Consider the following 54367-nt stretch of genomic DNA (forward strand, 5'->3'; position numbering starts at 1 on the left):
GGTAACAGCCCCGTGCAACTGTTCAGGTTGATGGTTCATTGGTGGGAAGGGGCCGAGCCATGCCGCGGCCTGTCCCAACAGGGACGACCAGGATCCTCTCGGCCTCCTTCCCACCTCAAACATAGCACTGAACGAACACACAGGATCCTATGGTCTGCGCCGCGTCGCTTCGCTCCTTGCTTCGCCCCAGGATGACGAAGCGATGGGCGTTTCCGCAAACCGCCGAGCCGTGCCGCTCAGCGCTTCTTGGCCCTGCCGGCGAAGGGATTGTCGGAGGTGCGCAAGGCGATGCGGATCGGCACGCCCGGCATGTCGAAGGCTTCGCGCAGGCTGTTCGAGAGATAGCGGACATAGGATTGCGGCATCGCATCGGGCCGCGAGCACTGGACGACAAAGCCCGGCGGCCGCGTCTTGGCCTGGGTGACATATTTGATCTTCAGGCGGCGGCCGGCGACGGCGGGCGGCGGGTGATGCGCCAGAATGCCTTCCAGCCAGCGGTTGAGCTTGCCGGTCGAGACGCGGCTATTCCAGACCTTGTGCGTGCGGATGACGGCATCCATCAATTTGTCGAGGCCGCGGCCGGTCTCGGCGGAGACTGTCACCGCCTGCATGCCACGCGCCTGCGGCAAAAGCCGCTCGGTCTTCTCGCGCAGTTCGGCCAGCAGCTCCTGCGGCTTGTCGATCAGGTCCCATTTATTGAAGGCGATCACCGGCGCGCGGCCCTCGCGGATGATCAGGTCGGCGATCTGCAGATCCTGCTTCTCGAAAGGGATGGTGGCGTCGAGTACGATGATGACGATCTCGGCGAAGCGGATGGCGCGCAGGCCGTCCTGCACCGACATCACTTCCAGCTTTTCGTGGATCCTGGCCTTGCGGCGCATGCCGGCGGTGTCGAATAGTTTTAAGCGGCGGCCGCGCCAGTCCCAGTCGACGGAGATGGAATCGCGGGTGATGCCGGCTTCCGGCCCGGTCAAAAGCCGCTCCTCGCCGATCAGCGCATTGATCAGCGTCGACTTGCCGGCGTTCGGGCGGCCGACGACGGCGATGCGCATCGGCTTGGTGTCGTCATAGGCGGGCTCGGCGTCCGGATCGGCAATGTCCTCGCCGATCAGCACTTCGCTGGCGGCGACCTCGTCGTCGTCGTCCTCTTCCTCGCCGAAGGCGCGCTCCTCGCCGAGGGCAGCGATCACGGCGTCGCGCAGATCGGGCATGCCCTGGCCGTGTTCGGCCGAGACCGGGATCGGCTCGCCAAGGCCAAGCTCCCAGGCCTCCAGCATGCCGCCCTGGGCGCCCTTCGCTTCGGCCTTGTTGGCGACCAGCACGACCGGCTTGCCGGATTTACGCACCACTTCGGCAAAGGTCCTGTCGTCGGGCAGCAAGCCGGATTTGGCGTCGATGGTGAAGAAGATCAGATCGGCTTCGCGGATGGCGATCTCGGTTTGCGCGCGCATGCGGCCAGGCAGCGTCGAGGCGCCCGCATCCTCGAAGCCGGCAGTGTCGATGACATCGAAATGCAGGTCGTAGAGCTTTGCCGCATGGACGCGGCGATCGCGGGTGACGCCCGGCGTGTCGTCGACAAGCGCCAGCTTCCTTCCCACCAGCCGATTGAAAAGAGTCGATTTGCCGACGTTAGGCCGGCCGATGATGGCGACTTTGAATGTCATCCGGCATCACGACGCGCTGCCCGACCCGCGAATCAGCTCGGACATCAAGGTCGCCCGCTGGCGCGCATTGCGCGGGGCACCGTCATCCGAGGCGATCTGGTCGAACAGTTTCAGCGCGTCCTGAGACTTGCCTTCCTTCCAGGCGGCAAGACCGAGCGCCTCGCGCGCGGTGTGGCGCAGCGTGTTGGTGTCTGCGGTCAGCGCCTCGACGCGGCTGGAGACGTCGGCGAAGGAGCCGTGGTCGACGAGCAGGAGTGCCGCCCTGAGGCGGGCCATGTCGCGGATGCCCGAAGGAATGGCGGTGTCGGCGGCGACGTCGTCGAAATCCTTGACGGCGGCATCGACGTCGCCCTTGTCGGCCTTTACGGTCGCCGCACGCATGCGGGCGAGCAGCGGATAGGCGCCGTAGCCGTCCTTCTCCAGCGAATCCAGTGCGGCCAGCGCCTCGTCGCTCTTGCCGTCATTGGCGAGCTTCAGCGCCTGCGAGAAAGCATCGCCCGAGCGGTTGGCGCGGCTCTCATCCCAATAGCGGTAGCCGACGACGGCGGCGGTGCCGAGCACCACCAGGATGGCAAGGACAAGCAGGGCCGGGCCGAAACGGTCCCACAGCGCCTGCGCCTGTTCGCGACGAATCTCTTCGTTGACTTCGCGGATAAAACTGTCGTCCGACATCATCAAAACCATTGCAGCCCCGGCCGGGGCGCTTCTTGAGCCCGCGTTTTAGCGAAATTTTGTCGGCATGGAAGGGGCTTGGCAGGAAAATCGGCGGAGAGAGGTCGAGGCGCGGCAAAGAGCACCTCTGCGGGTGACCGCACCCGTGCCACATTTCGCAGCTAGCCGGTCCTTGACCTTCCGGATACCCAGACCTTTGCCGATGCCTCCTCTGTCCCGCGTTTTTGCGTCGTCTCTTGCCTCGCTTGCGATGGCAGGCGGTGCCTTTGCCGATCCGCCCGCCACGCCGGCGAAGCTGAAGCCGAAGCAGGTCGTCATCATCTCGTTCGACAGCGCCCGCGACATTTCGCAGTGGAAGCGCAGCCGGGCAATGGCTGAGCGCACCGGCGCGCATTTCACCTATTTTCTGTCCGGCGTCTTTCTGCTCTCGCCACAAACGCGCTCGGAATACACCGCGCCCGGCAAGAGCGCCGGCAAATCGAATATCGGCTTTGCCACCTCGAAACAGGACGTGGCCGAGCGACTCGAGCAGATCCGGCTTGCCGTTTCGGAAGGCCACGACATAGGCAGCCATGGTTGTGGCCATTTCGACGGCAAGGGCTGGAGCAAGGCCGACTGGCTGAGCGAATTCGGTTCCTTCCAGCACATCCTTGAGAATGCCTATTCGATCAACGGCATTGCGCCCGAGCAATCAGGCTGGCGCGCTTTCGCGCGGCATGCGGTGGTCGGCTTTCGCGCGCCCTATCTGTCGACGAACAAGGCGCTTTATGAGGCACTTCCCGCGGCCGGCTTCCAGTTCGACGCCAGCGGCGTCTCGAAGGGCCCGGCCCAGCCGCCGACAAGCAACGGCATCACGCGCTTTTCACTGCCGCAGATTCCGGAGGGCCCGAAGGCAAGACCGGTGATCGCTATGGACTACAATCTCTATGTCCGCCATTCCGGCGGCTTCGAGCGACCGAGCGGAGTGGCGGAATTCGCTGAGCGGACCTATGACGCCTTCCGCGCCGCCTTCGACAGGCAATACCAGGGCAAGCGCATTCCGCTGGAACTCGGCTTCCATTTCACGCTGATGAATGACGGCGCCTACTGGAACGCGCTGGAGCGCTTTGCCGGCGAAGTCTGCGTCAAGGCCGATGTCGAATGCATCAGTTTTCGCGACTATGTCTCGCGGCAACGCGCCGGCGACAGACAGGCAGCGGTGGGCGGCTGAGCCGCCCACGCTTTCCCCGACCAAAGTGTGATCAGGCCGGGTCTTCGGCGCCCTGCCTCGCGAGATAGCGCTGATCGATTTCAGGCAGCGGCTCGCCTTCCAGCGTTGCTTCGAAGGCGCGAAGGCGCTTGTGCACCGACTGAAGCTCGACGATGGTCGACCACGAGCTGAGCAGGAACTGCAGCGACCCCGTCACCTTGCCGAATGCGTTCGATATCTGGTTCAGGGCTCCGAAGGTAATCTTGTGCGCCACGAGCGAGGGGCCGAGGATCAGCAGGGAGAAGATGTTGTCGGCCTGCAAGTAGGTGTACCGGACCACATTGAAATAGATGTAGTGGAAATAGAGCCTGAAGTAGTTGTGACGAACATTGGCGAACAGCTCGGCGGTGGTCGCCGGCTGGGCTCTGTCGGCATAATCCTCGCCGTAGACGAGTTCCTTGCGATAGGCGGCCTCGACGCGCTGGTTGCGGAACTGCAATCCCGGCAACTTCATACCCGCAACCATCACTGAAATCGTTCCGAACAGACACCAGGCAAGTGCTGCGACAACCAGCGGCTGGGGGACTGTTCCGACAATCGGCAACTCAGTGATGTGGGCCTGCAACTGGATCATGACCGGCAGGAAGGCGATCAAGGTCATGATCGACTGGACGAAGCTGGAACCCAGATCTTCCATGATCTGCGAGAACCGCATCGTATCTTCCTGGATACGCTGTGAGGCACCTTCGATGTGGCGCAGCCTGCTCCAGTTCTCGACGAAATAGTTGTTCATCGCCGTGCGCCAGCGGAAGATCCAGTGGCTGACGATGAAGGCATTGACCACCTGCACATTCATGCCGACCAGCGCCAGCCACGAAAAATCGGCCAATCCGAGATAGAACTCGCTATCGGTCGACTTTCCCGTGCCCGACATCAGCCCCTGCACGTAGTCGAAGAATGGTCCATACCAGGCATTGACCGCGACGCTGACCTGAACGTTGAAATAGATGAAGAACAGGATGACGGCCGTCATCAGGATCGACCAGTTCTGCCAGGGATGCGGGGAATACCAGGCCCAGAAGGCGTAGAAGGCAGCGACGCAAAGTACGAAGTAGATGTAGAACCATAGGAATGGCTTGGACCAGAGCACGGCGATACCGATAATGGGCGGCGCACCGGCGGCAGCGGGCGGCAGGCCAAGGATGGCGCCCACTTGCTCGCCACCGAAGAACCAGAACAGGATCGCGGCAAGACTCCAGACGGCGGCCGAGGTGAAGAAGAGCTTCGGCTGCGGGAAAAAGGATACGAACACTGTGGCGGGTTCCTCGGTCGAATCGCAAATCAGCGAGGTTGCTGTAAGCGGGCATAAGTTCACACATTAGGGGGAAAGAAAATGCCCGTGCCCCATGCCCGGCACCGAGCAAGCCCACAAATCATGGCGATTTTGGCGCAGCCGACCATGCAATCGAACCGGACGCCAAAAGAATGACGGCCGCCATGATCGAAGCGAGCACGTAATTGCCGGAGGCCTGGGCGAGCAGCCCAGCGGCGATCGGGCCGATGATCTGGCCAATGCCGAAGGCGGCCGTCATCATCGCCAGGATACGGCGTGGCGCCTGGGGAACCAGTTGTCTTGCCGTCTGCAAGCCGAGAGCGGTAATCGCGATGAAGGTGCCGCCGAGCAGAACGCCGGCCAGCAGCGGCCCGGTATGGCCGCCAACCGCGACGCTGGCGGCGACGCCGACCACCTCGACGAGGCAGGCCAGGGCGTAGGCGGCATAGAGCCCGACCCTGGCCGCAACCTTCTGCCAGAGCCAGAGCGAAGGAAGACCGGCAAGGCCGGTGACCATCCATACCGCTGCCTCGAAGACGCGCCCGCCGCCGCCCTGGCGGACGATGGCGACCAGGAAGGTCGCCGTCACCACATAGCCGAAGCCGAACAGACCATAGGCAACGATCATCTTCAGCAGCGGCCTGTCGTCCTTCGGCAGCGGCGGCTCACGGCCGGCGACGCCGTTGGCGGTCGACGTGGAGCCGACCAGCCAGGCGACGACCACCAGGCCGCAAGCGGAAATCGCCGCCGACCACAGCCAGCCCGCCGCCCAGCCGGCATGGTCGGTGACGAGAATGGCCATCAGCACCGAGGAGGCCGCGATGCCCAGGCCGACGCCGCCGAAATGCAGGGCCTGCAGATCGTTGCGGTCGGCCCGAATGAGATGGCTGAAGACGATGCTCGACATGAACACCATGACGAAGGCGCTGGCCAGACCGGCAAGAAAGCGGATGACGAGAAAGGCCGCCATCGTATCCGTAAGCCCCATCAGAGCGGCAAGCAGTGCGCTGGCGGCAAGGCCGGAGAACATCAGCAGGCGCTCGCGCCCATGCGCCCAGCCGCCGGCCGCGGCCATCGCGCCGACGAGATAGCCGAGATAGTTGGCGGACGCGATCCAGCCGGCGTCGGCCGGCGTCAGGCCAAGCTCCTCCATCATGCCGGGCAGGATCGGCGTGTAGACGAAACGGCCGATTCCCATGGCGACAGCGAGCGCCAGCATGCCGGCGATGGCGAGGCGCAAGGGCGAAGCGGTTTTCATTGCAGCGCACAATAGGTGCATGCGCGGATGAGACAATCCGCTTGTGTTGGGCCAGCGCGGCCGTGCTCCGTCGCGGGCGGTTTTCGCCGTCGCGCTGCCCCTCATCCGCCTGCCGGCACCTTCTCTCCGTATAGTGACGGGGAGAAGGGTCTGGCTGCAACCTCGGCTCGATTTTCTCCAACGCCGGCGATTGGCGAAACCATCGATGACAGCGTCCTTCTCCCCGGCACTATACGGGGAGAAGTGCCCGGCAGGGAGATGAGGGGCGGCGCCGACATCATGCGATCTTAGCCGCAGCCTGCCGTCACCGTCTCGTAGGCGGTGCGCCGCGCCGTCAGGCGGAACGGCACGTCGCCCAGTTCACGCTCCGACATGGTGTCGAGCACCGGGTGCGAGAGCGGATCGATAACCCAGCGGGCGATCTCGTCATGGCGCGGGTCTTGCCCTGCTCCGGAGACGGACAAGACTTTCAGGAATGATAAAATCTTCATCGTCGTTGCCTCCAAGGTCTGGCTTTCCTCCCATAAAATCGGCCTTTCTACCCGGTATTTCAATTGAGATTTCGGCCATATCAGTTTAGAAAAACTTCATGGCTATGCTGAACCGCGTCCATCTGAACGGCCTGCGCGCCGTGGAAACCGTCGCCCGGCTGGGATCGCTCGCCGCAGCGGCTTCCGAGCTCGGCGTTTCCGTCAGCGCCGTCAGCCAACAGATCAAGCGCACCGAACAGCAGCTCGGCCAGACGCTGTTCGAACGGACGCCGGGCGGGCTGGTTCCGACGGAGTTCGGTGTCGTCTTCACGGCGCGTCTCAGCGCCGGTTTCCGAGAGCTTGCGCAGGCTGTGGCGCTGGCAGGCGAGGCGAGCGAATGCACGCTGGTGGTTTCGGTCGCGCCAGCCTTCGCCTCGAAATGGCTGCTGCCGAGACTGTCCAGGCATTTCGCCCGGCATCCGAACGTGCTGCTGCGCATCGACGCTTCGGGTCGGATCGCCGATCTCGACCATTCCGACATCGACATCGGCATCCGGATGGGTGACGGCAAATGGCCGGGCGTGCGCGCGGAACTGCTGCTGGCGCAGGAGGTCTTCCCGGTCTGCGCGCCGTCGATCGCAGCCAAGCTCAGGTCGATCGAGGATCTGGCGCAGACCTGCGCCATCACCGACGAGCGGTCGATGATCAGCTGGGACAGCTGGTTCGAAGCGGCGGGCGTCGAGCCGGTCACCTTCCTCAAGGGCGCGCGCTTCACCGACCCGATGCTTTGCCTGGAATCGGCGATCGCCGGCCATGGCGTTATGCTGGCCTGGCAATTGCTGACGGCCGACGCCCTCACCGACGGCCGGCTGGTGGCGCCCTTCGGCGTGCGCGCCGAGAGCGGCCTGGGCTATTGGATGGTGACCTCGGCGACCAAGGCCGAAAGCCGCAAGGTGCGCGATTTCAAGGCCTGGATCCGCGAAGAGATCGACGCGACGATGGCGCAGTTCCGGACGCTCGACAGCGCCGCCTGAGCCTGGTCCACCGCAATGCGGTGGAAAGGATGGCCGCGCCGGTCTATGTATGGACCAGACCCCACATCACGGCAGGCAGGATCATGACCACACATTCGCGCGGCGTTTCCGCAACGATCGACCCGGTGAAGCTCGACAGGCTGGCCGAGGTCGCCATCAAGGTCGGGCTGCAATTGCAGCCGGGACAGGATCTGGTGCTGACCTCGTCGATCGCCGCCCTGCCCTTGACGCGGCGGATCGTCGAGCACGCCTACAAGGCCGGCGCCGGCCTGGTGACGCCGATCTTCAACGATGACGAGATCACGCTGGCACGCTTCCGCTACGGCGCCGACGACGGCTTCGACCGCGCCGCCGGGTGGCTCTATGAGGGCATGGCCAAGGCCTTCGCCGGCAATGCCGCACGGCTTGCCGTGCGCGGCGAGGACCCGTCGCTGCTGTCGGCGCAGGATCCTTCGAAGGTGGCGCGGGCCAACAAGGCGAATTCGATGGCCTATCAGCCGGCGCTGGAGAAAATCACCGGCTTCGACATCAACTGGAACATCGTCGCCTATCCGGACCTCGCCTGGGCCAAGCAGGTGTTCCCCGATGACGCCGACGACGTCGCGGTGGCAAAGCTCGCCGATGCCATCTTCGCCGCCTCGCGCGTCGACGTGGAAGATCCGATCGGCAACTGGACGGCACACAATGCGGCGCTCCGCAGCCGCACCGAATGGCTGAACGGCCATAATTTCCATGCGCTGCATTTCACCGGGCCGGGCACGGACCTCACCGTCGGCCTGGCCGACGGCCATGAATGGATGGGCGGCGCCTCGACCGCCAAGAACGGCGTCACCTGCAACCCGAACATCCCGACCGAAGAGGTGTTCACCACGCCGCATGCACGGCGCGTCTCGGGCCATGTCTCCTCGACCAAGCCGCTGTCCTACCAGGGCACGCTGGTCGACGAGATCTCGGTGCGCTTCGAGGAGGGCCGGATCGTCGAGGCCAAGGCCTCGAAGGGCGAGGATGTGCTGAAGAAGGTGCTCGACACCGACGAGGGCGCGCGCCGGCTCGGCGAAGTGGCGCTGGTGCCGCATTCCTCGCCGATCTCGGCCAGCGGCCTGCTGTTCTTCAACACGCTGTTCGACGAGAACGCCGCCTGCCACATCGCGCTCGGACAGTGCTATTCAAAATGCTTCGTCGGCGGCGCCTCGCTCAGCCAGGACGAGATCGCCCAGCGCGGCGGCAACAAGAGTTTCATCCATATCGACTGGATGATCGGCTCGGACAAGATCGACATAGACGGCGTCGGCAAGGACGACAGCCGCGTGCCAGTCATGCGCAAGGGCGAATGGGCCTGAGAGGGTCCGCGCGGAGGTTGCGATGGCCTTCGAGATAACGGTCAAGCGCATCTATGAGCCGGCTGAGGCGGGCGACGGACAGCGGGTACTTGTCGACCGCGTCTGGCCACGCGGGGTTGCCAAGAAGGACGCGGCGCTGACGCTATGGCTGAAGGACATTGCGCCGAGTGAAGAGTTGCGCAAATGGTTCGGACATGAGCCCGAGCGCTGGGCGGAGTTCCAGAAGCGGTATGGGGCCGAGCTTGGCCGGAATGATGAGGCGGTGGCGGAACTGCGCGGCCTGCTTCGTGAAGGCAAGGTGACGCTACTCTACGGCGCGCATGACGAGGCGCACAACAATGCGGTGGCGCTGGCGGGGTACCTACTTCGTCATCCTCGGGCTTGACCCGAGGATCCAGAGCGGGCCTAGGGCACCTTACCCCACTGCCGCCTGATAAACATCCGGCTTGAACCCAACCAGGATGCGGTCGCCAACCTCCAGCACAGGGCGCTTGATCATCGTCGGTTTCGCCAGCATCAGCGCCCTGGCCTTCTTCGCATCGAGCGATCCTTTCTCCTTGTCAGACAGTTCGCGGAACGTCGTGCTCGCCTTGTTGAGCAATACCTCCCAGCCGACTTTACCCACCCAGCCATCCAGCCGCCCGGCGTCCAGCCCTTCCACCCTATAATCGTGAAACCGGTAGGCGATATCCCGGCTCTCCAGCCAGACGCGCGCCTTCTTGATCGTGTCGCAGTTGATGATGCCGTACATGGTGATCGTCAAGACAGAACCTCGGAACGATGGATTTGCGAATCTGACGGCAGGCTAGGCCCGCCCTGCCCGCTTTGCCAACGGCTTTGTCGGCGCCTTCGAATTTCGGTCTTGCCAATACTAAGGAATTTTCCTAAGTAATTTGCGAGGCGCCCGTAGTGATGCGCGATCCGCAAGAAGGAAAACGTATGAGCCTACAGACGGCAACTCCCAACCCGCCACCAATCGACGGCATTTTCCGCGCCCTTGCCGATCCGACGCGGCGTCTTGTGGTGGAGCGGCTGAACCGGAGCCCGGCTTCGGTCAGCGAGCTTGCCGAGCCCTTCGACATGGCCCTGCCCTCCTTCATCGAGCACCTCAAGGTGCTGGAAGGTTGCGGGCTGGTGCAATCGGAAAAGGCCGGCCGCGTTCGGACCTACCGGCTTTCGCCCGAACCGCTGAAGCTGGCTGAAAACTGGCTATCCGAGCAGCGCGCTCTTTGGGAGCGCCGCCTCGACCAGTTCGACGCCTATGTCATGACCCTCAAGGAGACAGAAAAATGAGCTATCCGTTCAAGCCGGACCCCAGACTGGACCTCATGCTGGAGCGCGTCGTCGATGCGCCGCGCGAATTGCTGTGGCGCGCCTGGACGACGCCGGAGCACGTCAAGCAATGGTTCACGCCGAAGCCATGGATCATCACGGACTGCGAGATCGACCTTCGGCCCGGCGGGTTGTTCCGGACGCGCATGCAGTCGCCGGATGGCAAGCAAGTCAACGACCGCCATTGCTGCTATCTCGAGATCGTGCCGAACGAGCGGCTCGTCTGGACCGACGCGCTGCTGCCCGGCTTCCGGCCGTCGGGCGAGCCTTTCATCACCGCGGTGATATCGTTTCAGCCGGAAGGCAAGGCGACACGCTACACCGCGACCGCCATCCACCGCGACGAGGCGACGCGCAAGAACCATGAAGAGATGGGTTTTTACGATGGCTGGGGCACGGTGCTCGACCAGCTTGCGGACTATACGAAGACGATCTGAGATTGTCATAGGCGGCCGGGGCACCGCCCTGGCCGCCATATTTTGAATCACGCAGCGAAGCGGGCAGCCACCAGCAAGCCGGTGGTGTTTCCGGCCTCAATAGTAGAAGCGCTCTTCGGTGATTTTGCCGTTCTTGACCGTGTACAGGCCAACCTCATCCATGGTGACGCGCTCACCGGTAGCCTTGGGCGTTATGTCAAACTTGAAGCGGACCGCGAACTGGTCGCCGTTGACATAGGGGCCTTCGACCGAGCCGCCATGGACTTCGTTGTTCTCTTGCCACCACTGGCCCTTCTGCTTGACCGTGTCCTTGCCTTCGCAGACGGCCATCGGCCCGTCCATGGCTTCGTAGCTAACGACGTTGTCGGCATTATACTTCTCTGCAGCGGCTTCGTTGTTGCCTTGCTTGAGGAGCTACGTGAAATCCTTGGCAATTTCCGTAATGGTCATGTGTTCCTCCTGTTCAGACGCTTTCCAAGTAGGGAACCGCTTGCTGGCCTGCCACCGTCGACCCGTTCGGTAGCTGACAACTCGTGTCAGGATGGAGCAATGTCTGCAGCGACTTGTGATGCTCAAAGGGCGGCCAAGGCATCGTCTTGCCCGCGTGCGATCCGGTTTGGAGCAACCCGCTCCCCTATACCTGATAGCAGCCGCGTTCGATGGCGAGGCGCCGCACCAGCGCCAGCACGCTGTCTATGGTGGGCGTTGGTTGGCCGGTCAGCCGACCCAGTTCCTGCACCGCCGTGACCAGCGCGTCGATCTCCATTGGACGGCCGCGCTCCAGGTCCTGAAGCATCGAGGTCTTGTGCTCGCCGACATCGCCGGCGCCCTTGATGCGCCGGTCGACCGCGACGGGAAAGCGTACGCCGAGGCTTTCGCCGATCGCCTGCGCTTCCAGCATCATGGCGCGGGCCAGCGCGCGGGTCGCGTCGTCGGCGACGATGGCCACGAGCGTGCTACCGGTCAGCGCCGAGACCGGATTGAAGGAAAGATTGCCCCAGAGCTTGACCCAGGTCTCGCCGCGGATATCGTCACGAACCGGCGCCTGCAAGCCCGCCGCGACCAACTCCCTGGCGAGCCGCGTGACCCGCCCGCTCTTCTCGCCTGATGGCTCGCCGAGCGAGAAGCGCGTGCCCTCGACATGGCGGATCAGGCCGGGCGCATCGACCTCGGCGGCGGGATAGACGACGGAGCCGATGACGCGCTCCGGCCCGAGACGCTGCCAGATAGTGCCGCCGGGATCGACGGCTTGAATACGGGTGCCTTCGAGCGCACCGCCGGCCTTGTAGAAATACCACCAGGGCACGCCGTTCTGCATGGTGACGACGGCGGTGTCGGGCCCAAGCAGCGGCGCGATCTGATCGAGCGCGGGGCCGACTGAATGCGCCTTCAGCGCCAGCACGACATAATCCTGCACGCCGAGCTCTTCGGCCCGCGCGGCGGCCCTAACCGGAGCAACGGATTCATGGCCGTCCTCGATCAGGCGGAGACCACTTGCCTTGATCGCATCGAGATGCGCGCCGCGCGCCACGATCGACAGATCGACTTTGCCGGCGATGGCCAATTTGGCGGCGAGGTAGCCGCCGATGGCGCCGGCGCCGAAAACGGTAACGCGCATCAGCCGAGACCGAGCTTGGCGGCAAGGCCGATGCGCTGCAGCTTGCCGGTCGCGCCCTTGGGAATCTCGTCGAGGATGAGGACCTTGCGCGGCACCTTGAAATCGGCGAGCCGCGTCGCGGCAAAGCCGCGTATGTCGGCTTCGCTGGCGCTCAACCCTTCGCGCAGCACGACGGCGGCGGCAACCTCTTCGCCGAGCTTGTCATGCGGCATGGCAAAGGTGACGACCTGCGCCACCGCCGGATGATCCATCAGCACGCCGTCGACCTCGAGCGGCGAGATTTTTTCGCCGCCGCGGTTGATGATCTCCTTCAGCCGTCCGGTGACGCGCAAATAGCCGTCTTCGTCGAGCACGCCCTGGTCACCGGTGTGGAACCAGCCATGGGCGAAGGCGCTGGCATTGGCGTCCGGGTTGTTCTCATAGCCGGCCGTGACATTGGGGCCGCGAATGACGATCTCACCGGTCTCGCCGGTTTCGAGCAAGCGCCCGTCGGGAGCCATGACCGCGACCTCCGGCCCGGCGGCGGCGCCGACGCTGCCTGGCTTGCGTTGGCCAGGCGGCAGGCGGTTCGACGCCATCTGGTGCGCGGCCTCGGTCATGCCGTAGGATTCGATCACCGGACAGGAGAAGGCCGCTTCGAGCTCGGCCATCACCTGCGCCGGCAGCGAGGCCGAAGACGAGCGGATGAAGCGGAGCGGTGCCGCGGCCAGCGCATCGGCATTGCGCGCGGCGCGCGGCAGGATCGCCTGATGCATGGTGGGTACTGCCGTGTACCAGCTCGGCTTTGCTTCGCCGAGCCAATGGAAGAAGCGCAGAGCGTTGAAGCCCGGCGTGCAGAAGACGCTGCCGCCGGCGGCGAGCGAGGACAGCACCGCGGCGATCAGCCCATGGATGTGGAACAGCGGCATGATGTTGAGGCAGCGATCGCCGGCGGCCAGGCCGAGCGTTGCGCCGATATGGGCAGCCGAGGCGGCGAGGTTGGCATGGCTGAGCGGCACCAGCTTAGGACGTGAGGTGGTGCCCGACGTGTGCAGCAGCAGCGCGATATCGCCATCCTGTGCCAGCCCGGACAAAACAGACGGACCGACCGGTTCGCCCTCGATACTGAAGCTTCCGGCCGGCGCGTGATGCAATGCAACGAGCCGCAGCACGCGGATACCGAGGCGCTCGGCGACGGCGACCGCCGGACCGTTTTCGTCCCTGGCGACGAGGATTGCCTTGGCGCCGATGTCGGAGAGATAAAAATCGAGCTCGTCGGGCCGGTAGGCGGGGTTGAGCGGTGCCGTCGAAGCGGCCGCCGCCACCGCGACGAAGGCCGTCGCCATCTCCGGCCCGTTGGGCAGCACGATGGCGACGCGATCGCCACGACCGAGCCCCAGCGCGTTGAGCCGCGCTGCCGTCTCGCGGATCAGGCGGCGCAACCCGCCATGCGTCAGGGTTGCCCGGTCGGGTGCTGAAATCGCCGGCGCGCCGTCTGTACCTGCGGCGATCCGTGCGATGATCGAATTCGTTTCAGACAACCCTGACCTCGATGTCGCCAACACTGTCGATATGGCCGGTGAGAATGTCGCCGCGCTGGACGGCGCCGACGCCGGACGGCGTCCCCGAAAGGATAATGTCTCCGGGCATGAGCGTAAACAGGCCAGACAGGTAACTGATCATTTCAGGCACCTTCCAGATCATCTGGTTGAGATCGCCCGTCTGCTTGCGCTGCCCGTTCAGGTCCAGCCAGATCGCACCTTGGGCGGGATGGCCGATCGCGCTTGCAGGAACCAGCGGGGTGCATGGCGCCGACGCCTCGAAGGCCTTGCCGACCTCCCAGGGCCGACCGAGATCCTTGGCCACGGCCTGCAGGTCGCGCCGCGTCATGTCGAGGCCGACGCCGTAGCCGAAAACGCAGTCGAGCGCTTTGGCCACCGGAATGTCCTTGCCGCCGCTTTTCAACGCCACCACCATCTCGATCTCATAGTGGACGTCGCTGGAAGCCGGCGGATAGGGAAATTCTCCGGATGTGTTGAGGTTGTCGGGGTTCTTCTGGAAGAAGAAAGGCGGCTCCTTGTTCGGATCGTGGCCCATTTCGACGGCGTGCGCCGCATAGTTGCGGCCGACGCAATAGACCCGATGCACCGGAAACAGCTTGTCCGACTGAGCGACCGGGATGGCCGGAATCGTGGTCGGTTCGATTGCGTAGTCTGCGCCGTGAATGTTCATTATCTTGCTCCTGCGTAGTATTCGACTTTGGCTTCGGCCCGCTCGATCAGTTCGGCGATCAGGAGGGCGAAGGCGAAAAGGATGATGGTGAGGGCCCAGAATTCGGCCATGCGGAAATTCCGCGAGAAGGTCTCGAAGAGTGCGCCATAGCCGACGATGGCGACCAGAAGCTGGCCGATCACAACGCCCTTCACGCCGCGGATGAGGCCGAGTCTTATGCCGGCGAGGATTTCCGGCAGCGCCGCCCAGAGGATGATTTTCAGGTACAGCGCCCGTCGCGAGGCGCCATAGGATCGCGCCATCTCGATGAGAGACGACGAGATGTGCCGCACGCCGGCGCGGGTATCAAGGACGATGATCCAGATCGCAAACAGGAACACCGCCGCGACGATCGTCCTTTCGCCGAAGCCGAACAGGATCATCAGCACCGGCACCAGGGCCGAGAGCGGGGCGCTGGAAAAGATGTTGACCCACATGCCGAGCAGGTCGTCGGCGATCTTCACGCGGCCCATGAGAATGCCGAGCGGCACGCCGATCACGATCGACAAGACCATTCCGGTGAAAAAGGCGCGCAGCGTCGTGATCGTCGCGCTCTGCCAGGACGGAGTCTGCACCAGACCCACAGCCGCGCTCAGAACCTCGCTGAGTGGCGGCAGCAGGAAGACCAGGTCGAGCCTGCCGACGATCTCCCACAGCACGCACCAGACAAGCAGCGATGCCATCATCGGGACGCGGTAGCCGAACAGGGTCATCTCAGGGCCTCATTCGGCATATTGCTTCAACCCCTGCCAGATTTCCTGGACCGTATCGAGATAGTGCTTGTCACGGTGGATGAGGTCCGGGTCGCCGGAGCGGTCGATCTCGGGTTCGATGATCTGCGAAACTCTGCCCGGCCGGGGCGACAGCAGCACGATGCGATCGGATATATAAACCGCCTCCTCGATCGAGTGCGTGACGAAGATGAAGGTCTTGTTCTGGTTGCTGCGCAACCTGATCAGGTCTTCCTGAAATTTCCGCCGGTTCTGCTCGTCAACAGCCGAGAACGGTTCGTCGAGAAGCAGCACGTCGGCATCGACCGACAAGGCGCGCGCCAGACCGACGCGCTGGCGCATGCCACCCGAAAGCTGGTGTGGATATTTATCCTCGAACCCGGCGAGCCCGACCTCGGCAATGTAGTGGCGTGCGATCTCCTCGCGCTCGGCTCTTGCCTTGCCGCGCAGTTCGAGCCCGAAGGCGACGTTGCGGAGCGCGGTTGCCCACGGCATCAGCGCAAAATCCTGGAACACGAAGGCACGCTCGGGGCCTGGCGCGGTGACCACCTTGCCGTCGACCGCGATCGAGCCGGCATTGGCCTTGATCAGCCCGGCGATGATCTTGAGAAGCGTCGTCTTTCCGCAGCCGCTCGGGCCGAGCAGGCTGGTCAGCTTGCCACGCGGAAAGTCGAGGTCTATGCCGCGCAAAGCTTCGGTGCTCCCGTAGCTCTTGGAGATTCCCCTCACCTCGACGATCGGATCGATTGGTGCGGGCATCGATGACGGTTCCTTTCGCAGTACAGCAGCGCGCATCTCAGGCTCCTCTTGTCTCGGGCCTGAAAACACGGACCTCGATCCACTGCAGCACAATCAGCGTCAGGGTCGAAAGCGCGATAATCGAGGCAATCGTTGCATACATTTCGGCATAGTCGGCGCGCGAACGGTGAAAGGTGATCAGGTCGCCGATTCCGGTCGGCGTGATCAACAGTTCGGCCAGCACGACGCCGACGAAGCCCGCCGCCACACCCAGGCGCAGACCCGCGAAAATGACCGGGCTGGCGTCAGGAAGGACGATCTGTGTGACCACTTGCCAGCGCGTTCCGAGGAACGAGCGGCACATGACGACGAGCGACTCGTTGACGTTTCGCACCGCCTTATAAGTGTTGAGCACGATGACCGGCAAAGCCAGTATCATCACAGCAAGCGTCTTGGCGGTCATGCCGATGCCGTAGACGAAAGTCACCATCGGGATGAAGGCGGCGACGGGCGCGGCCTGGAGCACGATAAACACCGGGATCAGCAGCCATTCACCGGTGCGCCACAGGCCGCACAGCGTTCCGAGGCCGACGCCGAGGAAAGCCGACAGCAGTATACCGAGCAGCAAGGGTTGCAGCGTCGAGACATACGCCAACGGCAGGCTGCCGTCGGCGATCAGCCCGATGAATGCGGTGAAAGTGGCCGAGAAGGTTGGAAACGCAAAGCTCACCGGTATGCGGCCGGCGATTTCCCAGATGCCCGCAAAAAGGGCGATCGAGACCAGCCTCAAGAGAACTGGCTGGTCCCGCCATCCACCCACTTCGCCGCGTGTCGAACGGGTCGCGAGGCCGACGGCCTCGCTCTCCGTCCTGATGCCGGTCGCCATCCGCCGGACCTATTTCTTGCCGAGCTTGGCGACGGCGCGGTCGATAGCAGCGACATCCCAGAAATCCTCGACCTTGAGGGAGGCCGGCTCGCCTTCGATCTGGCCGGCAAGGCTGAAGAACGCAAAATCGTCGGCTGCGGCCTCCGCTCCGCCGCCGTTCAGCACCAGGCTGCCGGCGGTGGCCGATTCCTTGTAGTACTCGGAAATTTCCGCGTCAGCGTCTGCGCCAAGGTCGGGCAGCAGCTTGTACTTGTTGCGAAACTCAACTGCGACGGCGGGGTTCTCGGTGATCTCGCGCCCCGTCTTCATCAGTTCCTCGACGAGGATATCGACATCGGCGGCATTGTTCTTCAGATAGTCGGCGGTGGCGAACAGACCTTCGTCGGTGGCGCTGAGGTCATCGACCGGCAGCACGATGAACTTGCCGGGCGCTTCCGCCTCGAGCGCGCGCCGATTGGCCGCGTCGACGATCGAGGCTTTCAGGGTGCCCTGGATAAGCGCATTGCGCCGGACCTCGGAGCCGGGGACGTAGCTGACAGTGCCGAGCTTGATGCCGTGGGTCTTGGCCATCAGCAGCATGACGGCCTCGGTGCCGGAGCCGCGCGCCTGCACCGCCACGTCCTGTCCGTCCAGATCCTTCCACTCCTTGTAGAACTCACTGTTGACCACCGGGAAAAAGCGCAGCGTCGAAATCTGCGCGAACAGGCGAATAGGCACGCCCGCCTTCTGGATCAGCGTGTAGGGTGCACCGATGCCGACATCTGCCTGGTTGCCGACGATGGCTTGGGCGGCCAGGTCTTCATCGTTGAGCACGATCAGTTCGACGTTTACTCCGCGTTCCTTCGCGCGTTCGATGGCGGTGAGCGTCTGGATGGATTCGATTCCCGGCAAATCCCCGAACGCGATCCGCATATCGCCGGCGCTGGCAGCCTCGATCGACATTGCACTGCCGATCGCCGCGGCGAGCGCTGTTGCAAGGACGGCACGCCTGGACAGCTTGGTCATGTTGATTCCTCCCGTTTTTCGTGTAACCAATATTGCAAATGGTTAAGGATTTTGGTCAGATTGGTCAAGCAATAATTCGCCTTCGACCAAGTTAACACACGATCCGCGGTTCGCAGTTCGGATATTGACGGCCTCACGCTATCGATTTATCACCAAGGATAGGAATCAATCGGCGAATTGGTTAAACCAATGGACATTGTCGGAGACGGCGGTCACGCAGCGCTGGTACAGCTTCAGGCCTATCTGGCGCAGATGGACCTTTCCGGCGAGACGCGGCTGCCGGCCGAACGGGAGCTTTGCGAAAGTCTCGGCGTTTCGCGGGGCGATTTGCGCAAGGCTCTGGCGGTGCTTGAGAAGGACGGCCGCATCTGGCGTCACGTCGGCAAGGGCACCTTCGTCGGAAGCGGCCCGATCGAAGAGACGATCGGCATTTCGGAAATCGCCGGGCGCACCAACCCCGCCGATGTGATGCGCGCGCGCCTTATCATCGAGCCGGAAATCGCGCGCGAGGCAGCCCTGCACGCCACGCTTGACGATATAGCCGCGATGCGGAAATCCCTCGCCCAGACCCGCGAAGCGGCGACGTGGCGGCAGTATGAAAACATCGACAATCTGCTCCACCGCCAGATCGCTGAGGCGAGCAGCAACAACGTGCTGCTCGGCCTGTTCGACGTGCTGAACGCGGTGCGGCGTACCGTGGTCTGGGGCCGTCTGCGTGCCGATGGCACGCGCCCCCCGGCCGACCATCACAGTTTCGCCGACCACGAGAAGATCGTGGAGGCAATTGCCGACCGCGATCTTGCGGGCGCCGCGGCCGCGATGCGCCTGCATCTGGTGCAGGTTGGTCGGCGTTTGATTCCGGCACATGAGGCGGCTGAATAGTAACTGCGCTGCCGTTTCGACGATCAGTCGGCTCAGCCCGTCATGGGGTGAGCGTGATCCTATCGGGCGCCAGAATCGTATGGCCTCAATAGCCGAGCGCCATTCCATCCTTGCGCGGGTCGGACGCGCCGGTCAGCGTTCCCTTCTCCCAATCGATCAGCACCGCCTGCCCGCCGCCCAGAGGGTGATCGGGCTCGATCACCTGATGGCCGCGCCGGCGCAAGCCCTCAATCGCGTCGGCCGGAACGCTTCGCTCCGCCTCGACGACGTCGTTGTTGTAGAAGACGCGCGGCGCGTCCAGCGCCTGCTGCGGGTCCATGCCGAAGTCGATCATGTTGGTGAGCAGGTGGACATGGCCGAACGGCTGGTAGCCGCCGCCCATGACGCCAAACGGCATCACCGCGCGGCCATTCTTGGTCATCATGCCGGGCATGATCGTGTGCATCGGCCGCTTGCCGGGTGCGATGCAATTGGGGTGCTTCGGATTGAGCCGAAAGCTGGAGCCACGGTTCTGCAGCATGACGCCGGTCCTCGGACCGACAACACCACTGCCGAAGGAATAGTAGGTCGAGTTGATGAAGCTCACGGCATTCAAGTCGCGGTCGACGATGGAGATGTAGACCGTGTCGCTGCCCGGCAGTTCCAAGCGAGGCAGATGCGTCATCGCGTGCTCGCGGTCGATCGCGGCGCGCAGCCTGTCGGCATAGGCGCCGGACAGAAGCTCCTTCACCGGCACCGCGACATGGTCCTGATCGCCGATGAGATTGTCGCGATCGCGGTAAGCCAGCCGCCCCGCCTCGATCTCCAGATGCAGGCGCTCGGCACCGTTGGGATCGAGCGCGCCGAGCTCGAAGCCGGAGAGCACATTCAGCATCAGCAGCGCCGTCAGCCCCTGGTTGTTCGGTGGCATCTGATGAATGCCGTAGCCGCCATAGGAGGTGCCGACCGGCGTCTTGTAGTCGCCCCTTGTCGCGGCGAAATCATCCAGCGTATGCAGTCCGCCGAGCTGCCGGAGTCGGCCGACAATGTCTTCCGCCACCGCGCCTTCATAGAAACCGGCGCGGCCGCTCTTAGCGATGATGCGCAGCGTCGCGGCCAATTGCGGCTGGCGGTGAACATCGCCGGCTTTCGGCGGCTTGCCACCGGGCAGGAAGATGCGCGCCGCCGCCTCATCGAGCGACAGATCAGTTTCCGGATCTTCCCAGTCGAAGGCGACGCGGTCGTGCACGACATAGCCGTTCTCGGCGTAGTGGATGGCAGGCGCGAGAGCGTCGGCGATGCCCTTGCGGCCATGATCGGCCAACAGCCGGCACCAGGCGTCGACTGCGCCCGGCACGGTTACCGCGTGCGGACCTTGCTTGGGAAGCTCGCTAAAGCCGTTCTCCAGATACCAGTCGACGGTCGCGGCGGCGGGCGCGCGACCCGAACCGTTGAAGGCCAGCACCTCGCCCTGCCCTTTCGGGCAGTAGAGGACAAAACAATCGCCGCCAATGCCGGTCGATTGCGGCTCGACCACCGCCTGGACGGCGGCGGCGCAGACGGCGGCGTCCATGGCGTTGCCGCCGGAGCGCAGCATGTCGATGGCGGCTAGTGTCGCGAGCGGATGCGAGGTTGCGGCCATCGCCTCGGTGGCGCGGACCGGCGAGCGGCCTGGAAACTGGAAATCACGCATGCTTTCTGGGTATCCCTGCTTAACGCCCGCGGCCGAAGATCTGCGCGGCGGACAACAAAACGATCGATAGCACGATCAGGCAAGTCGAAATGGCGGCAATGGTCGGATCGATCTGGTCGCGCAGCGCGTTGAACATGCGGCGCGTCAGCGTCGTGGTCTCCCCGCCGGAAATGAACAGCGACACGACCACCTCGTCGAAGGAGGTGATGAAGGCAAACAGCGCGCCCGACACGATCGAGAAGGCAGCTTTCCCGGCGCATCGCACTGGGAAGCGTAACGCCAGACGTCAGGCGCCGTAGCCGATGATGCCCTTGACCTCGAGGAAGTCGTGGATGGCCCAGTCCGCATACTCACGGCCGTTGCCGGACTGCTTGTAGCCACCGAAGGGCGCGAACGTGTCCCACTCCGGATAGTTGATCGACACCTGGCCGGCGCGTAGGCGGGCTGCGATCTTGCGGGCGCGATCGATGTCCTGCGACTGCACATAGGCGGCAAGGCCGTAGACGGTGTCGTTGGCGATCTTCACCGCCTCGTCCTCGTCATTGTAGGAAATGACCGAGAGCACGGGCCCAAAGATCTCTTCCTTCTCGACGGTCATGCCCGGCGTGACGTGGCCGAACACGGTCGGGCGCACATAGTAGCCGCGGTTCAGATGCTCGGGGCGGCCGGGACCGCCAGTGACGAGCGTGGCACCTTCCTTGATGCCGGCCTCGATCAGCCGCTGGATCTTGTCGAACTGGATGTTGGAGACCACCGGTCCGAGCTTGGTCTCTTCCGAGCGCGGATCGCCGACCTTGTGCGCTTCGGCCGCCTGCTTGGCGATCGCCAGCGCCTCGTCATGGCGGCCGGCCGGCACCAGCATGCGCGTCGGCGCATCGCAGGACTGGCCGCTGTTGCCGAAACAGGCATTGACGCCCTGGCGCACGGCGGCCTCGAAGTCGGCATCCGGCAGCACGATGTTGGCCGACTTGCCGCCAAGCTCCTGCGCCACGCGCTTGACCGTCTCGGCCGCCGTCTTGGCGACGATGATGCCGGCGCGGGTCGAACCCGTAAACGAAACCATGTCGACATCGGGATGGCCGGCCATGATCTGGCCGACATCGGGGCCGGTGCCGTTGATCATGTTGTAGACGCCCTTCGGCGTGCCGGCAGCGTCCATCACTTCGGAGAAGACGATGCCGCTGATCGGCGCGATTTCGGAGGGCTTCAGCACCACGGTGCAGCCGGCGGCGATGGCGGGGGCTACCTTGCAGACGATCTGGTTGAGCGGCCAGTTCCAGGGCGTGATCAGCGCGCAGACGCCGATCGGCTCCTTAACCACCATGGTGCCGCCGCGCTTCTCGCTGAAATCGTAATCCTCCAGCGCCTTGATGGTGGCTTCCATATGCGCCCTGCCCGCCCAGACCTGCGCCTCGCGCGCCCAGGTGATCGGCGCGCCCATCTCCTGGCTGACGGCCTGGGCGATGTCCTCGTAGCGCTCGTTGTAGACTTCGAGGATGCGCTTCAGGAGCGTCAGGCGCTCGGCCTTGCTGGTCTGCGAGAAAGACGGGAAGGCGGCCTTGGCGGCAGCGACCGCCTTGTCGACGTCGGCCTTCGAGCCAACGGATATCTTGGTGTAGGCCTCTTCGGTGGAGGGGTCGATAACGTCCAGCGTTGCCGGCGCCACGGGCGCTACCCATTTGCCGTCGATGAAGAAATTCAGATGATTGCTCATGATAGGGCTCCGTTATCTGGAAATGTCGAGGAGATTAGCTGGAGAGCATAGGGCAGTTGGCGCCACGGCGCAGGCTGATATGCGCCACGTCACCGACGCTGAATTGAAAACCCTCGGCCCGGCGCGGCGCGTCGATCACCACCGGCATCCCCTGCCCCAGTTCGGCATGCAAGCGCAAGGTGCGGCCGTGGAAGACGATGCTGTTGACCCGCGCCGGCGCGGTGCCGGAGGCCGCCTCGGTTGCCACCAGCAAATCCTCGGGACGCACGCCGATGGTGCGTACAGCGCCTTCGCCGGGTGCCTCGCCGGCTTCCAAAACAGCCTCCAAGGGCAACGTGCCAGCGGCGAAGCGCAGGCGGTCGCCGTCGCGGCCGACAAAGCGCGACTGCAACAGGTTCATCGTGCCGATGAAGCTGGCAACGAATTTGGTGGCGGGCCGGTCGTAGAGCGTCGCCGGCGGCGCGATCTGCTCGATGCGGCCCTTGTTCATGACGACGATGCGGTCGGATATCGACAGCGCCTCGGTCTGGTCGTGGGTGACCATGACGAAGGTGGTGCCGAGCCTTGACTGAAGCCGCTTCAGTTCGACCTGCATCTGCTCGCGCAGATGCGCGTCGAGCGCCGACAGCGGCTCGTCGAGCAACAGCACGCGCGGTTCGCAGACAATGGCGCGGGCGAGCGCGACGCGTTGGCGCTGGCCGCCCGAGAGCTCAGACACGCGGGCGCCGATCTTGTCGCCGAGGCCGACCATGTCGAGCGCTTCGCCGACGCGCTTGGCCTGTTGCGTGCCGGACAGCTTGCGCAGCGACAGGCCGAAGCCGACATTCTCAGTGACGTTCATGTGCGGGAACAGCGCATAGTCCTGGAACACGGTGTTGACCGGCCGGTCGAATGGCCTGAGCGCGGTGATGTCGCGGCCTTCGAGCAACACCTTGCCGCTCGACGGGCTCTCGAAACCGGCGATCACCCTGAGGCTGGTGGTCTTGCCGCAGCCGGAGGGTCCAAGCAAGGTCAGGAATTCGCCGCGGGCGATGTCGAGGTCGACGGCGTCAAGCCCGACGATGCCGCCGGGGAAAATCTTCGAGACCGCATCCAGCCGCACCAGGGCATCAGGCGCCATCGCGCACCTCCGATGGTTTTGTCGTGTTGACCCACAGGATCTGGCAGCGCTCGACACCCGGGTTGCGGAAGGCGTGCAAAAGCGTGCTCTTGAACGCAAAACTGTCGCCGGTCTTCAGCCCGTAGGTGGTCGAATCCACCACCAGCTCGACCTCGCCCGACAGGACATAGCCGAACTCATGGCCGGCATGCGCATAGGCTTCGGCGGTGCCGCCGCCGGCCTCGACGCTCACCAGCATGCCGGTGAGCGTGGCGGCGGGCGGCGACAGCAGCGCCTTGGCGATGCCCTCCGACTTCACCGGGATCTGCCGCCGCTTGTCGGCGCGCACGCAGTAGAGATCGTTGACGGCATCGTTGCCGTCGGCGATCAGTGCCGACGGCTCGATGTCCAAAGCGGCGGCGAGCGGCCAGATCACTTTGACGCGCAGCGAGGACATACCACGCTCGATCTGGCTCAGCGCCCCGATCGACACGCCGGCCTTGGCGGCAAGCTCGGCCAGCGACAGGTTGCGCTCCAGCCGCAGCGCCCGCACGCGCCGGCCGACCCACACGTCGGCATCGTCCTTCGGCCTTTCAGCCGCCTCGTCCAGCATGTCCATCCGTTCGTCCTCGTTGCTCTTTAACGGCGCGGCGCTGTAAGGCTCCCCCTTCTCCCTTGTGGGAGAAGGTGTCGCCGAAGGCGACGGATGAGGGGTGTTCCAGCTTGGCAAAGACGGCGATCCGTCACGCACCCCTCATCCGTCTCGGCGCTGCGCGCCGATCCACCTTCTCCCACAAAGGGAGAAGGAAAGACCGGCCTCACCCGCCCGCCTTGACCTTCTCGAACATCTTGGCGAGATCGTCATTCTGCTTCATCGGCCCGGTGAAGACGGTGGTCTTCAGGATCACCTCCGGGTCGGACGGCAGCTGCAGCTTGTCCAGTTCCTCCTTCGGCACGGCGGCGAAGGCCGAGCTGGTCGAACTGCCATAGCCATAGGCCTGGATCAGGTATTTGCCGGAATCTGTCTCCAGCCGGCTGTTGATGAAGTCATAGGCGAGGTCGACATTCTTGGCGTCCTTGAGCATGACGAAGCCGCAGGCCCAGGTCAGCATGCCTTCCTTCGGCTTCATGAACTCGACCGGCACGCCCTGCTTCTTCAGCGAAGTGGCCGACGCGTTCCAGGTCATGGCGGCGACCAGCTGGCCGCTGGCCAGCGCCTGCTCCACCGAGGTCATGTCAGTGGTGTAGTTGGAGAGCAGCGGGCGCTGCTCGCGCAGCTTCTCCGCCACCTTGTCCATCTGTTCGGGCGTCATGTCGAACGGATTGACGCCGGCGAGAAGCGCCGCCACGACTGGCGTGTCATGCACGGCATCGATTGTCGCCATGCGCCCGGCATATTGTTTGTCCCACAGCAGGTTCCAGCTCGCTTCGGGATCCTTCACCAGGTCGGTGCGGTAGAGGATCGAGGTGTTGCCCCAGTCCCACGGCACCATCCAGACCTTGCCATCGCCGGCCTGCAGGTCGGGCAGGTTCTTGAAGACGGGGAAGATCGAATCCCAGTTCTTGATGCGCTTGGTGTCGATCGGCTGCAGCAGGCCTTCCTTGTTCCAGCGCGCCACCTTGTCGTAGCAGGGATGCGCGACGTCGGGGCGGAAGCCTGCCTTGACCTTGGTGAAGGCGTCGTCGTCGTCGCCGAAGATCGAGGCCTCGACGCCATCGGGATGGGCGGCAAGGAAGCTCTTGTTGAAGTCGGGCAGTTCGTAGCCCGACCAGGTGAAATATTGCAGCTTGTCGCCGGCGAAGGCGACTGTCGACGAAAGCGCCAGCGCGAGTGCGGCGAGGCCGGCCCGCGCCTTGTTTCCGGTGATCGATTTCAGGTCGAATGCCATTTTCGTTCTCCTCTTCGTTGTTATGATCAGGCTGGATTGGCGGCGGCTGTCCGGCGGGCGGTCCCGAGCCCGCGGTGGCGCAGAATTTCGGCGAAGGCGGCGATGATGAAGGACGCGACGAGGATCGCGGTGCCCAGCGCCATGACGGTCGGCAGCGAGCGCGGGAAGCGCAGCTGGCTCCAGATGTAGAGCGGCAGCGTCGGCTCGGTGCCGGCCAGGAAGAAGACGACGATGAACTCGTCGAAGGAGGTCAGGAAAGCCAGCATGAAAGCCGACAGCACAGCCGGCAGGCTGAGCGGCAGCATGACGCGCCGGAACGTCGTCCAGTCGGAGGCGCCAAGGTCAAGTGCCGCCTCGCGGATGGTTTTCGGAATGGCGGCGAAGCGGCTGCGCATGACCACCACCGTCGTCGGCAGCGCCACCAATATGTGGCCGAGCACGATAGCGACGCGCGACGGGCCGAAGCCGACGAGGTTGACCAGGATCAGCAGCGAAATGCCGACGATGACGCCGGGAATGAGGATCGGCAGCCGGGCAATGGCGCTGATGATGGCGGCCAGCGGCGAGCGGCCATAGAGGTCCATGTAGGACACGGTGATACCGCAGAGAGTAGCGCCGCTGGCGGCGATGGTGCCGATGATGAGGCTGTTGGCCAAAGCGCCCGACAGGGCCGGATTGCCGTAGAGCGTCGCGTACCATTGCAGCGTAAAACCTTGCAGCGGAAACGCCGCCTGGATGGAATCGTTGAAGGAAAACAGCGGGATCAGCAGGATCGGCAGATAGAGGAAGACCAGATAGGCAAGCACATAGGCGCCGAGCCAGCGGCCGCCTGCATTGGCCTCGGTGCGCGCCGTGCTCATGTGCGGCTGCCAAATCTGCGGTCGGCGCCGCGCGCGACCAGAACCACGCAGAGGATGACCAGCATGACGCAAACCGAAAGGGCGGCGCCGAACGGCCAGTCATTGGCCTTACCGAACTCGGACTGGATCAGCGAGCCGATCATGGTGCTGGCCGGACCGCCGACCATGGCAGGCGTCACATAGTCGCCGACCGTCGGCACGAAGACGACGAGGGCCGCCGCCAGCACGCCCGGCATCGAATTCGGCAGCACGACGCGGCGGAAAGAGGTGAGCGGCCTGGCGCCAAGATCGGAGGCGGCTTCGAGCAGCGACTTCGGAATGGTGTCGAGAGCCACATAGATGGGCAGGATGGCGAAGGGCGCATAGGCGTGGGCGAGCGTGACGACGACCGCGGCCGGCGTGTTGAGGAAGGCAAGCGTCGGCTCGGACCAGATGCCGCTTTCGATCAGCGCCGAGTTCAGCACGCCATTATAAGCGAGCACGATCTTCCAGGCGAAGACGCGCAAGAGATAGCTGGTCCAGAACGGCAGCGTCACCAGCAACAGCAAAAGGCCGCGCCGCCGCCCGGCGTGGAAGACGAGATAATAGGCGACGGGATAGGCAGTCACCACCGTGGCAAGCGTCACCAGGCCGGCGATTGCCAGTGAACGTAGCGTCACCGTCCAGTAGAGCGGATCGGACGCCACGGTGGCGAAGTTCGCGATGGTCAGGCCAGCACCGAGCAGCGAGCCGTCATTGCCGCGGAAGGCCAAGAAAAGCACGAGGCCGAGGGCAAACAGGATTAGGAAGAAGGTGACCAGTCCGCCCGGGAGCAGCATGGCAAGATGGAAGCCCGGCGAAGTGCGGGATTCCGGCAGCGACTGCCCTGCTGCGATGGTCGACATCGAACCGTCCAACGGAATTATGAAATCGACTTAGCTTTTTCATATTCGTGAAACTGTCAAGCTGATTCATGGCTAGCCATGAAATCAGCGTTCGAAGGCGTCCAGCATCCGATACCAGGCGATCGTCGCGGCGACGCCAATCTGGCGGAAAGCGTGGAACGGGATCGGCCGGATCGGCGTCAGCGGGAACGGCAACTGGTTGATATCGCCGTTGGTAAGATAGCTCGCCATGCGCCCGCCGAGCGCGGTCATCAGGCCGACGCCGCGGCCCTGGCAGCCGACCACGGCGAGCAGGCCCGGCTCCGGCTCGTGGATATGCGGCAGATGGTCCGGCGTCATCGCCACACGGCCGAACCAGCGTTTTTCTATCGCAACGCCGGCAAGCGCAGGATAGAGCCTGACCAGCGCCCGTTCGAGATGCGCCCAGTCACCCTCACTGGTCGGCAGCGCCATGCGGCCGCGCCCACCCAGGACCAGCCGGCCGTCGGCGCTCTTGCGGTAGTAGACGAGGATGCGGCGCGAATCCGACACTGCTTGCCCTTCCGGCAGAATCGTCGCCGCGAGATTGGAAGACAACGGCGCCGTCGCGATCTGGAACGAATGCAGCGGCACGATGGTCTGGGCCAGGCCAGGAAGCAGGCCGCCTGTATAGGCGTTGGTTGCAAGGACAACCGCCTTCGCCCGCAATTCGGCGCCGTTTGCGGTCGAGACGCGCCAAAAGCCGGCGTCCTTGGCAAGTTTCACCACCTTCTGGCGCTCGGCGATCCGGGCGCCGGCGGCTGTGGCAACGCGCGCCAGTTCCGATGTATAGGCGAGCGGGTCGATGACGCCGGCGCGGCGGTCGAGCCAGCCGCCGAGATAGCCCTGCGCGCCAGTCATCGCCGCGATTTCCGCTTGGCTCAGAAGCTCAACATCGGCACCACGCGCCCGCCACTGCCTATCCCGGTTGGCTGCCGCCTTCAGCGCGGTCTCGGTGTGCGCGGCCTGGATCCAGCCATTGCGAACGAACGGCACCGCCAGTCTCTCGTCGCGGATCAGGTCGAACACCGCATCGGCTGTCGAGGCGGCAAAATTGACCAGCGCCTCGCCGCGTTCGAGCCCGAAATGCTCAAGCAGCCATTCCGGATCATACTTCAGGCCGGGGATGACTTGGCCGCCATTCAGCCCCGATGCGCCCTCTCCGATCGCGCCGGCCTCCAGTACCTGGACTGCAAGACCGAGGCGCGCCGCGTGCAAGGCGGTCGACAGGCCCATGATGCCGCCGCCGACGATGACGACATCGACAGGGCTGCCGGCCGGAAAAAGCGACGGGAATGCCGATACAGCCTTGGGCTTTTGCCAGATCGGATCGGAAAACGGTGCGGGCAAGGATCACCTGAGGTTGATTGTGCGTGAAAATCCTATTGTCGATTTCACATATTTGAAAGAGCGTTTCGATCTTGTTGCGACGCCTGTGGGTATTTGCCGGCCGGCGCCATCGAAAACCGCATCACGAACGGGATAGACCTTTGACCGGAATCCGACGAAAGTGCCGCGCCGATCGGCCCGCCTTTCAACCAAGGCGGACCGCCGTAACCAGACTGGGAGAACCGCAGCCATGATCAATCCAAGCCACCTGCCCGCCGACGGCCTGTTCATCGGCCGTGCTCGGACAGGCGAAGCGTCCTATCCGCTGGTGGTCACGGTGCGCGACGGCACGGTCTTCGACATCACATCAAGCACGGCGCCAACCGTTCGCGATGTCTGCGAAATGGCGGACCCCGCAGGCCATGTTCGCACCGCCAAGGGCAAGCCGATCGGTTCGCTCGACGCGATCGCCGCCAACAGTTTCGCGGCGACGCGCGATCGGGCAAAACCCTATCTGCTCTCCCCGGTCGACCTGCAGGCGGTCAAGGCCTCCGGCGTCACCTTCGTCGTCAGCCTGCTCGAACGGGTCATCGAGGAGCAGGCGCGCGGCTCGGCGGAAAAGGCCGACGCCATCCGCGCCGACATTGCCGGCCTGATCGGCCATGATCTTTCCAAACTGAAGCCAGGCTCGCCCGAAGCGATGGAGATCAAGGCCAAGCTGATCCAGCGCGGCGCCTGGTCGCAATATCTGGAAGTGGGCATCGGTCCCGACGCGGAGATCTTCACCAAATGCCAGCCGATGGCCTCGGTGGGTTTCGGCGCCGATGTCGGGCTGCATCCAGTGTCGACCTGGAACAATCCGGAACCGGAGATCGCCATGATCGCCGCCAGCAGCGGCAGCATCGTCGGCGCCACGATCGGCAACGACGTCAATCTGCGCGACGTCGAGGGACGTTCGGCGCTGCTGCTCGGCAAGGCCAAGGACAACAATGCCTCGGCGTCGCTCGGCCCGTTCATCCGGCTGTTCGACGACACCTTCTCCATCGAGGACGTGAAGCAGGCCATCGTGCGCCTGAAGGTCGAGGGCGAGGACGGGTTTTCGCTGGAGGGCGCTAGCTCGATGGCCGAGATCAGCCGCTCGCCGGAAGAACTGGTCGCAGCCGCCATGGGTCCGCACCACCAGTATCCGGATGGGCTCGCGCTCTATCTCGGCACCATGTTCGTGCCGTCGAAGGATCGCGGCGAAAAGGGCAAAGGTTTTACCCACAAGGTCGGCGACATCGTCACCATCTCGTCGGAGAAATTCGGCGCGCTGGTCAATCGTGTGCGGCTGTCGCCCGATTGCCCGCACTGGACCTATGGCGCCAGCCATCTCATGCGCGACCTCGCCAAGGCAGGTTTGATCTAGCCGGCCCGCGTCGCCTGCGACCCTTTCCTTGCTGAATGCCTGGACGGTTCGGCGGGCGAGGTTGACGGTCCGTGCCGACGAGGCTCCGAGCTTCCGGAAAATATCACCTCAACTGATGCGATCTGATGGGATTGCTGATGGCGCTGTGCCGTGCGCCAACGTCCATTGGCAGATGGAGGCTTGCCAGTGGCCGAAAAAGGGAATGCTCTTAGAGCGCCCGGTCGGTGCTGGTTGGAGATGCGGTCCGTTGGCCGCTTCGCGCCTGATGGGGAGGTCGTTTTCAACATGGGAGGAAATCAAATGCTGACGAGGCTAAGACTGCTCGTGCTTGGCTTGATCATGGCGCTTGCCATTCCGGCAATGGCGCAGGCCAAGACGTTCTACTGGATTTCGCATGGCGGCCCGGCCGACCCGGTCTGGACCTACTTCCTGGCCGGCGCCAAGCAATGGGCGACGGACACCGGCAACACCGTCAACACCTCGTTCCACAATAACGACGTGGCCTCGCAGCAGGAGGCGGTGCGTGCCGCCATCTCGGCCAAGGCAGACGGCATCGTCACCACCAGCCCCGACCCGGGCAGCCTGGTCGAGATCGTCAAGGAAGCGCGCGCTGCCAAGATCCCGATCATCAACTTCAACACGCCTGACCCGAAAGCCAATTTCAATGCCTATGTCGGTGGCGACAATGTCACCTTCGGCAAGCACTGGGCGCAGTATCTGGTCGACAAGGGCCTGGTGAAGAAGGGCGATTTCGTCTGGATGCCGGTCGAAGTTCCCGGCGCCACTTATGGCGTGCAGGAAGAGGAAGGCATCAAGAGCGTGTTCGAGCCGCTCGGCATCACCTACGAAATCACCGAAGCCACGCTCGACCAGGCTGAAGTGATCAACCGCATGGTCGATTATCTCACCGCCAACAAGGCCAAGGTCAAGGCGATCATCGGCCTCGGCGACCTCGTCACCGGCTCGATCAAGCGGGTGTTCGACCAGGTCGGCGTCAAGCCTGGCGAAATCCCGGTCGTCGGCTGGGGCAACTCGCTCGACACCACGCAGGAAGTGCTGAACGGCTACGTCAATGCCGGCCAGTGGCAGGACCCGCAGGCGACCAGCTATGTCGCGCTTTCACTGGCCAACATGGCTGCCAGCGGCATTCCTCCGGGCTTCAACGTCATCACCGGCGCGCTCTACGAGAAGGACACCGCCGAAGTGTACGACAAGATCCTGTCCGGCAAATAAGCCCCACGACTACCAGCGCCGCGCGCCTTTCGACGCGCGGCGCTGGACGCTATCGTCGCCGACCCCGCGCCGTCATCTACGGTGCAGGTCTCAGCCCATTCCATTCATGTCGCGGGTTGCTCGTGGAAAATCGTTCCCTCATCCAAGGCCTGATCGGCAGGCCGGAATTCGGGCCATTCGTCCTGCTCGTCATCGAGCTCGTCGTCTTCTGGGGTATCAATCCCGACTTCCTGTCGCCGCAGAATATCTCCAACATACTGGCCTTCACCGTCGAGCTCGGCCTGATCGCGCTGGCGATGACGCTTTTGATGACATCGGGCGAATTCGACCTCTCGGTCGGATCGCTGTTCGGCTTCTCGCCGGTGCTGATGTGGACGCTGTTCAACAGCGGTGCCACCTCGCTGGAGATGGGGCTCGTCATTGCGCTGGTCGTCGCCACCTTCATCGGGCTGGTCAATGGCTGGTTCGTGACGCAGCTCAAGATCCCCTCCTTCCTGGTGACGCTCGGCATGCTGCTGGTGGTGCGCGGCACTGCTTTGTTCGTCACCGACGGATTCCCGCAGCGGACCTGGAGCGCCGAAGGCAGCTGGCTGGCGGAAGCGCTGGTCGGCGATTTCTTCATCGGCCCGTTCCGTGTCTACATGTCGCTGTTCTGGTTCATCGCCGCCGCGATCGCGCTGGGCTACGTGCTGACCCAGAGCCGCACCGGCAACTGGATCCAGGCCGCCGGCGGCAACCCCAATGCGGCGCGCGCCCGCGGCGTCAACGTCAACGGCGTCAAGATCGGCCTGTTCGTACTGTCGTCGCTGATGGCTTCGCTTGCCGGCGTCATTTCCTCGCTGCGCACCTCGGCGGCCAATCCCAACAGCGGCACCGGCTATGAGCTGGAAGTCATCGCCATGGTGGTGATCGGCGGCACGGCGCTGACCGGCGGACGCGGCACGATCATCGGCACCGTGCTCGGCATCCTGATCCTGCGCGTGATGCGCAACGGCATCGTTCTGATCGGCGTGCCCGGCCTTGCCTACAACATCTTCATCGGCGCCATCATCCTCGGCATGATGGCGCTCCACTCGTGGCTGGAACGCCGGCATCAGGCAGGGACGTGAACCATGGCTGAACCGCTCATCCGCATGACGAACATCCGCAAGTCCTACGGGCGCGTGCAGGCGCTGGTGGACGCCAATTTCCACGTCAATGAACAGGAGATCGTTGGGCTGCTCGGCGACAACGGCGCCGGCAAGTCGACGCTGATCAAGGTGCTGTCGGGCGCGGTGCCGCTGACCAGCGGCGACATCTTCATCCGCGGCAAGAAGGTGAACCTGCGCAGCACCAGCGATGCCATCGCCCACGGCATCGAGACGATCTACCAGGATTCAGCACTGGTCACGCAATTGTCGATTGCCCGCAACCTGTTCCTCGGCCGCGAGCCGATCAAGCCGCCGCGCTTCCTCAACCGCATGGACCAGGAGGCGATGAACGTAGTGGCCCGCGATCTGCTGAAGCAGGTCGGCATCTCCAAGAACATTCCGCCGACCACGCCGATCGGCTCGCTGTCGGGCGGCGAGCGGCAGGCGGTGGCGATCGCGCGCGCCATGCATTTCGACAGCGACCTGATCATCCTCGACGAGCCGACCAACAATCTCGGCGTCGCCGAGACGCAAGGCGTATTGAGCTTCGTCCGCAACGCCCGCGATTCCGGACACTCCTGCATCTTCATCGCCCACAACATCCATCACGTCTTCCAGGTGGTCGACCGCATCGTCGTCATGCGCATGGGCAAGGTCGTGGCCGACGACATCGATCCGAAGAAGACCAATGTCGCCGAGGTCGAGCGGATCATCACCGGCATGTCCGACAAGGAAATCCGCGCGGCTCTCGCAGAGGACACGCAACGGCCAGGCTGAGCACCACCCATCGCTGGCACAGGATCGCAGCAGCTCCTATGACTGTGACAATGAAAGCCACCGTTGCCGATATCGCCAGAAGCTGCGGGCTGTCGACCGCAACGGTCGACCGGGTGCTGAACAACCGCGCGGGCGCCAGCGCCGCCAACCGGCAGCGCGTGATGGAGGCGGCGAGGCAGCTCGGCTATCTGCCCGTGGTCGACCAGGTGGCGTTGCCGTCGAGGCCGGCGCATCTGGAATTCTTCCTGCCGATCGGCTCGAACGCCTTCATGATCGATCTGGCCAAGCATATCGAGGACTATGCCGCGCGCCTGCCGCTGGTCGCATCCTGCCGCATCCACAGCCTCGCCGGCATCGCGCCCGGCGCGCTGCAGGGTGCCATCGAAAACCTCTCGCTCAAGGCGAACGGCGTCGGCGTCATCGCCGTCGATCATCCGAGAACGCGCAACATCCTGCGCGAGGTGGTCGAGGCCGGCATCCGCCTGGTCACGCTGGTCTCGGACGTTCCGGCGGCACCGCGCTCGGCCTATGTCGGCATCGACAACCGGGTCGCCGGCCGCACCGCGGCACTTTTGATGGGACGGTTCCTCGGCGGCCGCACCGGACATCTGGCCATGGTCGTCGGCTCACGCTCCTATCGCGGCCATGAGGAACGCGAGATGGGCTTCCGCTCCGTACTCTCAGAGGAATTCCCCAACCTCAGCGTCTCGAGCGCCGTCGAGATCAATGACGAGCCGGAGGTGAGCTACACCGCGACGATGAAGGCGCTGCACAACGAGCCTGAATTGCTCGGCATCTATTGCGTCGGCGCCGGTCGCTCGGGCGTGGCGAAAGCACTGCTGGAGGCAAGGCCGAAGAAGAAGCCGGTGTTCATCTGCCACGACCTGACCAGGGAAACGCGCGGCTATCTGGTCGACGATATCGCCGATGTCGTCATCGACCAGAATGCGCGGCTGATCGCCGAACAGTCGGTCATCCGCCTGCTCGGCTCGATTGCGTCTTCGGCGCCTTACCTGACGAAAAAATTCATCGAGCCACGCCTGATCTTCAAGGAAAACGTGCCGGTTCAATAGGTTAGTGCGCCGCAGCAAGGTCGCTTTGTCCGGATTTGTCGGAGGAATGGTGGCTGATGCGGCAATTCTGCACACCTGCTATGCAACTTTTATGGTTGCCGAATCATTAAGCAATCGGTAGATATCTGGGTGTCGGCCATCTACTCCTCCCAGATGCGATGCCGACGCTGAATGCGGCGCACCTCCTCCCGCGTCTCATTCGAAATCGAGCCCGCTGCCACCTCCTCCCGGCAGCGGGCTTTTTTCGTTCCGGGTACAGATTCAGGATTCTTCAGCGTCAAAAACGCGAAGCGTCGGTCCTATCGCGCCCGGAACGACGCAATCAAACCCTCCGCCATGCGCACGAACTGCGCGCTCGGGCCTTCGGCGCCGACGCTCTGCATCGAGACGCGCGCGCCCTCGAGCAGCAGCGACAGCGTGTCGGCGAGAAGCTCGGCCTGGCCGACGCCTGCGTCGCGGCAGAGCGCCACCAGGCGGTCGCGCTGGGCTTCCTTGAGTTCCTTGATGACGCGTCGCGCCGGATGATCGGTCTCGCTGAGCTCGATGGCGGCATTGGCCATGTCGCAGCCGCGGCTGTCGGCGTTGAGCATATCGGCGGCCTTGCGAACCCAGGCATGCAATTGCCCGAGCTTGTCGCCGGGATATTCGGCCTCGAATGCGTCCCATATCGCGGCGGCCTTGCATGCGGTGGCGCGCAGGCATTCGATGATCAGGTCGTCCTTGGACTCGAAATGACGGTAGAGCGTCATCTTGTTGGTGCCGGCGGCCTCGGTGATGGCATCGACGCCGACGCCCTTAATGCCATGTTTGTGAAACATGTCCTGTGCCGTCTCCAGGATCCGATCCCGGGGCCGAACGCGTTCCGTAGTGCCGTCTGTCATCGAAGTCTCCTTGTCTCCCTAAAAATTCGGCGCACCTCTTGACTAGGGTGTTACCGGTCTGTAACGTCACGAATGTTACTTACTGGTAACACCCGTCTTGCCTCCCGTCAACGACAGGTATCGCCGTTGGGGCCTACCGGACGAAATAGGGCAAGAACACTGCATGTCATGCGGCTTCGGCCGGTGAGAACGAGAAAAACGGTTCGCGATCATCCGATGCGAATCGCCAGCCAGGAGCCGCTCCTATGTCGCAGCGCAAGGATTTGACGATCGATGAAGCCATCCGGGATCCGATGATCCGGCTGGTGATGAAGGCGGACCGGGTCGATCCGCGCGCCTTGGAGGCGACGCTGCGTTCGCTGGCGGCCGCGCAGGCGCCAGCCCGCAAGGCGGCGCCGCGCTTTCCGGAAGAGACGGCGCGCGGCCGGCAGCTGTCCAGAATCGCCAACGCGTTTGGCGAAGCAAAAGCATTCAACGAGGCCTGCGTGTCATGGTGAACTATTTCATCCACCGCCCGATCTTCGCGTCGGCGATCGCCATCATCATGGTGCTCGCCGGGGCGATTTGTTATTTCCTTTTGCCGGTCTCGCAGTTTCCCGACATCACGCCGCCGCAGGTCGTGGTCAGCGCCCATTATCCGGGCGCCAGCGCGCAGGTGGTCGCCGATACGGTGACGACGCCGCTGGAGCAGCAGATCAACGGCGTTGAAGGCATGACCTACATGTCGTCGTCGAGTTCCAATGACGGCTCCTCGACCATCACCATCACTTTCGATGTCGGCTATCCGCTGAGCACGGCGGCCGTCGACGTCCAGAACCGCGTCTCGCAGGCCGCCTCGTCGCTGCCGGCGATCGTCAACCAGGGCGGCGTGACGATCAAGAAGCAGAACCCGAACTTCGTTCTCATCGTCAACCTGACCTCGCCCGACAAATCGGTCGACCCGGTGGCGCTGAGCAACCTTGCCTATCTGCAGATCGTCGATCCGTTGAAGCGGTTGCAAGGCGTCGGCGACGTGCAGATCTTCGGCGAGCGCCGCTATTCAATGCGCGTATGGCTCGACCCGGACAAACTTGCCAATCTCGGCATCACCGCAGTCGACGTCCAGAACGCCATCTCGGAACAGAACGTCCAGGTGGCGGCCGGCAAGATCGGCCAGTCGCCGGCGCCCGCCGGCACTGCTTTCGAAATGCAGGTCAGCGCTGTCGGCCGCCTGAGCGACCCGAAAGAGTTCGGCGACATCGTCGTGCGCGCCAACACCGACACCGGCTCGCTGGTGCGGCTGAAGGACGTCGCCCGCATCGAGCTCGGCGCGCTGCAATATTCGTCCTCGGCCTTCTTCGGCAAGGACCCGACCGTGGTGCTCGCCGTCTACCAGATGCCCGGCTCCAACGCGCTCGATCTGCAGCAGCGCGTCAAGGACAAGATGCAGGAGCTGTCGGCGCGTTTCCCCAAAGGCGTCTCCTATGCCATGCACTATGACACGACGCGCTTCGTGTCGGCCTCGATGCATGACGTGCTGATCACGCTCGGCGAAGCGCTGGTGCTGGTCGTGGCGGTGGTGTTCATCTTCCTGCAGAGTTGGCGCACGACGATCATCCCGACCATCGCCATTCCGGTGTCGCTGGTGGCGACCATGGTCGTCATGGAGATGCTCGGCTTCTCGCTCAACATGCTCTCTCTGCTCGGCATGGTGCTGGCCATCGGCCTTGTCGTCGACGACGCCATCGTGGTGGTGGAAAATGTCGAACGACAATTGGAGGCGGGTCTCAAACCGCTGGCGGCGACCAAGGCCGCGATGGCCGAAGTCACCGGACCGATCATCGCCACCACAGCAGTGCTGATGGCCGTCTTCGTGCCAGTCGCCTTCATCCCCGGCGTCTCGGGCAAGCTCTACAACCAGTTCGCACTGACAGTGGCGATTTCGGTCGGCATCTCGGCCTTCAACTCGCTGACGCTCAGCCCGGCGCTGAGTGCTGCCTTCCTGCGCCATCGCGGCGAGACGCAGTTCGCGCCGTTCCGCTGGTTCAACACCGGCTTCGACAAGCTCTCGCATGCCTATGCGCATGGCGTGCGCATCCTGATCCGGCTGCGCTGGATCATGCTCGGCCTGTTCGCGGCCGGGCTGGTCGCCACCTACTTCGTCTGGCAGAAGCTGCCCTCGACCTTCCTTCCGGTCGAGGACCAGGGCTACTTCTTCGTCGTCATCCAGCTGCCTGACGGCGCCTCGCTGGAACGCACCGACGCGGTGGCGCAGAAGGCGCGCGACATTCTGCAGGCGACGCCTGGCGTCGACATCGTCGGCTCGATCAGCGGCCTGAACTTCCTGACCAGCGCGGCACAGTCGAACTCGGCGGTCGAGTTCGCCATCCTGAAGCCTTGGGAAGAACGCGGCCCCGACCAGAGCGCATCGAAGCTCGTCGCCGATGTGCGCGGCAAGCTGATGCAGATTCCGGAAGCCTTCGCGCTGTCCTTCGATCCGCCTTCGATCCCGGGTATCGGCACCACGGGCGGCTTCGAATTCGTCGTCGAGGATCTCACCGGGCGCGGCAGCGTGGCTCTCAACGATGCGACGCAAGCCGTCATCGCCGAGGCGCGCAAGCAGCCGGAAATCAATCCGCAGCAGCTGTTCTCGCCGTTCTCGACCTCGACGCCGCAGTTCAACTACGACCTCGACCGCAGCAAGGCCAAACTGCTCGGCCTCAACCTGCCCGATGTCTTCAACACGCTGCAGATCTATCTCGGCTCGCTCTATGTGAACGACTTCAACCTGTTCGGCCGCACCTTCCGGGTGACCATCCAGGCCGACAAGGATGCACGTGCCGGTGCGGCCGACATTTCGCGGCTCTATGTGCGCAATGCGTCTGGCGGCATGGTGCCGCTCTCGACGTTGGGCAAGCTGGTGCCGTTCGTCGGTCCGGAAACCGTCCCGCACTACAACAACAACGCCTCGGCCACGATCAATGGCGGCGCTGCCCCCGGCTATTCTTCGGGTCAGGCGGTTGCCGCGATGGAACGGGCCGCTGCCACCGCGCTGCCAAGGGATTTCGGTTTCGAGTGGACCGGCATCACCTTCCAGGAGCTCAAGGCAGGATCGATCGCGTCGGTCGTCTTCGGCCTCGCCATCGTCTTCGTCTTCCTGATCCTGGCGATGCAGTATGAAAGCTGGGCGATGCCGTTCATGGTGCTCTTGGCGGTGCCACTGGCCTTGTTCGGCGCCTTCGCAGCCCTGTTCTTGCGCGGCATGCAGATCGACGTCTACTCGCAGATCGGCTTCGTCATGCTGATTGGCCTCGCCGCCAAGAACGCGATCCTGATCGTCGAGTTCGCAAGGCGGCGACGCGAGGAAGGCCTCACCATCGTCGACGCGGCGATGGAAGCCGCACGGCTAAGGTTGCGGCCGATCCTGATGACGGCCTTCGCCTTCATCCTCGGCGTGTTGCCGCTGATGTTTGCGACGGGCGCCGGTGCAGCAAGCCGGCAGTCAATCGGCACCACCGTCTTTGGCGGCATGGTGGCAGCGACAATCCTGTCGCTGGTGTTCGTGCCCGTCTTCTACGCGGTGATCGAACGGCTGCGCGAAGGCCGCGAGCGCAGCGAGCCCACGGCCGCACATGAACAGGACAATATTGAACCGACTGCCGAACCAGCGCCGATGCGCCTGGCCGAAGCGGCCGAATAGGATTGGAGATATTAATCATGCGTAAATGGAAAATCGCTTTGGGAACGGCCGTCGCGCTGGGCGCGATCTCGGTGGCGAGCGTGCATCTGCTCGACATGGGCAATCTCGGCGTCAATGCCGGCACCGCAGGGGCGGCTCCAGCTCCGGCGGCGTTCGTCATGCCGGTGCCGGTGGTCGGCGTGGTCCGCAAGACCATCCCGATCTATCTCGACTATGCCGCGCGCACCGAGCCGATCCGCAGCATCACGTTGCAGGCGCGCGTGCCGGGCTATCTGCAGGAGCAGGCTGCCGCCGACGGCAGCGACGTCAAGCAGGGCGACCTGCTCTACAGAATAGCTCCGGAGGATTTCCAGGCGGCTCTCGACCAGGCCAAGGCGCAGGTGCAGCGCGACACGGCAACACTCGACTATGCGCGCTCCAATCTCGGCCGCGGCACGGAGCTCGCCAAGAGCGGCTACCTCGCCAAGGACAGCTTTGACCAGCGCACCAGCACGTTGCGCGAGGCCGAGGCGTCACTGGCGGTCAATCAGGCCGCGGTGCGAACGGCGGAGCTCAATCTGAGCTATGCCGAGATCAAGGCGCCGTTCCCCGGCCGCATCGGCCGCAACCAGGCCTCCGTCGGCACGCTGGTCAGCGTCGGCGGCACGGTGCTCAACACGCTGGTGCAGCTCGATCCGATCTACGTCACCTTCAATCCGAGCGAAACGGATCTGGCGCAGATAGAGCAAGCCAAGGCGGCAGGCCCAATCAATGTCGATATCCTGCTTCCCGGCGAGACGGAGCCGAGCCAGAAGGGTCAGCTCACCTTCATTGACAACACCGTCGACCATTCGACCGGCACCATCACGGCACGCGCGACGATCGGCAATGCGAAGTTCACGCTGCTGCCCGGCCAGTATGTCCGGGTGCGGCTGCACATCAAGGAACAGCCCGACGCGCTGATGGTGCCGCAGGTGGCGCTCGGCTCCAGCCAGCTCGGCAAATACCTCTATGTCCTCGGCAAGGGCAACACGGTCGACCAGCGCATCGTGTCACTCGGGCCGGTCAATGGCGATCTCATCGCCATCTCCAGCGGCATTGCCGAAGGCGATCAGGTCATCACCGGCAATCTGCAGAAGATCGGACCCGGCATGCCGGTTTCGCCGCTGCCCCAGAAACCGGCCACCTGACAACCCCCGTCAGGCCCGGTCCAACGGCGCCCTCGGCCTCAAGCCGGGGGCGCCGTTTTGCTGTTTTTGTTTTTACGCAATTCCGGACGGAAAACCGCTGCGCACTTTTCCTGGAATTGCTCCGAGCAGTTCGACAAGGCCGGCGACGTCGGCACGCTCGGCCTTGGCCGGCAGCATGAAGGCGCAGTAGGGATGGCCAAGCCGCACCGAGACCGGTGACAGCGCGATGAGGCGCCCCGTCTCCAGATCGGCGCGAGCCATGACCCGCTGGCCAAGCGCGATGCCGAGGCCGAGCCGGGCCGAGGCGATCGCCAGGCTGGACAGGCCGACGCGCCGTCCTTGCGACGGATCGGGCGAGCGGTTTTGTCCTGACGCCGCGAACCAGTCCGCCCAGCTCGGATGCGTGGCATAGTTCGGACCCCAGTTGGTGTGGATGAACATGCTGTCGTGCACGCCCTCGAGGCCGGATGCGCCATTGCCGTGGTGACGCCAGAAGTCCGGCGCGCAGACCGGCAGCACATCGTCATGGACGAGGCGGACGAGCTTCAAGCCGGGATAGTGATAGTCGCCATAGCTGATGCGCAGGTCGATGTTCTGACGGGCGATGTCGACAGGGTCATCCTCGACCCGAACGTCGATCGCCATCTGCGGAAAGGCCTCCAGAAGCACTGCCAGTTTTGGCGCCAGCCACAGTTCAGCCAACGAAAACGGCACGCTGACGACGAGACGCGTCCTCAAGCCGCCTTCCAGCATGCGCCGCCCAATCGCGGCGATATCACCCAGAGCGCGCGACGCTTGCGGGTAGATGGCGTGGCCGGCATCGGTCAGTGCGATGCGGTTGCCGCTGCGCACGAACAGCTGCTTGCCGAACCAATTTTCCAGATTGCGGATCTGCTGGCTGACTGCAGCCGACGAGACGCCGAGTTCGGTGGCGGCCAGTGTAAAACTGGCGGTGCGCGCGGCGACTTCGAACGCCCGCACTGCATTCAGCGGCGGAAGCTTTTCCATGCCGTCTCCTCCCCAAGTTTTTCTTATGAGAGACTAACAATTTTCTGCGTTGAGAGAAAGATTTCCTTGCTGTCTAGTGACTGCAGGATTTCACGAGGACGCGACGATGAAAGACATTCTCGACCTGGACCGCTACCCACTCGACCGCGAGGGCAGCCCCGAATGGAAGCGCCTTCTGGCTGAGTCCGTCACCGCACTCGAGGCTGACGGCATGTTCAATCTCGAAGGTTTTCTGCGCCCCGGCGTCGCCGAGAAGGCTGCGTCGGAAATCCAACCGGTGATGGACACGCGCTCGCACATCCACAAGCGCACGCACAACATCTACTTCAAGCCTGATATTCCCGAGCTTGCCCCCGACCATCCGGCGCTGCGCAAGGTCGAGACCATCAGCCACACCGTCTGCGCCGACCAGATTCCCGGCAGCACAGTGCTCGCCATCTACGAGTACGAACCGCTGCTGCGCTTCCTGGCGGCGGCGATGGGCAAGCAGCAGTTGCATGTCATGCAGGATCCCCTCGCCCGCACCAATGTCATGGGCTACCGCGCCGGCGAGGCGCTCAACTGGCATTTCGACCGTTCGGAGTTCACCACGACGCTTCTGCTGCAGGCCGCCGAGCGCGGCGGCGATCTCGAATACCGCACCGATCTGCGCTCGGACGACAATCCCAACTATGACGGCGTCGCGAAACTGCTCGAAGGACGCGACCCCGAGGCGAAGATATTGCGGATGAAGGCGGGCACGCTGAACGTCTTTCGCGGCAAGAACACCGCGCATCGCGTCACCACCGTCGAGGGCAATCGCGAGCGGATGATCGCGGTGTTTTCCTACTACGAGAAACCGGGCGTGATGTTCAGCGCCGAGGAGCGGGTGGGCTTCTACGGAAGAGCCGCATAACGCACCGCGGATCAGAAAAGCGCACCGCCAAGAAACTCACTATTGCTAGATTGTCGACAATCTGCTTGTCTTACTTCCGGTTCTCCCCGGAGTGAGCGCATGGCCAAGCTGGACTTCAGTCCGATCGCGGATACGACTCGCAGGGCCGAGATCGTGGCGCTGCTCAGGCGGGCGATCCTGACCGGCCAGCTCGAGCCGGGACAGAAGCTCAACGAACTCAGGATTTCCGAGCAGATGCGGGTGAGCCGCGCGCCGCTGCGCGAGGCGATGCGCGAACTGGTGCAGGAGGGCATCCTGACCAGCATCCCGTATGCCGGCACATTCGTGATCAATGTGACCGCCAAGGACATCGACGACGCCTATTCATTCAACAAGGTGATGGACGAGTTTGCCATCGAGCGGGCCTGGAAGCTGCGCGACCGGCGCTTCTTCGACGAGCTCGACCGGCGCCACGAAGCGGTGAAGCAGGCGACGCGCGATCTCGACACAACCCGCCAGATCGAAACAGCGCTGCAGTTGCACGGCCTGATCTACGAATGGGCCGACAATTCGGTGCTCCTGGAAACCTGGCAGCGGCTGACCAGCCGGCTGCAGATGTATTTCGCCCTCCACCAGCGGGCCCGCAACGAGCCGGTGCCCTCGGAAGACGTCCACGAGACCTATGTGCAGCTGCTGAAGGGCAAGGACATGCGTGCCGCCCAGCGCCATGCCCGTGAACATATCGACCTCGATTTCGAAGAGCTCCTTGCCTACGCGCGCGGCCTCGAAAAGCGCGCGTCGAAGGGCGCCTGACCAATCCGAACTTTGCTGACAACGGACAACAACGTGAAGATCAAAACCATAAAAGCCTACCATGTCGTGCAGCCCTTCGTGGACGGGCCATACCGCATGTCGAAGGGGCGCGTCGCCGACGCGTTCGACGCGGTGATCGTCGCCATCACCTCCGACAGCGGGGTGACCGGCTGGGGCGAAATGGCGCCGCTCGGCAATTTTTACTCACCAGCGTTCGCAGCGGGTGTCCGCGCGGGCGTGGTCGAGATCGCGCCGCATCTGATCGGCCAGGACCCGCGCGGCCTGGCCGGCATCGGCCGGCTGATGGACACGGTGTTCAAGGACCATCCCTATATCAAGTCGGCTCTCGACATGGCCTGTTGGGATCTCGCCGCGCGCGCCGCCGACGTGCCTCTGGTGACGTTGCTCGGCGGCCGCGAGAGCGAGACGGCGGAACTTTACAAGGTCGTCACCCACGGCACGGTCGACGCGATGGCCGCACTTGCCAAGCGCATCGTCGGCCAGGGATTCCAACGGCTGCAGGTCAAGGTCGGCGGCAATGTCCGTGACGACATCGAGCGCGTGACGGCTGTCGCCGCCGCGGTGCCGAAAGGCACCGTCATCTTCTGCGACGCCAATGCCGGCTGGACGCCCTACCAGGCGCGCCAGTTCGCCGACGCGACGCGCGCCATCGACTACACGTTCGAGCAGCCCTGCACCACCATCGATGAAAACATGTCGGTGCGCCGCTCGCTGGACAAGCCGATGGTGCTCGACGAATCCGTCGCCTCGCTGGACGACATGCTCGACATCCACCGCAAGGGTGCCGCCGATGGGCTGACGCTCAAGATCTCGCGGCTCGGCGGCGTGACCAAGACCCGCCAGATCCGCGACCTCGCCGTCGATCTTGGCTTCATGATCACGGTCGAGGACACCGGCGGCGCCGAAATCGACACAGCTGCGATGGCGCATCTGTCGCTGTCGACGCCGGAGGAGCGCCGCCTGCACGCCATCGCCTTCCATGAATGGGTGACGATACGCACCGCCTCCAACATGCCGCCGGTGACCGGCAGCCGCATGGGCATTCCCGATGGTCCGGGCCTCGGCATCGATGTCGTGCCCGACCTGCTCGGCAAGCCCTTCTTCGAGATCGGCTGAGATGAAGATCCGCCGCATAAAGGCGACGCCGATCAACCTGCGGCTCGAAGCGCCCTATGCCTGGGTGTTCGGCGAACTCGACGGCTTCTCGCCGACGATCGTCGAGGTCGAGACGGAGGACGGTCTGATCGGCCTCGGTGAGGCGCCGACGCCAGCCGCAGCGGCGATCATCAACGACGTGCTGGCGCCAAGACTCGCCGGCCGCGACGCGTTCGACATCGCCGGCGCGGAAGAAGCCTGCCTGCCCTACTGGACCGGCGTGCAGTCGATCAACGACCGCAGCCGCATCATGGCCTTCGGCGCCATCGAGATGGCGTTCTGGGATCTGCGTGGCAAGGCGTGGAAGCAGCCGCTTTACCAGCTGCTCGGCGGCGCTGTGCGCAAGGACATCCCGTTCACCGACTATTTCTCGCTGCGCGGCGACGGTCCCAAGGTGAAGGGCGAGACGACGCCGGAAGAAGTCGCCGACTATTGCGTCGAACTGCACGAGACCCATGGCACGACTTTCTTCGAAGGCAAATTCTCGACGCAGGATCCCAAGATCTCGCTCAAGATGGTCGAGCTGATCCGCAGAAAACTCGGCGATGAGGCGATGATTCGCATCGATTCCAACCAGGCCTATTCGCTGGCGACCGCCAGGCGGCTGGCGCGGCCGCTGGAAGAGCTGGGCGTGCGCAACTGGGAGGATCCGGTGGCGACCATCGAGGAGATGCGCGAATTGCGCCGGCATTGCTCGATCCCGTTCTCGACCCACAATATCGATATAGCCCGCGCGATGGAGATCAAGGTGCCCGATGCCATCGTCGGCAATCCGACGGCGCATGGCGGCATCGGCCGGCTGCTGCGCTTCGTCGGTGCCTGCGAGCATGCCGGCATCGATTTCTGGTGCTACAGCGGCGACAGCGGCATCGGCAGCGCCTGCTATCTGCATCTGTGCGCAGCCCTCGGATGGATCCGCGAGCCAAACCAATCGCTGTTTCGCATGTGGCCTATCGACGTGATCGAGGAAGGGCCGTTTTCGCCGCGAAATAATGTCGTGCGCGTGCCCGAAGGCCACGGCCTCGGCGTCACCCTGTCGCGCGAGAACCTTGCCGCCTGCCATCGCGACTTTGTCGAGAACGGGCCGTGTAACAAGTATAACGACCCGGCGAAGCCCGGCACCTATCGGCGCCTGCCGTTGAACTAGGAGTGATCACACAAACCAACAGGAGACGGATACAACAAGAGAAGCCCGCAGCCGCGACAAGGATCGCGTAACGCGGGACGAACGGAGCTTCGAAAATCCGGCCCTGCCGCGCAGGACCGGAGAGGACCGCATGTTAGAGTTCCGGTCGAAGACCACATTGACGGCCGGGATCCAGGAGAACTCCACGGAATTCGTCAATCACAAGAACATTCGTCAATCACAAGAACACAGGGGAAAGGGTAAGTCCCATGAGCAAGAACTATCGCCTTCTCGATCTCATCCGGCGCTCGCGCTCGCCGCTCGAAAACCATCTCATCGATGGGCTGATCGACTGCCGGGTCAGCCGCCGCGACTTCATCCGCCATGGCAGCCTGCTCGGCCTGTCGCTGCCGCTGCTGGGCAGCATCGGCACAGCCGCCGGCCTCGGTGCCATGCCCTCGCTCGCTCGCGCAGCGGGCGCTCCGGGTGCGACCATCCGCGTGGCGAGCAGCGTGCCGGCAGCAGCGATCGACCCGGTGACCATCGCTGACGCCGGCGGTCTACTGGTGATGCAGCAAGTCGCCGAGTTCCTCTGCATCGACGGGCCCGACCTGGTGTTGCAGCCGGCGCTGGCCGAAAGCTGGAAGCCGAACGACAAAGGCACGGTCTGGACCTTCAAGCTGCGCAAGGGCGTCAAGTTCCACAGCGGCGGCGAGATGAAGGCCGACGACGTGGTGGCCAGCATCGACCGGCTTGCCGACCCGGCCAATTCGTCCAACGCGCTGTCGGTGTTCAGCGGCATATTGCAAAAGGGCGCGACCAAGAAGGTCGATGACCATACGGTCGAGTTCCATCTCGACGCGCCGAACGGCAACTTCCCCTACATGGTGTCGTCGGACAATTACAACGCCGTCATCATCCCGGCGAGCTACAAGGGCGACTACGAAAAGAGCTTCGACGGCACCGGGCCGTTCAAGATCGAGAAATACACGCCCAAGGTCGGCGCCTCCTTCGTGCGCAACGAGGACTATTGGGGGACGAAGGCGCTGCCGGAGCGCACCGAGTTCACCTTCTTCGCCGACATGCAGCCGCAGATCCTGGCGCTGCAGGGCGGCCAGGTCGACATCATCAACCAGATGCCGGTGCTGGCCGGCGTCGGCCTGCTCAACGATCCGAATGTCGACATCATCAGCCTGAAATCGGTGGCACACCAGCAGTTGCACCTGCGCTGCGATTCCGATCCGTTCAAGGATCCGCGCGTGCGCCGCGCCATCGCGCTCAGCCTCGACCGCAAGAAGCTTGCCGCCGGTCTGATGAAGGGCCGCGCCCTGGAGGGCAACGACAGCCCGTTCGCCTCTGCCTATCCCTCGACCGACCCGAGCGTGCCACAGCGCGAGCAGGACATCGCGCAGGCCAAGCAGCTGATGGAAGCGGCCGGCGCCGGCAAGGGCTTCAAGGTGACGCTGACCACCGAGCGCTATCTGGAAATCCCCGAATATGCCCAGCTCATCCAGAACTGGGTCAAGGAGATCGGCATCGAGCTCGAGCTCAACATCCTCGACCAGGGCGCCTATTACGGCGATGCGGTGTTCGGCAAGTCGAACTGGCTGGACTCGGTGATGGGCATCACCGATTACGGCCATCGCGGCGTGCCCAACGTCTACCTTGCAGCACCGCTGAAGAGTGACGGCACCTGGAACGCGGCGCACTTCAAGAACAAGGACTACGACACGCTCGCGACCAGCTACATCGCGGCGCTCGACCTTGAGGCGCAGAAGGCTAGCGCCGGCAAGATCCAGAAGCTGCTGCTCGAGGAAACGCCGGTCATCTTCGGCTATTTCTACGACTATCTGACGGCGACGGCGAAAGGCGTGACCGGCGTGCAGCCGACTGCCATGTCGCAGTTGTTCCTGGACAAGGCATCGAAGGCCTGAGCAGAAAGGGAAAGCCAATCCTCTAAGCCGGCTCCCTCATGGGGAGCTGGCTCCACAAGGAGTCCTAGCCATTCTCTCCTTCCTTGTCCGGCGCCTGGCCCTATCGCTCGTCACGCTGTTCCTGCTCAGCATCATGGTTTTCCTGGGTGGCCAGGTGCTGCCCGGCAATGTCGGGCGCGCCATATTGGGACCGTTTGCCGACCAGCGCGCCGTCGACACGCTCAATCACACGCTCGGCGTCGATCGGCCGCTGCTCACCCAATATGCGAGCTGGATCTGGAATTTCCTCCAGGGCGATATGGGTACCTCCTATATTTTCCGCTCGCCGGTGGCGCCCTTCGTCATCGATGCGCTGGGCAATTCGATGAAGCTGGCGGCGGTCGCCTTCGTGCTGGTGGTGCCGATCGGCATCCTCGGCGGCGTCATCGCCGCGCTCAACCTCAACCGGCCGCTCGACCGCATCATCAGCCTCGGCGGCCTGTCGGTGACGGTGCTGCCCGAATTCGTCACCGGCATCATCCTGATCCTGATTTTCGGCGTCTGGCTGCGCTGGCTGCCGATCTCCGCCGCCTGGCCGCGCGATGCCGGCTTCTTCACCCAGCTCTATTATCTGATCCTGCCTTCGCTGCCGCTGTTCCTGGTGCTGTTCGGCTATATCGCCCGCATGGCGCGTTCCGGCATGATCGAGGCGCTCGATTCCGACTACACGCGCACCGCCGTGTTGAAGGGCCTGCCATGGCGGACGGTGATCTGGCGGCATGTGCTGCGCAACGCGCTGCTGCCGACCATCACCGTCATCGCGACCCAGACCGGCTACCTGATCGGCGGCCTCGTCGTCATCGAGACGCTGTTCCGCTACCAAGGCATCGGCTCGCTGATCTTCACCGCCGCGCGCGGCAAGGATTTCCCGATCCTGGAGGCCGGCATCCTGACCATCGGCATCGTCTATGCGGTGGCCACTTTGGCCGCCGACTTCCTCTATTCCGTGCTCAACCCACGCATCCGGCTGGGGACAGACCAATGAGCGCCACCGACAGTCCCGCCACCAGCCCCGCGCCCGGCAATGCAGGGCGACGCGGTCCGACGGCGGAGGTCTTTTTCTCCCTGCTGCGGTCGGGCACGTTCCTCACTGGCCTCGGCATCGTGTTGTTCTGGATCGCCTGCGCACTGTTCGGCGAGCATTTTGTCCCTTACGACCCGCTCGCCGACGACATCATCAACGCGCTGGCGCCGCCGTCGGCCGAACACTGGTTCGGCACCGACCAGATCGGCCGCGACGTGTTCTCGCGCGTCATCGTCGGCTCGCGCGACATCCTCACCGTGGCGCCTTTGGCCACCTTGCTGGCGACCGTGGCCGGCACTGCGCTCGGCCTGTTCACCGGCTATTTCCGCGGCATCGTCGACGACGTCATCAGCCGCATCCTCGAAGCCTTCATGGCGATCCCCGTGGTGATCGTGGCGCTGCTCGCCATCGTCGCGCTCGGCACCTCCAAGACGACGGTCATCGTCGTCATCGGCCTCAGCTTCGCGCCGATCATCGCCCGTACGGTGCGTTCGGCGGTGCTGGCCGAACGCGAGCTCGACTATGTCGCAGCAGCGCAACTCAGGCACGAGAGCGCTTTCCACACGATGTTCGTCGAGATCCTGCCCAACGTCATCCCACCGATCCTGGTCGAAACGACGGTGCGGCTCGGCTATGCCATCTTCGCCGTTGCCACGCTGTCCTTCATGGGCTTCGGCATCCAGCCGCCCTCGCCCGACTGGGGGCTCTCGATCTCCAGCAACTACGGCATGATCGGCGGCGGCTTCTGGTGGACGGTGCTGTTCGACGCTCTGGCCATCGCCTCGCTGGTGATCGGCGTCAACCTTGCGGCGGACGGCGTCCACGGAGCGTTCAATGACTGAGAAGGCAGCCAACGCGCTCGAACTTTCCGACCTCTCGGTCGCCTACCGCGTCGGCGGCCGCAACCGGGCGGTGCTGCGCAACCTCAACCTCGCCATCGGCCAGAGCGAAGCCTATGGGCTGGTCGGCGAATCCGGCTGCGGCAAATCCACCGTGGCGCTGTCGGTGGTGCGCTATCTCCCGAGGAATGGCTCGATCACCGGCGGCGCCATCTCGCTCGACGGTAAGGACGTGATGAAGCTCGATGGCGAAGCGCTGCGGCGGACGCGGGCGGAAAGCGTGTCGATGGTCTATCAGGATCCCGGCAAGGCGCTGAACCCGTCGCTGCGCATCGGCCGCCAGCTGACCGAGATCTTCGAACTTGCCGGCGTCACGGGAGAGGCGGCCTCCGAGCGGGCGATCGCCATGCTGAACCGGGTGCGCATCTCCGACCCGGCAAGCGTCATGCAGCGCTATCCGCACCAGCTTTCGGGCGGCATGCAGCAGCGCGTGGCGATTGCGATGGCTTTAGCCAACAATCCGACCATGCTGATCCTCGACGAGCCGACGACCGGCCTCGACGCGACGGTGGAGGCCGAAGTGCTCGACCTGATCGCGCTGCTTCGCCAGGAACTCTCGGCCTCGATCCTGTTCATCAGCCACAACCTCGCGGTCGTCTCCAAAATGTGCGACCGGGTCGGCGTGCTCTATGCCGGCATGCTGGTCGAGGAAGGCTCGACGCAAGACGTGTTCAACGATCCGCGCCATCCCTACACCGTGGCGCTACTGCGCTGCCTGCCGCGCGGCGGCCAGCGCAAGGACCAGGGCCGCCTCGACACCATTCCGGGGTTCCTGCCCGGCATCGGCGCCGACATCAAAGGCTGCGCCTTCGCCGACCGTTGTGCTTTGGCCACCGACCGTTGCCGCAGCGAATTGCCGCCGCTCTACGATCTGGGCGGCCGGCTGTCACGCTGCCATTACCACGAACAGGCGCCGGCGCTGCCGCGCGCGACACCGAGCGATGTGGCAGCCGCACCGAAGGCCAAATCGGAACCGGTCCTCCATGTCGAGGGATTGAACAAGACCTATGCCAGCCACGGCCATGCGCTGAGGGCCGTAAAGGATGTTTCCGTCAGCCTGCGGCCCGGCGAGACGCTCGGCCTGGTCGGCGAATCCGGCAGCGGCAAGACCACCTTCGCCAGGCTGCTGCTCGGCCTGGTGCCGCCGGACGAAGGCGGCTCGATCACGCTTGAGGGCAAGGCGCTGGCGCCGCGGCTGGACAGCCGCACCGACGACCAGATCAAGGCGATGCAGATCGTCTTCCAGAACCCGGACTCGGCGCTCAACCGCTCGCATTCGATCCGCCATCTGATCAGCCGCGCGCTGAAGCGGCTGGCGGGCTTGAGCGGCGCCGCACTGCAGGCCCGCCTCGACGAGCTTGTCCGTTCGGTGCGGCTTACCGATCGGCATCTCGCCGTCAAACCGCGCCAGCTCTCGGGCGGGCTGAAGCAGCGCGTCGCCATTGCGCGGGCCTTTGCCGGCGAGCCGCGCATCGTCGTCTGCGACGAGCCGACCTCGGCGCTCGACGTGTCGGTGCAGGCGGCGATCCTCAACCTGCTCGCCGACCTGCAGTCGAAAGAGGATGTCAGCTACATCTTCATCTCGCACGATCTCGGCGTGGTGCGCTATCTCTCCGACCAGATCGCCGTGCTCTATCTCGGCAGAATCATGGAACTGGGGCCATCCGAAGCGGTGTTTTCCGGCCCGCACCACCCCTATACGGAAGCGCTTTTGTCGGCGGTGCCGAAGCTCGACCAGACCGAGACCTCGCGCATCCGCCTCGACGGCGAAATCCCCAGCGCCACCCATCCGCCGCCGGGCTGCGTGTTCCAGACGCGCTGCCCGCGCAAGATCGGCGCGATCTGCGAGACGCAGGAGCCGCCATTGGCGGAGGCTGAGCCCGGCCATTCGATCCGCTGCCATATTCCCTATGCCGAGCTGGCAAGGTTGCAGAAACCGGCGATGCAGGTGGTGCCTGCCTGACGATCGGCTAAAGGCGATCGTTCTGCGCGATTGAATCCGCCATGCTGAAGGCGCGGTCGCCTTCGGCAAAGCCCTCGCCCGTCGTCCAGTCCCGCGCAAGATCGCGCAATCCCTCGAGCGCGACATTCAGCGTGTCCGACGAGGCCGGGTTCGACGGATAGGCGAGATAGATCGGCCGCTGGAACACCGGCGCGCCCTCGATGCGCCTCAGCTCGCCGCGCTCGATATGGCCGCTGACGGCGCTGAGCGGCAGATAGGCGGCCGCCTGCTGCGACAGCACGTGCTGCAGTCCGATGAAGACCAGCCCGGCCGATATGGCCGGCTTGACCAGGCCGGCAAAAGCGCGGTCGTGCTCGACGCGGAACTCGAGCCCCCAATCCATGAGGATGTAGTTTTCCGTCCACGGTCCGGTCTGCGCCGTGTGCTGGACAAGCACCACCTGGTCGACCGCCAGCGTCTCATAGACGATGCCGGGATGCGGCCGCGGCAGATAGAGGATGCAGATGTCGAGCAGGCCTTCGGCCATCTGGTCGATCGCCAGGTCCGGAAAACTGCCTTCGAGTCTGAGCGCCACATTCGGGCGCCTTTCGCGCATCCAGGCGATCCAGGGCGAGGTGATGCGGTGCCAGAGATAGGCCGGTGCGGTCAGCCTGAGCAGCGTTTCGTAACCATCGGGAACGGCGATGTCCTGCCGCGATTGCTCCCAGGTGCGGGTGATCGAGGAGGCGTGCGGCAGGAACTGCCGGCCGGCTGGCGTCAGCGTGATGCCATCGCGGTCGCGCACAAAGAGCTTGCGCCCCAATTGCTCCTCAAGACCCCTGATCCGCGCACTGACGGTGGACTGCGCGAGGTTCAGCCGGCTCGCCGCGACGGTGAAGCTGCCATGCGCGGCAACCTCGAGAAAACTGCGCAGATTTTCTGTGTCCATGGCTCCACCTTGCATCGAAGATTTCGATGACCCCCATCAAAAAATATCGCTTTCCGGGTGGGATCAACAGTGAACTAGATGGCCTAGCCCCCACGATAAGCAAGGAATGCCGCCATGCCAAAGCATTTCAGGATGATCGATACCGCCCGCCGGAATCTCACGGTAATCGAAAATTCCGCTATCGACGAGTTGCTGGCCGGCAGGATCGGCCGCCGCGAATTCCTGCGCCATGGCAGCGTGCTCGGCCTGTCGCTGCCCTTCCTCGGCGGCATTGCCTCGGCGCTCGGGCTTGGCACATCGCCGGCACGCGCCGAAGGCAAACCTGGCGGCACCGTGCGTGCCGGCATCGCCACGCCGGGCGGCGCCATCGACCCCGTCACCTATTACGACAGCGGCAGCTATCAGTTGGTGTTCCAGACCGCCGAATTTTTGTGCGTAACCCAGCCCGACCTGACGCTGAAGCCGGTACTGGCGGAGAGCTGGTCGCCGAACGAGGACGGCAGTGTGTGGACCTTCAAGCTGCGCAAGGGCGTGAAATTCCACAATGGCGAGGACTTCAAGGCGGACGACGTCGTGGCGACCTTCGACAGGCTCGCCGATCCGAGCGGCTCGTCCAACGCGCTGTCGGTGTTCAAGGGCCTGTTGTCGAAGGGCGGCACGCAGAAGGTCGACGACCACACCGTCGCCTTCCATCTCGACGCGCCGAACGGCAGCTTTCCCTATTCGGTGTCGATCGACAATTACAACGCCGTCATCCTGCCGGCGAGCTACAAGGGCGATTACGAAAAGACCTTCGAGGGAACCGGTCCATTTCGGCTCGAGACCTACACGCCGAAGGTCGGCGCCACCTTCGTGCGCAATCCCGACTATTGGGGTGAGAAGGCGCTGCCCGACCGGCTCGAATTCAAGTTTTACGGTGACGTGCAACCGCGCATCCTGGCACTGCAGGCGGGCGAAGTGGATCTGCTCGACGCGGTGCCGCTCGATGTCAGCCAGGTGGTGCTGAACAGCCCTGACATCACCGTGCTGCGCGTCGCCTCGACCGCGCACCGCCAGCTGCATATGCGTTGCGACATGGCGCCTTTCACCGACAAGCGCGTGCGCCAGGCGCTGGCCTTGTGCATCGACCGTTCCAAACTGGTCGACGGGCTGTGCCGCGGCATGGCGGCGACCGGCAATGACAGCCCGTTCGCGCCGGCCTTCCCGGCGACCGACAAGTCGATCCCGCAGCGCGCGCAGGACATCGCCAAGGCCAAGCAGCTCATGGAAGCCGCGGGATTCGGCAGCGGCTTCGACATCACGCTGACGACGCTGCGCTATTCCGACATTCCGGGCTACGCGCAGCTGTTCCAGAACTTCGCCAAGGAAGTCGGCGCCCGCCTCTCGCTCAACATCGAGGACCAGGACAAATATTACGGGAAGGCGGTGTTCGGACAGTCGGACTGGCTGGACAGCCCGCTCGGCATCACCGACTACGCGCACCGCAGCGTGCCGAACGTGTTCCTGAAGAGCCCGCTGGTCAGCGATGGGCCCTGGAACGCGGCGCATTTCAAGAATACGACCTATGACGGGCTGGTCGCCGGCTACCTCAAGGCGCTCGACCTCGATGCGCAGCGCAAGGCCGCCTCCGACATCCAGAAGCTGCTGCTCGACGAGACCCCGGTGATCTTCAGTTACTTCCCCGATTTGCTGGTGCCGGTGCGCAAGAATGTCAGCGGCCTGCCGCCGATCGCCGCCGGCCTGCTGCTCGACCGTGTGTCCCTAGGCTGATCATGACCGCGCACCAACGCCACATCACGAACGAAAAGAAGCGGGAGACCACCATTCGCAAGCCCCATTTGCGCGGCCGCGGGCCGCACTTCCCCGTGCTCGACACTATCGTGCAGTACGAATCCGAACCGGGCTATGTCGCCTTCACCATGCCATCACCGAAACGGCTGCGGGTTCAGGTCGGCTCGATGACCGTCGCCGACACGACCAAGGCGCTGGTGTTCTACGAGTCCGACCATTTGCCGGTCTACTACTTTCCGATCGGCGACGTGCGCGAGGAGTTCCTGCTGCCCAGCAAGACCACCACGGAGGACCCGTTCAAGGGCGTCGCCACCCACTATTCGCTCAACACCGGCATCACGCTGGTCGAGGATGGTGCCTGGCGCTACCTCGACCCGGCCAAGGGCTGCCCGCCAATCTCGGACTACATGTCCTTCTACTGGAGCAAGATGGGCCACTGGTTCGAAGAGGACGAGGAGATCTTCGTCCATGCCCGCGATCCGTTCCGCCGGGTCGACTGCCTGCCCTCGTCGCGGCGGGTGCAAGTCATCCTCGACGGCGAGCAGGTGGCCGATTCACGGCGTGGCGTGTTCCTGTTCGAGACCGGCCATCCGGTGCGCCACTATCTGCCGATCTCCGACACCAGGCTCGATATGTTCGCCCCCAGCCGCTACATCTCGCGCTGCCCCTACAAGGGCATCTCCAACTATTACCACGTGACGACTTCCAAGAAGCGCCACGAGAACCTGGTCTGGTACTATCCCGAGCCGGTGCACGAGGCCGAACGCATCAAGGGGCTGGTCTGCTTCCACCATGAACTGGTCGACAAGATTCTGGTCGACGGCGTCGAGATCCCGAAAGAGGCGACGGCCGCATCGGACGGCTATTTCTGAACGACTGCGTTGGGCTCGTTCCTCGAGACGGAGTTCTGATGGGTCGGCAAGGCAACCGCATACCTCAGAGATTGGCCGAAACTTCTTCCCGTCGTCATCCTGGGGCGTAGCAAGGATGCGAAGCGAACGCGCAGACCCGAGGATCCTGTGTGTTCGTTCAGTGCTATGTTTGAGGTGGGAAGGAGGCCGAGAGGATCCTGGTCGTCCCTGTTGGGACAGGCCGCGGCATGGCTCGGCCCCTTCCCACCAATGAACCATCAACCTGA

49 protein-coding genes and 2 pseudogenes are annotated in these 54367 nt (G+C 64.0%); 25 read left to right on the top strand and 26 right to left on the bottom strand.

Annotated features, from left to right (window positions below):
• Nucleotides 1-236 precede the first annotated feature (236 nt).
• Nucleotides 237-1664, bottom strand: a complete 1428-nt coding sequence (gene der / locus AC04SI_RS26790; RefSeq protein WP_404279687.1) for a ribosome biogenesis GTPase Der — start codon at nucleotides 1662-1664, stop codon at nucleotides 237-239.
• A gap of 6 nt (nucleotides 1665-1670) precedes the next feature.
• Nucleotides 1671-2336 carry a tetratricopeptide repeat protein gene (locus tag AC04SI_RS26795; protein WP_040584283.1) on the bottom strand — a complete coding sequence of 222 codons (666 nt, stop codon included), beginning with the start codon at nucleotides 2334-2336 and terminating at the stop codon, nucleotides 1671-1673.
• Between the two features lie 202 nt (nucleotides 2337-2538).
• Between AC04SI_RS26795 and AC04SI_RS26800 the strand changes: the two genes are divergently transcribed.
• Entirely contained in the window at nucleotides 2539-3546 is a 1008-nt protein-coding gene (locus tag AC04SI_RS26800; protein WP_488475228.1) for a polysaccharide deacetylase family protein, read from the top strand.
• A 31-nt stretch (nucleotides 3547-3577) separates the two neighbouring features.
• Here AC04SI_RS26800 and sbmA read toward each other — a convergent pair whose 3' ends face one another.
• The 3 genes from sbmA to AC04SI_RS26815 all read right to left on the bottom strand — a co-directional run bounded on the left by sbmA (nucleotide 3578) and on the right by AC04SI_RS26815 (nucleotide 6607).
• Nucleotides 3578-4837, bottom strand: coding sequence for a peptide antibiotic transporter SbmA (gene sbmA, locus AC04SI_RS26805; RefSeq protein ID WP_404279683.1), 1260 nt, complete (start codon nucleotides 4835-4837; stop codon nucleotides 3578-3580).
• 121 nt (nucleotides 4838-4958) lie between these two features.
• Nucleotides 4959-6116 carry a YbfB/YjiJ family MFS transporter gene (locus AC04SI_RS26810; RefSeq protein WP_404279681.1) on the bottom strand — a complete coding sequence of 386 codons (1158 nt, stop codon included), beginning with the start codon at nucleotides 6114-6116 and terminating at the stop codon, nucleotides 4959-4961.
• A gap of 287 nt (nucleotides 6117-6403) precedes the next feature.
• Nucleotides 6404-6607, bottom strand: coding sequence for a hypothetical protein (locus AC04SI_RS26815; protein ID WP_404279679.1), 204 nt, complete (start codon nucleotides 6605-6607; stop codon nucleotides 6404-6406).
• A gap of 98 nt (nucleotides 6608-6705) precedes the next feature.
• Between AC04SI_RS26815 and AC04SI_RS26820 the strand changes: the two genes are divergently transcribed.
• From AC04SI_RS26820 to AC04SI_RS26830, 3 genes are all read left to right on the top strand, one after another.
• Nucleotides 6706-7620, top strand: a complete 915-nt coding sequence (locus tag AC04SI_RS26820) for a LysR substrate-binding domain-containing protein (protein ID WP_404279677.1) — start codon at nucleotides 6706-6708, stop codon at nucleotides 7618-7620.
• An 83-nt stretch (nucleotides 7621-7703) separates the two neighbouring features.
• Complete coding sequence (locus AC04SI_RS26825; RefSeq protein WP_404279675.1) at nucleotides 7704-8960, top strand: aminopeptidase; 1257 nt, start codon at nucleotides 7704-7706, stop codon at nucleotides 8958-8960.
• 22 nt (nucleotides 8961-8982) lie between these two features.
• A complete protein-coding gene (locus AC04SI_RS26830) occupies nucleotides 8983-9345 on the top strand; it encodes a DUF488 domain-containing protein (RefSeq protein ID WP_404279673.1) in 363 nt (120 codons plus the stop codon).
• Between the two features lie 30 nt (nucleotides 9346-9375).
• Here the strand turns inward: AC04SI_RS26830 and AC04SI_RS26835 are convergent, their stop codons facing one another.
• The gene (locus AC04SI_RS26835) at nucleotides 9376-9723 is read right to left on the bottom strand and encodes an ArsC family reductase (RefSeq protein ID WP_404279671.1); all 348 of its coding nucleotides are present in this window, start codon (nucleotides 9721-9723) and stop codon (nucleotides 9376-9378) included.
• Nucleotides 9724-9899: 176 nt separating this feature from the next.
• Between AC04SI_RS26835 and AC04SI_RS26840 the strand changes: the two genes are divergently transcribed.
• Nucleotides 9900-10253 carry an ArsR/SmtB family transcription factor gene (locus AC04SI_RS26840; protein WP_404279669.1) on the top strand — a complete coding sequence of 118 codons (354 nt, stop codon included), beginning with the start codon at nucleotides 9900-9902 and terminating at the stop codon, nucleotides 10251-10253.
• Nucleotides 10250-10729, top strand: a complete 480-nt coding sequence (locus AC04SI_RS26845; RefSeq protein WP_404279666.1) for an SRPBCC family protein — start codon at nucleotides 10250-10252, stop codon at nucleotides 10727-10729. Before AC04SI_RS26840 ends, AC04SI_RS26845 begins: the two co-directional genes overlap by 4 nt.
• 96 nt (nucleotides 10730-10825) lie before the next feature.
• On the opposite strand, the pseudogene AC04SI_RS26850 reads toward AC04SI_RS26845, so the two are convergent.
• The 8 genes and pseudogenes from AC04SI_RS26850 to AC04SI_RS26885 form a co-directional block, all read right to left on the bottom strand.
• Nucleotides 10826-11113 (bottom strand): annotated as a pseudogene (locus AC04SI_RS26850) (SnoaL-like domain-containing protein); the annotation flags it as partial.
• Nucleotides 11114-11363: 250 nt separating this feature from the next.
• A complete protein-coding gene (locus AC04SI_RS26855; RefSeq protein ID WP_404279664.1) occupies nucleotides 11364-12347 on the bottom strand; it encodes a 2-dehydropantoate 2-reductase in 984 nt (327 codons plus the stop codon).
• Nucleotides 12347-13867, bottom strand: a complete 1521-nt coding sequence (locus AC04SI_RS26860; RefSeq protein ID WP_404279662.1) for an acyl--CoA ligase — start codon at nucleotides 13865-13867, stop codon at nucleotides 12347-12349. The genes AC04SI_RS26855 and AC04SI_RS26860 overlap by 1 nt, the downstream gene beginning before the upstream one ends.
• A complete protein-coding gene (locus AC04SI_RS26865; protein WP_404279660.1) occupies nucleotides 13860-14558 on the bottom strand; it encodes a fumarylacetoacetate hydrolase family protein in 699 nt (232 codons plus the stop codon). Before AC04SI_RS26865 ends, AC04SI_RS26860 begins: the two co-directional genes overlap by 8 nt.
• Nucleotides 14558-15310, bottom strand: coding sequence for an ABC transporter permease (locus tag AC04SI_RS26870; protein ID WP_488475229.1), 753 nt, complete (start codon nucleotides 15308-15310; stop codon nucleotides 14558-14560). Before AC04SI_RS26870 ends, AC04SI_RS26865 begins: the two co-directional genes overlap by 1 nt.
• A gap of 9 nt (nucleotides 15311-15319) precedes the next feature.
• Nucleotides 15320-16123 (bottom strand): ABC transporter ATP-binding protein, encoded by an 804-nt coding sequence (locus AC04SI_RS26875; RefSeq protein WP_040584280.1) that lies wholly within the window; start codon nucleotides 16121-16123, stop codon nucleotides 15320-15322.
• Nucleotide 16124: 1 nt separating this feature from the next.
• Entirely contained in the window at nucleotides 16125-16952 is an 828-nt protein-coding gene (locus AC04SI_RS26880; protein WP_404279655.1) for an ABC transporter permease, read from the bottom strand.
• A gap of 9 nt (nucleotides 16953-16961) precedes the next feature.
• Nucleotides 16962-17957: an ABC transporter substrate-binding protein gene (locus AC04SI_RS26885; RefSeq protein ID WP_120014187.1), complete on the bottom strand. Its 996-nt coding sequence runs from the start codon at nucleotides 17955-17957 to the stop codon at nucleotides 16962-16964.
• 189 nt (nucleotides 17958-18146) lie between these two features.
• On the opposite strand from AC04SI_RS26885, the gene AC04SI_RS26890 reads away from it, so the two are divergent.
• The gene (locus AC04SI_RS26890; protein WP_192183030.1) at nucleotides 18147-18839 is read left to right on the top strand and encodes a FadR/GntR family transcriptional regulator; all 693 of its coding nucleotides are present in this window, start codon (nucleotides 18147-18149) and stop codon (nucleotides 18837-18839) included.
• An 85-nt stretch (nucleotides 18840-18924) separates the two neighbouring features.
• Here the strand turns inward: AC04SI_RS26890 and ggt are convergent, their stop codons facing one another.
• The 9 genes and pseudogenes from ggt to AC04SI_RS26935 all read right to left on the bottom strand — a co-directional run bounded on the left by ggt (nucleotide 18925) and on the right by AC04SI_RS26935 (nucleotide 28325).
• Complete coding sequence (gene ggt / locus AC04SI_RS26895) at nucleotides 18925-20511, bottom strand: gamma-glutamyltransferase (protein ID WP_404279652.1); 1587 nt, start codon at nucleotides 20509-20511, stop codon at nucleotides 18925-18927.
• Nucleotides 20512-20530: 19 nt separating this feature from the next.
• Nucleotides 20531-20752 (bottom strand): annotated as a pseudogene (locus tag AC04SI_RS26900) (ABC transporter permease); the annotation flags it as partial.
• Nucleotides 20753-20797: 45 nt separating this feature from the next.
• A complete protein-coding gene (locus tag AC04SI_RS26905; RefSeq protein ID WP_404279650.1) occupies nucleotides 20798-22225 on the bottom strand; it encodes an aldehyde dehydrogenase family protein in 1428 nt (475 codons plus the stop codon).
• A 34-nt stretch (nucleotides 22226-22259) separates the two neighbouring features.
• Entirely contained in the window at nucleotides 22260-23345 is a 1086-nt protein-coding gene (locus AC04SI_RS26910; RefSeq protein ID WP_404279648.1) for an ABC transporter ATP-binding protein, read from the bottom strand.
• Complete coding sequence (locus AC04SI_RS26915) at nucleotides 23335-23943, bottom strand: cupin domain-containing protein (RefSeq protein ID WP_404279646.1); 609 nt, start codon at nucleotides 23941-23943, stop codon at nucleotides 23335-23337. Before AC04SI_RS26915 ends, AC04SI_RS26910 begins: the two co-directional genes overlap by 11 nt.
• Before the next feature lie 199 nt (nucleotides 23944-24142).
• A complete protein-coding gene (locus tag AC04SI_RS26920; protein WP_404279644.1) occupies nucleotides 24143-25213 on the bottom strand; it encodes an ABC transporter substrate-binding protein in 1071 nt (356 codons plus the stop codon).
• A gap of 26 nt (nucleotides 25214-25239) precedes the next feature.
• Complete coding sequence (locus tag AC04SI_RS26925) at nucleotides 25240-26073, bottom strand: ABC transporter permease (RefSeq protein WP_404279642.1); 834 nt, start codon at nucleotides 26071-26073, stop codon at nucleotides 25240-25242.
• Complete coding sequence (locus AC04SI_RS26930) at nucleotides 26070-26957, bottom strand: ABC transporter permease (RefSeq protein WP_404279640.1); 888 nt, start codon at nucleotides 26955-26957, stop codon at nucleotides 26070-26072. The genes AC04SI_RS26925 and AC04SI_RS26930 overlap by 4 nt, the downstream gene beginning before the upstream one ends.
• Before the next feature lie 84 nt (nucleotides 26958-27041).
• Nucleotides 27042-28325, bottom strand: coding sequence for an NAD(P)/FAD-dependent oxidoreductase (locus AC04SI_RS26935; protein WP_404279638.1), 1284 nt, complete (start codon nucleotides 28323-28325; stop codon nucleotides 27042-27044).
• A 229-nt stretch (nucleotides 28326-28554) separates the two neighbouring features.
• Between AC04SI_RS26935 and AC04SI_RS26940 the strand changes: the two genes are divergently transcribed.
• The 5 genes from AC04SI_RS26940 (at nucleotide 28555) to AC04SI_RS26960 (ending at nucleotide 33925) form a co-directional block, all read left to right on the top strand.
• Nucleotides 28555-29712, top strand: a complete 1158-nt coding sequence (locus AC04SI_RS26940; RefSeq protein WP_488475230.1) for a fumarylacetoacetate hydrolase family protein — start codon at nucleotides 28555-28557, stop codon at nucleotides 29710-29712.
• A gap of 300 nt (nucleotides 29713-30012) precedes the next feature.
• The gene (locus AC04SI_RS26945; protein ID WP_404279634.1) at nucleotides 30013-30945 is read left to right on the top strand and encodes a sugar ABC transporter substrate-binding protein; all 933 of its coding nucleotides are present in this window, start codon (nucleotides 30013-30015) and stop codon (nucleotides 30943-30945) included.
• A 122-nt stretch (nucleotides 30946-31067) separates the two neighbouring features.
• Entirely contained in the window at nucleotides 31068-32054 is a 987-nt protein-coding gene (locus AC04SI_RS26950) for an ABC transporter permease subunit (protein ID WP_192183041.1), read from the top strand.
• 3 nt (nucleotides 32055-32057) lie between these two features.
• On the top strand, nucleotides 32058-32852 hold the full coding sequence (locus tag AC04SI_RS26955) for an ATP-binding cassette domain-containing protein (RefSeq protein ID WP_404279630.1): 795 nt from the start codon (nucleotides 32058-32060) through the stop codon (nucleotides 32850-32852).
• Nucleotides 32853-32902: 50 nt separating this feature from the next.
• The gene (locus AC04SI_RS26960) at nucleotides 32903-33925 is read left to right on the top strand and encodes a LacI family DNA-binding transcriptional regulator (RefSeq protein ID WP_404279628.1); all 1023 of its coding nucleotides are present in this window, start codon (nucleotides 32903-32905) and stop codon (nucleotides 33923-33925) included.
• 299 nt (nucleotides 33926-34224) lie between these two features.
• Here the strand turns inward: AC04SI_RS26960 and AC04SI_RS26965 are convergent, their stop codons facing one another.
• Nucleotides 34225-34806 (bottom strand): TetR/AcrR family transcriptional regulator, encoded by a 582-nt coding sequence (locus tag AC04SI_RS26965; protein ID WP_404279626.1) that lies wholly within the window; start codon nucleotides 34804-34806, stop codon nucleotides 34225-34227.
• A gap of 245 nt (nucleotides 34807-35051) precedes the next feature.
• On the opposite strand from AC04SI_RS26965, the gene AC04SI_RS26970 reads away from it, so the two are divergent.
• The 3 genes from AC04SI_RS26970 to AC04SI_RS26980 are packed head-to-tail and all read left to right on the top strand — an operon-like array spanning nucleotide 35052 to nucleotide 39654.
• Nucleotides 35052-35303, top strand: coding sequence for a hypothetical protein (locus tag AC04SI_RS26970; RefSeq protein ID WP_404279624.1), 252 nt, complete (start codon nucleotides 35052-35054; stop codon nucleotides 35301-35303).
• Nucleotides 35297-38485, top strand: a complete 3189-nt coding sequence (locus AC04SI_RS26975; RefSeq protein ID WP_404279622.1) for an efflux RND transporter permease subunit — start codon at nucleotides 35297-35299, stop codon at nucleotides 38483-38485. The genes AC04SI_RS26970 and AC04SI_RS26975 overlap by 7 nt, the downstream gene beginning before the upstream one ends.
• A 17-nt stretch (nucleotides 38486-38502) precedes the next feature.
• On the top strand, nucleotides 38503-39654 hold the full coding sequence (locus AC04SI_RS26980; RefSeq protein ID WP_404279620.1) for an efflux RND transporter periplasmic adaptor subunit: 1152 nt from the start codon (nucleotides 38503-38505) through the stop codon (nucleotides 39652-39654).
• Nucleotides 39655-39726: 72 nt separating this feature from the next.
• On the opposite strand, the gene AC04SI_RS26985 is transcribed toward AC04SI_RS26980, so the two are convergent.
• Entirely contained in the window at nucleotides 39727-40662 is a 936-nt protein-coding gene (locus AC04SI_RS26985) for a LysR substrate-binding domain-containing protein (protein ID WP_404279618.1), read from the bottom strand.
• Between the two features lie 106 nt (nucleotides 40663-40768).
• Here AC04SI_RS26985 and AC04SI_RS26990 point away from each other — a divergent pair, with 106 nt between their 5' ends.
• The 8 genes from AC04SI_RS26990 (at nucleotide 40769) to AC04SI_RS27025 (ending at nucleotide 50510) form a co-directional block, all read left to right on the top strand.
• Complete coding sequence (locus tag AC04SI_RS26990) at nucleotides 40769-41557, top strand: HalD/BesD family halogenase (protein ID WP_404279616.1); 789 nt, start codon at nucleotides 40769-40771, stop codon at nucleotides 41555-41557.
• A 99-nt stretch (nucleotides 41558-41656) separates the two neighbouring features.
• Complete coding sequence (locus tag AC04SI_RS26995; RefSeq protein ID WP_404279614.1) at nucleotides 41657-42349, top strand: GntR family transcriptional regulator; 693 nt, start codon at nucleotides 41657-41659, stop codon at nucleotides 42347-42349.
• Between the two features lie 33 nt (nucleotides 42350-42382).
• Entirely contained in the window at nucleotides 42383-43486 is a 1104-nt protein-coding gene (locus AC04SI_RS27000; protein WP_404279612.1) for a mandelate racemase/muconate lactonizing enzyme family protein, read from the top strand.
• Nucleotide 43487: 1 nt separating this feature from the next.
• Entirely contained in the window at nucleotides 43488-44672 is a 1185-nt protein-coding gene (locus AC04SI_RS27005) for a mandelate racemase/muconate lactonizing enzyme family protein (protein ID WP_404279610.1), read from the top strand.
• A gap of 248 nt (nucleotides 44673-44920) precedes the next feature.
• Nucleotides 44921-46585, top strand: a complete 1665-nt coding sequence (locus tag AC04SI_RS27010; protein WP_404279607.1) for an ABC transporter substrate-binding protein — start codon at nucleotides 44921-44923, stop codon at nucleotides 46583-46585.
• Nucleotides 46586-46655: 70 nt separating this feature from the next.
• Nucleotides 46656-47609, top strand: a complete 954-nt coding sequence (locus AC04SI_RS27015) for an ABC transporter permease (RefSeq protein ID WP_081482077.1) — start codon at nucleotides 46656-46658, stop codon at nucleotides 47607-47609.
• Nucleotides 47606-48490, top strand: a complete 885-nt coding sequence (locus AC04SI_RS27020) for an ABC transporter permease (protein ID WP_404279604.1) — start codon at nucleotides 47606-47608, stop codon at nucleotides 48488-48490. Before AC04SI_RS27015 ends, AC04SI_RS27020 begins: the two co-directional genes overlap by 4 nt.
• Nucleotides 48483-50510 carry a dipeptide ABC transporter ATP-binding protein gene (locus tag AC04SI_RS27025; protein WP_404279602.1) on the top strand — a complete coding sequence of 676 codons (2028 nt, stop codon included), beginning with the start codon at nucleotides 48483-48485 and terminating at the stop codon, nucleotides 50508-50510. The genes AC04SI_RS27020 and AC04SI_RS27025 overlap by 8 nt, the downstream gene beginning before the upstream one ends.
• Nucleotides 50511-50517: 7 nt before the next feature.
• On the opposite strand, the gene AC04SI_RS27030 is transcribed toward AC04SI_RS27025, so the two are convergent.
• Nucleotides 50518-51438, bottom strand: coding sequence for a LysR family transcriptional regulator (locus AC04SI_RS27030; protein WP_488475231.1), 921 nt, complete (start codon nucleotides 51436-51438; stop codon nucleotides 50518-50520).
• A 114-nt stretch (nucleotides 51439-51552) separates the two neighbouring features.
• On the opposite strand from AC04SI_RS27030, the gene AC04SI_RS27035 reads away from it, so the two are divergent.
• Together AC04SI_RS27035 and AC04SI_RS27040 are read left to right on the top strand one after the other, a co-directional pair.
• A complete protein-coding gene (locus AC04SI_RS27035; RefSeq protein WP_488475232.1) occupies nucleotides 51553-53208 on the top strand; it encodes an ABC transporter substrate-binding protein in 1656 nt (551 codons plus the stop codon).
• 2 nt (nucleotides 53209-53210) lie between these two features.
• Nucleotides 53211-54101, top strand: coding sequence for a DUF427 domain-containing protein (locus tag AC04SI_RS27040; RefSeq protein WP_488475233.1), 891 nt, complete (start codon nucleotides 53211-53213; stop codon nucleotides 54099-54101).
• Nucleotides 54102-54367: the final 266 nt, after the last annotated feature.

The sequence above is a fragment of the Mesorhizobium sp. CNPSo 4689 genome, from assembly GCF_057784325.1.

What these genes read in the sequence shown, in the direction of transcription:
- der (WP_404279687.1), bottom strand. Translation starts at nt 1,664, where the DNA reads ATGACATTCAAAGTCGCCATCATCGGCCGGCCTAACGTCGGCAAATCG.
- AC04SI_RS26795 (WP_040584283.1), bottom strand. Translation starts at nt 2,336, where the DNA reads ATGTCGGACGACAGTTTTATCCGCGAAGTCAACGAAGAGATTCGTCGC.
- AC04SI_RS26800 (WP_488475228.1), top strand. Translation starts at nt 2,539, where the DNA reads ATGCCTCCTCTGTCCCGCGTTTTTGCGTCGTCTCTTGCCTCGCTTGCG.
- AC04SI_RS26810 (WP_404279681.1), bottom strand. Translation starts at nt 6,116, where the DNA reads ATGAAAACCGCTTCGCCCTTGCGCCTCGCCATCGCCGGCATGCTGGCG.
- AC04SI_RS26815 (WP_404279679.1), bottom strand. Translation starts at nt 6,607, where the DNA reads ATGAAGATTTTATCATTCCTGAAAGTCTTGTCCGTCTCCGGAGCAGGG.
- AC04SI_RS26820 (WP_404279677.1), top strand. Translation starts at nt 6,706, where the DNA reads ATGGCTATGCTGAACCGCGTCCATCTGAACGGCCTGCGCGCCGTGGAA.
- AC04SI_RS26825 (WP_404279675.1), top strand. Translation starts at nt 7,704, where the DNA reads ATGACCACACATTCGCGCGGCGTTTCCGCAACGATCGACCCGGTGAAG.
- AC04SI_RS26830 (WP_404279673.1), top strand. Translation starts at nt 8,983, where the DNA reads ATGGCCTTCGAGATAACGGTCAAGCGCATCTATGAGCCGGCTGAGGCG.
- AC04SI_RS26840 (WP_404279669.1), top strand. Translation starts at nt 9,900, where the DNA reads ATGAGCCTACAGACGGCAACTCCCAACCCGCCACCAATCGACGGCATT.
- AC04SI_RS26845 (WP_404279666.1), top strand. Translation starts at nt 10,250, where the DNA reads ATGAGCTATCCGTTCAAGCCGGACCCCAGACTGGACCTCATGCTGGAG.
- AC04SI_RS26855 (WP_404279664.1), bottom strand. Translation starts at nt 12,347, where the DNA reads ATGCGCGTTACCGTTTTCGGCGCCGGCGCCATCGGCGGCTACCTCGCC.
- AC04SI_RS26865 (WP_404279660.1), bottom strand. Translation starts at nt 14,558, where the DNA reads ATGAACATTCACGGCGCAGACTACGCAATCGAACCGACCACGATTCCG.
- AC04SI_RS26870 (WP_488475229.1), bottom strand. Translation starts at nt 15,310, where the DNA reads ATGACCCTGTTCGGCTACCGCGTCCCGATGATGGCATCGCTGCTTGTC.
- AC04SI_RS26875 (WP_040584280.1), bottom strand. Translation starts at nt 16,123, where the DNA reads ATGCGCGCTGCTGTACTGCGAAAGGAACCGTCATCGATGCCCGCACCA.
- AC04SI_RS26880 (WP_404279655.1), bottom strand. Translation starts at nt 16,952, where the DNA reads ATGGCGACCGGCATCAGGACGGAGAGCGAGGCCGTCGGCCTCGCGACC.
- AC04SI_RS26885 (WP_120014187.1), bottom strand. Translation starts at nt 17,957, where the DNA reads ATGACCAAGCTGTCCAGGCGTGCCGTCCTTGCAACAGCGCTCGCCGCG.
- AC04SI_RS26890 (WP_192183030.1), top strand. Translation starts at nt 18,147, where the DNA reads ATGGACATTGTCGGAGACGGCGGTCACGCAGCGCTGGTACAGCTTCAG.
- ggt (WP_404279652.1), bottom strand. Translation starts at nt 20,511, where the DNA reads ATGCGTGATTTCCAGTTTCCAGGCCGCTCGCCGGTCCGCGCCACCGAG.
- AC04SI_RS26905 (WP_404279650.1), bottom strand. Translation starts at nt 22,225, where the DNA reads ATGAGCAATCATCTGAATTTCTTCATCGACGGCAAATGGGTAGCGCCC.
- AC04SI_RS26910 (WP_404279648.1), bottom strand. Translation starts at nt 23,345, where the DNA reads ATGGCGCCTGATGCCCTGGTGCGGCTGGATGCGGTCTCGAAGATTTTC.
- AC04SI_RS26915 (WP_404279646.1), bottom strand. Translation starts at nt 23,943, where the DNA reads ATGGACATGCTGGACGAGGCGGCTGAAAGGCCGAAGGACGATGCCGAC.
- AC04SI_RS26920 (WP_404279644.1), bottom strand. Translation starts at nt 25,213, where the DNA reads ATGGCATTCGACCTGAAATCGATCACCGGAAACAAGGCGCGGGCCGGC.
- AC04SI_RS26925 (WP_404279642.1), bottom strand. Translation starts at nt 26,073, where the DNA reads ATGAGCACGGCGCGCACCGAGGCCAATGCAGGCGGCCGCTGGCTCGGC.
- AC04SI_RS26930 (WP_404279640.1), bottom strand. Translation starts at nt 26,957, where the DNA reads ATGTCGACCATCGCAGCAGGGCAGTCGCTGCCGGAATCCCGCACTTCG.
- AC04SI_RS26940 (WP_488475230.1), top strand. Translation starts at nt 28,555, where the DNA reads ATGATCAATCCAAGCCACCTGCCCGCCGACGGCCTGTTCATCGGCCGT.
- AC04SI_RS26945 (WP_404279634.1), top strand. Translation starts at nt 30,013, where the DNA reads ATGCTGACGAGGCTAAGACTGCTCGTGCTTGGCTTGATCATGGCGCTT.
- AC04SI_RS26955 (WP_404279630.1), top strand. Translation starts at nt 32,058, where the DNA reads ATGGCTGAACCGCTCATCCGCATGACGAACATCCGCAAGTCCTACGGG.
- AC04SI_RS26960 (WP_404279628.1), top strand. Translation starts at nt 32,903, where the DNA reads ATGAAAGCCACCGTTGCCGATATCGCCAGAAGCTGCGGGCTGTCGACC.
- AC04SI_RS26965 (WP_404279626.1), bottom strand. Translation starts at nt 34,806, where the DNA reads ATGACAGACGGCACTACGGAACGCGTTCGGCCCCGGGATCGGATCCTG.
- AC04SI_RS26970 (WP_404279624.1), top strand. Translation starts at nt 35,052, where the DNA reads ATGTCGCAGCGCAAGGATTTGACGATCGATGAAGCCATCCGGGATCCG.
- AC04SI_RS26975 (WP_404279622.1), top strand. Translation starts at nt 35,297, where the DNA reads ATGGTGAACTATTTCATCCACCGCCCGATCTTCGCGTCGGCGATCGCC.
- AC04SI_RS26980 (WP_404279620.1), top strand. Translation starts at nt 38,503, where the DNA reads ATGCGTAAATGGAAAATCGCTTTGGGAACGGCCGTCGCGCTGGGCGCG.
- AC04SI_RS26985 (WP_404279618.1), bottom strand. Translation starts at nt 40,662, where the DNA reads ATGGAAAAGCTTCCGCCGCTGAATGCAGTGCGGGCGTTCGAAGTCGCC.
- AC04SI_RS26990 (WP_404279616.1), top strand. Translation starts at nt 40,769, where the DNA reads ATGAAAGACATTCTCGACCTGGACCGCTACCCACTCGACCGCGAGGGC.
- AC04SI_RS26995 (WP_404279614.1), top strand. Translation starts at nt 41,657, where the DNA reads ATGGCCAAGCTGGACTTCAGTCCGATCGCGGATACGACTCGCAGGGCC.
- AC04SI_RS27005 (WP_404279610.1), top strand. Translation starts at nt 43,488, where the DNA reads ATGAAGATCCGCCGCATAAAGGCGACGCCGATCAACCTGCGGCTCGAA.
- AC04SI_RS27010 (WP_404279607.1), top strand. Translation starts at nt 44,921, where the DNA reads ATGAGCAAGAACTATCGCCTTCTCGATCTCATCCGGCGCTCGCGCTCG.
- AC04SI_RS27020 (WP_404279604.1), top strand. Translation starts at nt 47,606, where the DNA reads ATGAGCGCCACCGACAGTCCCGCCACCAGCCCCGCGCCCGGCAATGCA.
- AC04SI_RS27025 (WP_404279602.1), top strand. Translation starts at nt 48,483, where the DNA reads ATGACTGAGAAGGCAGCCAACGCGCTCGAACTTTCCGACCTCTCGGTC.
- AC04SI_RS27030 (WP_488475231.1), bottom strand. Translation starts at nt 51,438, where the DNA reads ATGGACACAGAAAATCTGCGCAGTTTTCTCGAGGTTGCCGCGCATGGC.
- AC04SI_RS27035 (WP_488475232.1), top strand. Translation starts at nt 51,553, where the DNA reads ATGCCAAAGCATTTCAGGATGATCGATACCGCCCGCCGGAATCTCACG.
- AC04SI_RS27040 (WP_488475233.1), top strand. Translation starts at nt 53,211, where the DNA reads ATGACCGCGCACCAACGCCACATCACGAACGAAAAGAAGCGGGAGACC.